Origin of the sequence: Micromonospora sp. NPDC048898 (assembly GCF_043198035.1) — a bacterium.
GTDB lineage: Bacteria > Actinomycetota > Actinomycetes > Mycobacteriales > Micromonosporaceae > Micromonospora.
The window spans coordinates 223,524-279,906 of the sequence record NZ_JBICUF010000001.1; the positions used below are offsets into that span (position 1 = coordinate 223,524).

55 protein-coding genes (1 of these 55 running past the window's edge) are annotated in these 56,383 nt (G+C 72.4%); 24 read left to right on the forward strand and 31 right to left on the reverse strand.

Going from position 1 to position 56,383, the window contains the following annotated elements; genetic code table 11:
• Together ACGFIQ_RS01150 and ACGFIQ_RS01155 are read left to right on the forward strand one after the other, a co-directional pair.
• Positions 1–129, forward strand: partial view of a thiolase family protein gene (locus tag ACGFIQ_RS01150; protein WP_393237459.1) — the 3' portion only. Its footprint begins 1,068 nt before the window's first position; the window shows 129 of its 1,197 coding nt (coding positions 1,069–1,197); its start codon lies off the left edge, out of view; its stop codon occupies positions 127–129.
• A complete protein-coding gene (locus tag ACGFIQ_RS01155; RefSeq protein WP_393237462.1) occupies positions 126–2,195 on the forward strand; it encodes a 3-hydroxyacyl-CoA dehydrogenase NAD-binding domain-containing protein in 2,070 nt (689 codons plus the stop codon). Before ACGFIQ_RS01150 ends, ACGFIQ_RS01155 begins: the two co-directional genes overlap by 4 nt.
• Positions 2,196–3,744: 1,549 nt before the next feature.
• On the opposite strand, the gene ACGFIQ_RS01160 is transcribed toward ACGFIQ_RS01155, so the two are convergent.
• From ACGFIQ_RS01160 to ACGFIQ_RS01190, 7 genes are all read right to left on the reverse strand, one after another.
• Positions 3,745–4,158, reverse strand: a complete 414-nt coding sequence (locus ACGFIQ_RS01160; RefSeq protein ID WP_393237465.1) for a VOC family protein — start codon at positions 4,156–4,158, stop codon at positions 3,745–3,747.
• Positions 4,155–4,562, reverse strand: a complete 408-nt coding sequence (locus ACGFIQ_RS01165; RefSeq protein WP_393237468.1) for a VOC family protein — start codon at positions 4,560–4,562, stop codon at positions 4,155–4,157. Before ACGFIQ_RS01165 ends, ACGFIQ_RS01160 begins: the two co-directional genes overlap by 4 nt.
• A 162-nt stretch (positions 4,563–4,724) precedes the next feature.
• Complete coding sequence (locus ACGFIQ_RS01170; protein WP_393237471.1) at positions 4,725–5,900, reverse strand: sensor histidine kinase; 1,176 nt, start codon at positions 5,898–5,900, stop codon at positions 4,725–4,727.
• Positions 5,901–5,955: 55 nt separating this feature from the next.
• Positions 5,956–6,624 carry a response regulator transcription factor gene (locus ACGFIQ_RS01175; protein ID WP_393240243.1) on the reverse strand — a complete coding sequence of 223 codons (669 nt, stop codon included), beginning with the start codon at positions 6,622–6,624 and terminating at the stop codon, positions 5,956–5,958.
• An 85-nt stretch (positions 6,625–6,709) separates the two neighbouring features.
• A complete protein-coding gene (locus tag ACGFIQ_RS01180; protein WP_393237474.1) occupies positions 6,710–7,999 on the reverse strand; it encodes a PQQ-binding-like beta-propeller repeat protein in 1,290 nt (429 codons plus the stop codon).
• Positions 7,996–9,288: a PQQ-binding-like beta-propeller repeat protein gene (locus ACGFIQ_RS01185; RefSeq protein ID WP_393237477.1), complete on the reverse strand. Its 1,293-nt coding sequence runs from the start codon at positions 9,286–9,288 to the stop codon at positions 7,996–7,998. Before ACGFIQ_RS01185 ends, ACGFIQ_RS01180 begins: the two co-directional genes overlap by 4 nt.
• Positions 9,285–10,559: a PQQ-binding-like beta-propeller repeat protein gene (locus ACGFIQ_RS01190; protein ID WP_393237480.1), complete on the reverse strand. Its 1,275-nt coding sequence runs from the start codon at positions 10,557–10,559 to the stop codon at positions 9,285–9,287. The genes ACGFIQ_RS01185 and ACGFIQ_RS01190 overlap by 4 nt, the downstream gene beginning before the upstream one ends.
• A gap of 120 nt (positions 10,560–10,679) precedes the next feature.
• Here ACGFIQ_RS01190 and ACGFIQ_RS01195 point away from each other — a divergent pair, with 120 nt between their 5' ends.
• Entirely contained in the window at positions 10,680–12,575 is a 1,896-nt protein-coding gene (locus tag ACGFIQ_RS01195) for a hypothetical protein (RefSeq protein ID WP_393240246.1), read from the forward strand.
• Here the strand turns inward: ACGFIQ_RS01195 and ACGFIQ_RS01200 are convergent, their stop codons facing one another.
• The gene (locus ACGFIQ_RS01200; protein WP_393237483.1) at positions 12,576–14,372 is read right to left on the reverse strand and encodes a hypothetical protein; all 1,797 of its coding nucleotides are present in this window, start codon (positions 14,370–14,372) and stop codon (positions 12,576–12,578) included.
• A complete protein-coding gene (locus ACGFIQ_RS01205) occupies positions 14,372–16,465 on the reverse strand; it encodes a hypothetical protein (protein WP_393237486.1) in 2,094 nt (697 codons plus the stop codon). The genes ACGFIQ_RS01200 and ACGFIQ_RS01205 overlap by 1 nt, the downstream gene beginning before the upstream one ends.
• Positions 16,466–16,620: 155 nt before the next feature.
• On the opposite strand from ACGFIQ_RS01205, the gene ACGFIQ_RS01210 reads away from it, so the two are divergent.
• Positions 16,621–17,814: a hypothetical protein gene (locus ACGFIQ_RS01210; RefSeq protein ID WP_393237489.1), complete on the forward strand. Its 1,194-nt coding sequence runs from the start codon at positions 16,621–16,623 to the stop codon at positions 17,812–17,814.
• Between the two features lie 204 nt (positions 17,815–18,018).
• On the opposite strand, the gene dxs is transcribed toward ACGFIQ_RS01210, so the two are convergent.
• The 3 genes from dxs to ACGFIQ_RS01225 all read right to left on the reverse strand — a co-directional run bounded on the left by dxs (position 18,019) and on the right by ACGFIQ_RS01225 (position 23,435).
• The gene (gene dxs / locus ACGFIQ_RS01215) at positions 18,019–19,965 is read right to left on the reverse strand and encodes a 1-deoxy-D-xylulose-5-phosphate synthase (RefSeq protein ID WP_393237492.1); all 1,947 of its coding nucleotides are present in this window, start codon (positions 19,963–19,965) and stop codon (positions 18,019–18,021) included.
• Positions 19,966–20,089: 124 nt separating this feature from the next.
• A complete protein-coding gene (locus ACGFIQ_RS01220; protein ID WP_393240249.1) occupies positions 20,090–21,313 on the reverse strand; it encodes a class I SAM-dependent RNA methyltransferase in 1,224 nt (407 codons plus the stop codon).
• A 43-nt stretch (positions 21,314–21,356) separates the two neighbouring features.
• On the reverse strand, positions 21,357–23,435 hold the full coding sequence (locus tag ACGFIQ_RS01225; RefSeq protein WP_393237495.1) for an APC family permease: 2,079 nt from the start codon (positions 23,433–23,435) through the stop codon (positions 21,357–21,359).
• A 164-nt stretch (positions 23,436–23,599) separates the two neighbouring features.
• Here ACGFIQ_RS01225 and ACGFIQ_RS01230 point away from each other — a divergent pair, with 164 nt between their 5' ends.
• Both ACGFIQ_RS01230 and ACGFIQ_RS01235 read left to right on the forward strand, forming a co-directional pair.
• A complete protein-coding gene (locus ACGFIQ_RS01230) occupies positions 23,600–24,265 on the forward strand; it encodes a TrkA family potassium uptake protein (RefSeq protein WP_357558899.1) in 666 nt (221 codons plus the stop codon).
• 3 nt (positions 24,266–24,268) lie between these two features.
• Entirely contained in the window at positions 24,269–24,958 is a 690-nt protein-coding gene (locus ACGFIQ_RS01235; protein ID WP_387200705.1) for a potassium channel family protein, read from the forward strand.
• 34 nt (positions 24,959–24,992) lie between these two features.
• On the opposite strand, the gene ACGFIQ_RS01240 is transcribed toward ACGFIQ_RS01235, so the two are convergent.
• From ACGFIQ_RS01240 to dut, 4 genes are all read right to left on the reverse strand, one after another.
• Complete coding sequence (locus ACGFIQ_RS01240) at positions 24,993–25,676, reverse strand: DUF3159 domain-containing protein (protein WP_393237500.1); 684 nt, start codon at positions 25,674–25,676, stop codon at positions 24,993–24,995.
• Between the two features lie 25 nt (positions 25,677–25,701).
• On the reverse strand, positions 25,702–26,082 hold the full coding sequence (locus ACGFIQ_RS01245; RefSeq protein ID WP_393237503.1) for an OB-fold nucleic acid binding domain-containing protein: 381 nt from the start codon (positions 26,080–26,082) through the stop codon (positions 25,702–25,704).
• Positions 26,083–26,196: 114 nt separating this feature from the next.
• A complete protein-coding gene (locus ACGFIQ_RS01250; protein ID WP_393237506.1) occupies positions 26,197–26,859 on the reverse strand; it encodes a DUF3710 domain-containing protein in 663 nt (220 codons plus the stop codon).
• A 25-nt stretch (positions 26,860–26,884) separates the two neighbouring features.
• Positions 26,885–27,421: a dUTP diphosphatase gene (dut, locus tag ACGFIQ_RS01255; RefSeq protein ID WP_393237509.1), complete on the reverse strand. Its 537-nt coding sequence runs from the start codon at positions 27,419–27,421 to the stop codon at positions 26,885–26,887.
• A gap of 91 nt (positions 27,422–27,512) precedes the next feature.
• Between dut and ACGFIQ_RS01260 the strand changes: the two genes are divergently transcribed.
• Complete coding sequence (locus ACGFIQ_RS01260; RefSeq protein WP_393240252.1) at positions 27,513–28,040, forward strand: DUF3093 domain-containing protein; 528 nt, start codon at positions 27,513–27,515, stop codon at positions 28,038–28,040.
• Between the two features lie 18 nt (positions 28,041–28,058).
• Here ACGFIQ_RS01260 and ACGFIQ_RS01265 read toward each other — a convergent pair whose 3' ends face one another.
• Positions 28,059–28,916 (reverse strand): hypothetical protein, encoded by an 858-nt coding sequence (locus ACGFIQ_RS01265; protein WP_393237512.1) that lies wholly within the window; start codon positions 28,914–28,916, stop codon positions 28,059–28,061.
• A 116-nt stretch (positions 28,917–29,032) separates the two neighbouring features.
• Entirely contained in the window at positions 29,033–29,329 is a 297-nt protein-coding gene (locus ACGFIQ_RS01270) for a DUF4193 domain-containing protein (RefSeq protein WP_007075406.1), read from the reverse strand.
• A gap of 432 nt (positions 29,330–29,761) precedes the next feature.
• On the opposite strand from ACGFIQ_RS01270, the gene ACGFIQ_RS01275 reads away from it, so the two are divergent.
• On the forward strand, positions 29,762–30,277 hold the full coding sequence (locus ACGFIQ_RS01275; protein WP_393240255.1) for a LytR C-terminal domain-containing protein: 516 nt from the start codon (positions 29,762–29,764) through the stop codon (positions 30,275–30,277).
• 24 nt (positions 30,278–30,301) lie between these two features.
• On the opposite strand, the gene ACGFIQ_RS01280 is transcribed toward ACGFIQ_RS01275, so the two are convergent.
• On the reverse strand, positions 30,302–31,123 hold the full coding sequence (locus ACGFIQ_RS01280) for an inositol monophosphatase family protein (RefSeq protein WP_393237515.1): 822 nt from the start codon (positions 31,121–31,123) through the stop codon (positions 30,302–30,304).
• A gap of 288 nt (positions 31,124–31,411) precedes the next feature.
• Here ACGFIQ_RS01280 and ACGFIQ_RS01285 point away from each other — a divergent pair, with 288 nt between their 5' ends.
• Both ACGFIQ_RS01285 and ACGFIQ_RS01290 read left to right on the forward strand, forming a co-directional pair.
• A complete protein-coding gene (locus ACGFIQ_RS01285) occupies positions 31,412–33,016 on the forward strand; it encodes an RNA polymerase sigma factor (protein WP_393237518.1) in 1,605 nt (534 codons plus the stop codon).
• 244 nt (positions 33,017–33,260) lie between these two features.
• Positions 33,261–33,494, forward strand: coding sequence for a hypothetical protein (locus ACGFIQ_RS01290; RefSeq protein ID WP_030489368.1), 234 nt, complete (start codon positions 33,261–33,263; stop codon positions 33,492–33,494).
• A gap of 935 nt (positions 33,495–34,429) precedes the next feature.
• On the opposite strand, the gene ACGFIQ_RS01295 is transcribed toward ACGFIQ_RS01290, so the two are convergent.
• The 3 genes from ACGFIQ_RS01295 to ACGFIQ_RS01305 form a co-directional block, all read right to left on the reverse strand.
• On the reverse strand, positions 34,430–36,163 hold the full coding sequence (locus ACGFIQ_RS01295; protein ID WP_393237521.1) for a DEAD/DEAH box helicase: 1,734 nt from the start codon (positions 36,161–36,163) through the stop codon (positions 34,430–34,432).
• Between the two features lie 177 nt (positions 36,164–36,340).
• A complete protein-coding gene (locus ACGFIQ_RS01300; RefSeq protein WP_393237524.1) occupies positions 36,341–37,003 on the reverse strand; it encodes a trimeric intracellular cation channel family protein in 663 nt (220 codons plus the stop codon).
• 40 nt (positions 37,004–37,043) lie between these two features.
• Positions 37,044–37,262 carry a DUF3039 domain-containing protein gene (locus ACGFIQ_RS01305; protein ID WP_088946800.1) on the reverse strand — a complete coding sequence of 73 codons (219 nt, stop codon included), beginning with the start codon at positions 37,260–37,262 and terminating at the stop codon, positions 37,044–37,046.
• Between the two features lie 88 nt (positions 37,263–37,350).
• On the opposite strand from ACGFIQ_RS01305, the gene ACGFIQ_RS01310 reads away from it, so the two are divergent.
• Complete coding sequence (locus ACGFIQ_RS01310) at positions 37,351–38,286, forward strand: pseudouridine-5'-phosphate glycosidase (protein ID WP_393237527.1); 936 nt, start codon at positions 37,351–37,353, stop codon at positions 38,284–38,286.
• On the forward strand, positions 38,283–39,182 hold the full coding sequence (locus tag ACGFIQ_RS01315; RefSeq protein WP_393237530.1) for a carbohydrate kinase family protein: 900 nt from the start codon (positions 38,283–38,285) through the stop codon (positions 39,180–39,182). Before ACGFIQ_RS01310 ends, ACGFIQ_RS01315 begins: the two co-directional genes overlap by 4 nt.
• Before the next feature lie 81 nt (positions 39,183–39,263).
• Here the strand turns inward: ACGFIQ_RS01315 and ACGFIQ_RS01320 are convergent, their stop codons facing one another.
• Positions 39,264–39,623, reverse strand: a complete 360-nt coding sequence (locus ACGFIQ_RS01320; protein WP_357070318.1) for a DUF3099 domain-containing protein — start codon at positions 39,621–39,623, stop codon at positions 39,264–39,266.
• 102 nt (positions 39,624–39,725) lie between these two features.
• Between ACGFIQ_RS01320 and ACGFIQ_RS01325 the strand changes: the two genes are divergently transcribed.
• On the forward strand, positions 39,726–40,013 hold the full coding sequence (locus ACGFIQ_RS01325) for a hypothetical protein (protein WP_124771959.1): 288 nt from the start codon (positions 39,726–39,728) through the stop codon (positions 40,011–40,013).
• Between the two features lie 13 nt (positions 40,014–40,026).
• Complete coding sequence (locus ACGFIQ_RS01330; protein WP_074318058.1) at positions 40,027–40,338, forward strand: hypothetical protein; 312 nt, start codon at positions 40,027–40,029, stop codon at positions 40,336–40,338.
• 3 nt (positions 40,339–40,341) lie between these two features.
• Here ACGFIQ_RS01330 and ACGFIQ_RS01335 read toward each other — a convergent pair whose 3' ends face one another.
• A complete protein-coding gene (locus ACGFIQ_RS01335; protein WP_393237534.1) occupies positions 40,342–40,923 on the reverse strand; it encodes an HhH-GPD-type base excision DNA repair protein in 582 nt (193 codons plus the stop codon).
• 30 nt (positions 40,924–40,953) lie between these two features.
• On the opposite strand from ACGFIQ_RS01335, the gene ACGFIQ_RS01340 reads away from it, so the two are divergent.
• Genes ACGFIQ_RS01340 through dtd form a run of 3 tightly spaced genes read left to right on the forward strand, consistent with a single transcriptional unit; the run spans position 40,954 to position 44,045 of the window.
• Positions 40,954–42,057: a CPBP family intramembrane glutamic endopeptidase gene (locus ACGFIQ_RS01340; RefSeq protein ID WP_393237537.1), complete on the forward strand. Its 1,104-nt coding sequence runs from the start codon at positions 40,954–40,956 to the stop codon at positions 42,055–42,057.
• Between the two features lie 34 nt (positions 42,058–42,091).
• Entirely contained in the window at positions 42,092–43,576 is a 1,485-nt protein-coding gene (locus tag ACGFIQ_RS01345) for a methyltransferase (RefSeq protein ID WP_393237540.1), read from the forward strand.
• 46 nt (positions 43,577–43,622) lie between these two features.
• Positions 43,623–44,045 (forward strand): D-aminoacyl-tRNA deacylase, encoded by a 423-nt coding sequence (dtd, locus tag ACGFIQ_RS01350; RefSeq protein ID WP_393237543.1) that lies wholly within the window; start codon positions 43,623–43,625, stop codon positions 44,043–44,045.
• 131 nt (positions 44,046–44,176) lie between these two features.
• Here dtd and ACGFIQ_RS01355 read toward each other — a convergent pair whose 3' ends face one another.
• The gene (locus tag ACGFIQ_RS01355; RefSeq protein WP_393240258.1) at positions 44,177–44,965 is read right to left on the reverse strand and encodes a sporulation protein; all 789 of its coding nucleotides are present in this window, start codon (positions 44,963–44,965) and stop codon (positions 44,177–44,179) included.
• A 230-nt stretch (positions 44,966–45,195) separates the two neighbouring features.
• On the opposite strand from ACGFIQ_RS01355, the gene sigB reads away from it, so the two are divergent.
• From sigB to ACGFIQ_RS01375, 4 genes are all read left to right on the forward strand, one after another.
• A complete protein-coding gene (sigB, locus tag ACGFIQ_RS01360) occupies positions 45,196–46,212 on the forward strand; it encodes an RNA polymerase sigma factor SigB (protein WP_393237546.1) in 1,017 nt (338 codons plus the stop codon).
• A gap of 120 nt (positions 46,213–46,332) precedes the next feature.
• Positions 46,333–46,710 carry an ArsR/SmtB family transcription factor gene (locus tag ACGFIQ_RS01365; RefSeq protein WP_393240260.1) on the forward strand — a complete coding sequence of 126 codons (378 nt, stop codon included), beginning with the start codon at positions 46,333–46,335 and terminating at the stop codon, positions 46,708–46,710.
• Positions 46,707–47,213, forward strand: coding sequence for an SRPBCC family protein (locus ACGFIQ_RS01370; protein ID WP_393237548.1), 507 nt, complete (start codon positions 46,707–46,709; stop codon positions 47,211–47,213). The genes ACGFIQ_RS01365 and ACGFIQ_RS01370 overlap by 4 nt, the downstream gene beginning before the upstream one ends.
• Positions 47,210–47,617 (forward strand): VOC family protein, encoded by a 408-nt coding sequence (locus ACGFIQ_RS01375; RefSeq protein WP_393237551.1) that lies wholly within the window; start codon positions 47,210–47,212, stop codon positions 47,615–47,617. The genes ACGFIQ_RS01370 and ACGFIQ_RS01375 overlap by 4 nt, the downstream gene beginning before the upstream one ends.
• A gap of 10 nt (positions 47,618–47,627) precedes the next feature.
• On the opposite strand, the gene ACGFIQ_RS01380 is transcribed toward ACGFIQ_RS01375, so the two are convergent.
• The 3 genes from ACGFIQ_RS01380 to ACGFIQ_RS01390 are packed head-to-tail and all read right to left on the reverse strand — an operon-like array spanning position 47,628 to position 52,298.
• On the reverse strand, positions 47,628–50,183 hold the full coding sequence (locus ACGFIQ_RS01380; RefSeq protein WP_393237554.1) for a GNAT family N-acetyltransferase: 2,556 nt from the start codon (positions 50,181–50,183) through the stop codon (positions 47,628–47,630).
• Between the two features lie 24 nt (positions 50,184–50,207).
• Positions 50,208–51,389, reverse strand: a complete 1,182-nt coding sequence (locus tag ACGFIQ_RS01385) for an acetoin utilization protein AcuC (RefSeq protein WP_393237557.1) — start codon at positions 51,387–51,389, stop codon at positions 50,208–50,210.
• 48 nt (positions 51,390–51,437) lie between these two features.
• Positions 51,438–52,298 carry a sulfurtransferase gene (locus ACGFIQ_RS01390; RefSeq protein WP_393237560.1) on the reverse strand — a complete coding sequence of 287 codons (861 nt, stop codon included), beginning with the start codon at positions 52,296–52,298 and terminating at the stop codon, positions 51,438–51,440.
• Positions 52,299–52,398: 100 nt separating this feature from the next.
• Here ACGFIQ_RS01390 and ACGFIQ_RS01395 point away from each other — a divergent pair, with 100 nt between their 5' ends.
• Positions 52,399–53,088, forward strand: coding sequence for a metal-dependent transcriptional regulator (locus tag ACGFIQ_RS01395; protein ID WP_393237563.1), 690 nt, complete (start codon positions 52,399–52,401; stop codon positions 53,086–53,088).
• A 21-nt stretch (positions 53,089–53,109) separates the two neighbouring features.
• Here the strand turns inward: ACGFIQ_RS01395 and ACGFIQ_RS01400 are convergent, their stop codons facing one another.
• Positions 53,110–53,658, reverse strand: a complete 549-nt coding sequence (locus ACGFIQ_RS01400; RefSeq protein WP_393237566.1) for a hypothetical protein — start codon at positions 53,656–53,658, stop codon at positions 53,110–53,112.
• A 98-nt stretch (positions 53,659–53,756) separates the two neighbouring features.
• Complete coding sequence (locus tag ACGFIQ_RS01405; RefSeq protein ID WP_393237569.1) at positions 53,757–54,011, reverse strand: DUF5522 domain-containing protein; 255 nt, start codon at positions 54,009–54,011, stop codon at positions 53,757–53,759.
• Between the two features lie 59 nt (positions 54,012–54,070).
• Between ACGFIQ_RS01405 and ACGFIQ_RS01410 the strand changes: the two genes are divergently transcribed.
• On the forward strand, positions 54,071–54,223 hold the full coding sequence (locus tag ACGFIQ_RS01410) for a dihydrofolate reductase family protein (RefSeq protein WP_393240263.1): 153 nt from the start codon (positions 54,071–54,073) through the stop codon (positions 54,221–54,223).
• A gap of 47 nt (positions 54,224–54,270) precedes the next feature.
• The gene (locus ACGFIQ_RS01415; RefSeq protein WP_393237572.1) at positions 54,271–55,212 is read left to right on the forward strand and encodes a MerR family transcriptional regulator; all 942 of its coding nucleotides are present in this window, start codon (positions 54,271–54,273) and stop codon (positions 55,210–55,212) included.
• Between the two features lie 91 nt (positions 55,213–55,303).
• On the opposite strand, the gene ACGFIQ_RS01420 is transcribed toward ACGFIQ_RS01415, so the two are convergent.
• Entirely contained in the window at positions 55,304–56,239 is a 936-nt protein-coding gene (locus ACGFIQ_RS01420) for a DUF2332 family protein (protein ID WP_393237575.1), read from the reverse strand.
• Between the last annotated feature and the right edge of the window lie 144 nt (positions 56,240–56,383).

Genomic DNA, 56,383 nt, shown 5'->3' on the forward strand with positions numbered 1-56,383 from the left:
ACGCAGCTGGCCCGGCAGTTCGCCGAGCACCCCGAGGTCCGCTACGGCGTGACCGCGATGTGCATCGGCATCGGCATGGGCGGCTCGGTCATCTGGGAGAACCCGCACTGGGAGGGTGGCAACAAGTGAGCGCACTGGCCGCACCGAACGAGGTCGTCACCCGCGCGCTGCTGCGGCAGGTGAACGTGCCGGGGCTGGACCGGCCCGCCGCCCTGATCACGTTGGACAACGGGCTCGACCACACCAAGCCGAACACCTTCGGGCCGGGCGGGCTGGCCAGCCTGGACGAGGCGATCACCGCCGCGCTCGCCGCCGATCCGGCGTTCATCGCGGTCACCGGCAAGCCGTACATCTTCTGCGTGGGCGCGGACATCCTGGGTCTGCCGCAGCTCGCCGACCGCGCGCAGGCGTTGGAGATCGGCCGCCTCGGCCATCGGGTCTTCGCCCGGCTGAAGGACAGCAGCGTCCCCACCTTCGCGTTCGTCAACGGCGCGGCGATGGGCGGCGGCCTGGAGTTGGCGCTGCACTGCCACTACCGGACGCTCTCCGGTGGCGCGGCGGCGCTCGCGCTGCCCGAGGTCTCCCTCGGCCTGGTGCCCGGCTGGGGTGGCACCCAACTGCTGCCGAACCTGATCGGCATCCCCGCCGCGACCCAGGTGATCATCCAGAACCCGCTGATGCAGAACAAGATGCTCAAGCCGAAGCAGGCCGCCGAGCTGGGCATCGCGGACATCCTGCTGGAGCCGGCCGACTTCCTGGAGCGCTCCCTGGAGTGGGCGGCCGACGTGGTGCGCGGTCAGGTGACAGTCACCCGGCCCGAGGTCGACAAGGACATGTGGGCGGGCGTGCTCTACTTCGCCCGGGAGACGCTGAACCAGCGGCTGCACGGCGCGGTCCCGGCCGCGTACAAGGCGCTGGACCTGCTGGAGACGGCCAAGGACGGCGACTTCGCCGCCGGCACCGCCGCCGAGGACGAGGCCCTCGCGGACCTGGTCTTCTCCGAGGAGCTGCGCAGCGGCCTGTACGCCTTCGACCTGGTGCAGCGGCGGGCCAAGCGGCCGGCCGGCGCACCGGACAAGGGCCTGGCCCGCACCGTCACCAAGGTCGGCATCGTCGGCGCCGGCCTGATGGCCAGCCAGTTGGCGCTGCTGTTCGCCCGTCGTCTCCAGGTGCCGGTCGTCATGAGCGACCTGGACCAGTCCCGGGTGGACAAGGGCGTCGGCTACGTGCACACCCAGATCGAGAAGGCCGTCACCAAGGGCCGGATGGACAAGGGCACCGCAGCCAAGCTGTACGGGCTGGTCAGCGGCACTGTCGACAAGAGCGCCTTCGCCGACGCCGACTTCGTCATCGAGGCGGTCTTCGAGGACCTGGGCGTCAAGAAGCAGGTCTGGGCCGAGCTGGAGAAGATCGTCTCCCCGGAGGCGGTGCTCGCCACCAACACCAGTTCGCTGTCGATCACCGAGATGGCCGCCGAGCTGGAGCACCCGGAGCGGGTCGTCGGTTTCCACTTCTTCAACCCGGTGGCGGTGCTGCCGCTGCTGGAGATCGTCCGCGGCGAGCGTACCGACGACGCCACCCTGGCCACCGCGTTCGCGGTCGGCAAGCAGCTCAAGAAGTCGAGCGTGCTGGTCAAGGACGCGCCGGCGTTCGTGGTGAACCGGCTGCTCACCCGCTTCCTGGGCACCGTCTTCGCCGCCGTCGACGCCGGCACACCGCTGGACGTGGCAAACAGCGCACTGGACCCGCTGGGCCTGCCGATGCGCCCACTCGCCCTGCTCCAGCTGGTCGGGCCGGCCGTCGCGTACCACGTGGGCGGCACCCTGCACGCGGCGTACCCGGAGCGGTACGGCGTCAGCGAGAACCTCAAGCGGATCGCCGACTCGGGTCAGCCGATCGTGGTCGACGACCAGGTCAACGACGAGGTGGCCAAGCTGCTCGTCGTGGGTGACCAGCCGCTGACCGCCGAGCAGGTACGCCAGAACGCGCTCGACGCGCTCGCGCAGGAGATCCGGCTGATGCTGGACGAGGGCGTGGTCGCCGAGGCGCAGGACATCGACCTGTGCATGATCCTGGGCGCCGGTTGGCCGTTCCACCTGGGTGGCGTGACGCCGTACCTGGATCGGACCGGCACCTCCGAGCGGGTCACCGGTCAGCGGTTCCTGCCCCGCGGGGCGGCGAGCCTGCCCGCCTGAGCAGAGCGCAGCACCACCGTCGCGGTGGTCGGACCATCCGAAGAGGACGGACCGACCACCGCAGACTCATTCCGAGCCGCCTGCGACACCGAATCGATTTAGATCTCCCGCTGCAAATGGTAGGCGTAGCCAACGTCGACGCACCGGTCGACGCGGTCAGAGAACGCCGCCGCGCTCACGCATGCGACGTGCCCATAAGGCGTGTAAGGGAAACTGGCGACGAATACCCAGGCCGCCTGAGCCGGTGAGGCGACAGCTACCAGTGCGGCGGACATCAACGAGGCGCAAATTGCGGCGCGGATAGCCCTCTTTTTCATCACAAGCTCCTTTTCCTCGTGGACTGGTTGGCAGCAATCCAATATTCAGAAAGGACAACAACGGCCCCAGATTTCTAAAGCCATGAATGGCTATCACGAGATCACGCCAACGGTCAAGCAAGCAGTGAACAGCGGCTGAACCCATGCCGCATTCGAGCTGGTCAGAGAACGCCGACAGGCAGGGACAGCAGGAATGCGCGGGTTACGCTACTATCACGGCCGGAAGGGCTTCGGTCTGGAGACCTGCCGACCAACTCTTCCAGGCCATCGATCCTGCTTCCTAGCCGGTGTTCAAAGTTGGGACTACCACAACCTCGAGGGCAGACATGGAAGGGTTGCTAGAGAGAGCCATGGGCCATGTCATGGAATCGACAACGGCCGCGTCGCCTCGGGGGTCGAACACCCGCCGCAAGCCCCGACTCTCCGGCATCAAGAATCGCGCGCCAACTCCACCTCCAGCACGGGTTCGAACGCATGTTCAAACGCAGGGGACTTAAGATGAGTGGCAGCAGGTTTGCTCGGACCATTCACTTACTCAGCGAGCCGCCTGACTCGGCCGCACAGCGATCGGTCCTAGGCAAGCGGGAGAACGCAAGTTAGTTTGGTTTGCGGGTTGGCCGAATAGGACTTCGCGGGTTGGCCGAATAGGAAATGGCCCACGCCCCAGCCTTGCCGCGACCGACGGGTTGACCTGTGTGAGGGGTGCCTCGGTAGCCAGCGCCGACACCCGCTGCCGCCGACCATATCAAGCGAGACGAAGGTCCACCGTTGACTTTCCATCAGAACCGAGACCGCCGGCTCGATCTGGATGCGAAGGGTGGGAACGTGCAACCGCGCGCAGGACGCTCACATGCCATTTGCAGCGCACCACGTAGCCCATCGCAAGGCGCTAATCGCTCCAAAGCAGCGGTCGTAACGAGCGTCACCGGCGCGGAGATCGTGAACCGGTGCAGCTTCCTCGCCAACCACTACGGTTAAAGGTAGGCCCGCACCGGCTCGGTCGCCCTCTTGTCCATCTGCCCACGTCCTTCGCTGGCTCGCTGTGGCCGCTCATCTAACACCACGCCGCCTGCCCCGCCGCCCTCGTGTCGATCATGACCGCATACCTCGCCGGGCCACCGAACAAGCCAGGACCGCGTTCGTAACGCGACGGTCGGGTCTCCGCCCCGGCGACGTGACGCCGGGGCCCCGGCACCCGAAGGTGGCCGGGGCCCCGGACCGTACGCTTGCGGTCAGGCCTGGTCTCCCGCCGCGACCCGCGCCGCCGCTGCCGCCGTCCGCTCGGCAACGTTGCCGAGTATGCAGAACTCGTTGCCCTCCGGGTCGGCGAGCACCACCCAACCGCCGCCGGTCGGGCCGACGTGATCGGCGACGAGCGTCGCGCCGATGCCGATCAGCCGCTCGACCTCCTCGGCCCGGGTGCGGTCGGCGGGTTGCAGGTCCAGGTGCAGTCGGTTCTTCACCGTCTTGCCCTCGGGCACGGCGAGGAACAGCACCTCCGGGCCGCCCGGCGGCAGGAGCATCGCCTCCGGGTCGCCGGGGAAGTCGTCCGGCTGCCGGGGGCAGTCGAAGACCTGCGCCCAGAAGCCGGCCAGGGCGTACGTGTCGGAACAGTCGATGCTGATGTTGTGGATCGTCGAACTCACAGCTGGTCCTCCACAGTGGTGGTGGCGACACGTTCCCCGGCGCTGCGCAGCACGCAGAACTCGTTCCCCTCCGGGTCGGCGAGCACCGCCCAGCCCGTGCCATCGGCGTTCCGACGGTCGGTGACCAGGGTGGCACCGAGGCCGAGCACCCGTTCGACCTCCTCATCTCTGCTCCGGTCGACAGGTTCCAGGCAGATGTGCAGCCGGTTCTTCGTCACCTTCTCCTCCGGCACCTCTTGGAAGAACAGGTTCGGGGTGGCGTCGTCCGACGGCAGCAGGGCCGCCTCCGGGTCACCCGGGGCGTCGTCGGAGTGTCGGGCGTACCCGAGCACGGCGGCCCAGAAGCCAGCCAGGGCGTACGTGTCGTGGCAGTCGAAACTGATGTTGCGGATCCGTGGATACACGGGTGTTCCCTCCGAATGGGATGGGACGCTCCGCTGCCCGGGGTCAGCCGGCGGAAACCCGGGGTGCGGAGCCCTGACGTGTGGACATCGACGCACCCCCTTTCCGCTCGCGAGCTGACCTGGGTGATCTTCCCAGTGGTCGGGCGCCGCGCGCAACCCCGTTCAGCCGACGGTGGGCACCGAGCCGTTGACCGCCGGGGCGTCGGCCGAGGGCAGCGTGACAGTGACCTCCAGGCCACCGCCGGGCTGCGCGATCACCCGTACCGTGCCGCCGTGTGCCGTGCAGACCGCGCGGACGATGGACAGGCCCAGCCCGGACCCGCGGGCGCCGGTGCGTTCCCGGCCGCCACGCCGGAACGGCTCGAACAGCCCCGGCACGTCGGCCTGGTCCACCTCGAACCCCGTGTTGCCGACCACCAGCCAGGACCGGTGGCCGTCGGTGCCGGTACGCACCCAGAGCCGACCGTGCAGGTGGTTGTAGCGAACCGCGTTCTCGATCAGGTTGCCGGCCAACCGGTCCAGCAGCCCCGGGTCACCCACCACCGGCGCGGACTCCAGCGACGTCTGCACCCGCAGGCCGATCCGTTCCACCTCGCGGCGCATCGCCGACAACGCGTTCGCGGTGCCCGCCGAGAGGTCACACTCGGTACGTCGGCCCAACTGCCGCCCGGCCTGCGCCTCGCTGCGGGCCAACACCAGCAGCGCGTCTACCAGGCCGTTGGCCCGCTCGGACGCGTCCCGGACCACCGTCGCCATCCGGCGGTACTCGGCGGCATCCGCGTCGTCGTCGCTGAGCGTCACCTCGATCTCGGTACGCATCACGGCCAGCGGAGTTCGCAGCTCGTGCGAGGCGTTCGCCACGAAACGCTTCTGTGCCTCGAACGCGGACGCGATCCGGTCCAGCATGGCGTCGAACGTCTTGGCCAGCTCGGCCACCTCGTCGTCGGCGCCCGAGTAGCCGATCCGCTGGTCCAGGGTGGCCTCGCCGAGGCGCTGCGCGGTCGCGGTGACCTGGTGCAGCGGGCGCAGCGCCCGACCCGCCACCGCGTACGCGCCGGCCACCCCGACCACACTGATCGCCAGGAGCGCGACCAGGCCCTTGGCCAGCAGCTCCCCGGAGGCGGCGTCGACAAGTCGCCGCTGCCACTCGGCCGCGTCCATCCGCCCGCCGTCGGAGAGCAGCACCGTCGTACCAGGCAGCAGCTCGTCGGTGGGGCGCAGCGCGTCGCGGACCAGCAGCCAGGCCAGCAGCACCAGGATCGCTCCCGCGCCGACCAGCAACACGCCGTTGAGCAGCGTCAGTCGCAACCGCAGGGTGGGCCGCACCCGGCGGCTCACCGTGCGCCCTCGGTTCGCGACTGCGGGGCTCGCAAACCCGGCTCACTCCTCGCGCTCACAGCCCCACCTCGGCCGTGCGGTAGCCCGCGCCCACCACGGTCTCGATCAGCGGCGGGTCACCGAGCTTCCTGCGCAGCGTCATCACGGTGACGCGGACGATCGTGGTGAACGGGTCGGTGTTCGCGTCCCAGACCCGTTCCAGCAGCTCCTCACTGGAAACCACCGCGCCGCGCGCCTTGAGCAGCTCGCAGAGCACCCCGAACTCCTTGTTGGTCAGGTCGACCGGCACCCCGGCGCGGGTGGCCACCCGGCGAGCCGGGTCGAGTACCAGGTCGGCAAGTTCGAGCACCGGCGGCGCGGCCGGGGTGGCCCGCCGTCCCAGCGCCTGCACCCGGGCGACCAACTCGTCGAAGGCGAACGGTTTGGACAGGTAGTCGTCCGCGCCGATCTGCAACCCCTCCACCCGGTCGGCCACGGTGCCACTCGCGGTGAGCATCAGCACCCGGGTCAGTGCGCCGGAGGCTGCCAGGTCCGCGCAGATCTGATCACCGTGCACGCCGGGCAGGTCGCGGTCGAGCACCACCACGTCGTACCGGGTGACGAACGCCGCCTCGTGGCCGGCGTCGCCGTCGTACGCCACGTCGACCGCCATCCCCCGCTTGCGCAACCCGCGCGCGATCGCGTCGGCGAGGTTGCGCTCGTCCTCCACCACCAGTACCCGCATCCCGGCCTCCTCGCTGCTGACCACCGACAACCTAGTGCCAGCCGGCAACCATCCTCCCTCGCCGCCCGCCCGGGCCGGCCGGTGGTCAGTCACGCAACCGCCAGATCCGGTACGAGCCGCCGGTGCCGGCGCACAGCACGTTGCCCGAGATCGCCTGGCACTCCCCGGTGGCCTCCGGCAGCACGTCCACGATGCGCGTCTGGCCGGCGCGGACGTCCAACTCCCCGACCAGCACCCCGCCGTCCGGATTCTGGCGGACGCCGAGCAGCCGGCCACGGGTGTCGACCTCGGACAGCTCCCACCGGCCCAGGTCGGCCAGCTCCCGGCCGGTCAGCGGATCGATGGCGAAGAACTGCCCCGCCGGATCGTTGCTGGTCACGCTGGACAGCAGCCGGCCGCCGGACGGCCAGGCCCACGACCAGCGGTCGCTGCGCCAGCGCACCTCGCCGGTCGCGGGGTCGACCGCCCACAGCCCGGCGGAGCGGGTACGCAGACACAGGACGCTACCGCAGCCCTGGACGATGTCGACCTCGCCCGCCGTGGTGCTCCAGCGCCGGTCCAGCCGGTCCAGCCCGTAGGCGGTGATCGCCTTCGGGTCCCCACCGACGGTCAGCACCAGGTCGTCCACCACCTGCACGAAGGTGAGTGGCCCACCGCCGGGTGGGCGCAGGTCGGCGCGCACCAGCACCGCGCCGGTCCGCGTGTCGCGCACCTCGACCGGCCCGTCCACGTCGGTGAACACCAGCCGCTCGGCCTTCTCGTCGGCGAGCTGCGCGTCGACGCCGACGGTGGGGGCGGTCACCTGCCAGCGCACCGTGCCACAGCAGGGATCGACCGACCGCAGGCGGACCGGCTCCTCCTCGCCGTTGGACCGCAGCAGCAGGTTGCCGTCGGCCAGCTCGACGGGGCTGTCCGGCTGCTGCCAGCGGTACGCACCGGTGGCGCGGTCCAGCGCCACGGTGAGGCTGGCCTGCGGGTCCGCGCCGATCTCGTAGCCGGTGACCAGCAGCATTCCGCTCTTCGGCAGGATCCCCCAGTAGCGGGCCTGCCCGGGCAGCGCCACGTCCCAGACCCGCTCACCGTCGGACAGCCGGAAGGCGGCGAGCCGCCACTGCGGCGCCTGAGCGGTGACCGGGTTGATCACCAGGACCAGGTCGCCGTCGACGAGCACGTCGGCACCGGCCTGGGCGGGCACCGTCACCACGGCCCGCCCCGGCGGTGGCGCGGCGGCGGCGGCGACTGTGGCCAGCACGAGCAGCAGGACCAGCACGCAGCGCAGCGGCCGGCCGTGGGCACGGGGTGGGCGGGGCAGCGACGCGGCGTCCGGCTCCGGGCCGTGCCGCAGCTCGCCGAGGTCGATCACCGAGCCGGTCACCGCGGCATCCGGAACAGCCGGTACGAGCCGTCCACCGACTGGCAGAGCAGGAGGCCGACGACCGCCTGGCAGTTTGCGCCGACGTCCGCGAGCACGTCCAGCACACGCGTCTCCCCGGCGCGGACGTCCAACTCCGCGACGACCATCCCGCCGTCCGGGTGCGGACGCATACCGACGAGCGGGCCGTCGAGGTCGAACTGGGCCAGCTCCCACCGGCCCAGGTCGGCCAGCTTCCGGCCGGTCAGCGGATCGAGCACGACGAACTGCTGGGCCGTGGCGCGCGCGTTGATCGTCGGGACGGCCACCACCCGTCCGTCGTACGGGAAGACCCACGCCCAGCCGTCGCTGCGCCAGCGCACCTGGCCGGTCGCGGGATCGACCCCCCACAGCCCGGCCGCGTGTCGCTGTGGACACAGGACGGGACCGCAGTCATCGACGAAGTCGATCCGCTCGGTCATGGCGTTGCTCCAGCGCTGGTCCAGCCGGTCCAGCCCGTAGGCGGTGATCCTGGGCGGCACCGGGCGGGTGGCCAGCAGGAGGTCGTTCACCACCTGTACGGTCTCGAACGACCCGCCGTCGGGTGGGCGCAGGTCGGCCCGGGCCAGCTCCGTGCCGGTGATCGCGTCGTGCACTTCGGTGAACCCGTTCCTGCGGTGCAGGAGCACCCGGTCCACTCCGCGGGGGTTGTGCCGGAGGTTGACGTAATCGGCGGCGTCGGGCAGCTGCCAGCGCACGGTGCCGCAGCAGGCATCGACCGCACGCAGGCTGACCGGCTCGTCGTCGGCGCCGGACTGCAGCAACACGTTGCCGTCGGCCAGCGGGTTGGGGCGGCCCGGCTGCTGCCAGCGGTACGCCCCGGTCTTCCGGTCGAACGCCAGGGTCAGGATGCTCCCCTCGGGCGGCGGCGCCTCATAGACCGTGACCAGCAGGGTCCCGCCCGCCACCATGATCCCCCAGTTGCGGCCCTGCACCGGCACCGCGGTCTGCCAGAGCAATCCGCCGTCGGGCAACCGGAAGGCGCTCATCCGCCGCCGCGTCGGCTGCTCCGGGTCCGGGTCGAGCACCACGAACAGGTCGGCGGTGAGCAGCGTCTCGGCGGCGAGCTGTGCGGGCAACGTGACCGCGGCCGGGCGGCGCGGCGGCACGGCGGCGGAGACGAGCGTGGCCAGCACGAGCAGCAGGACCAGCGCGCAGCGCAACGGCCGACCGGTCGCGCGGGGCGGACGGGGCAGCGGCTCCGGATCCGGGCCGTGCCGCAGCTCACCGAGGTCGATCACCGGGCCGGTCACGATCGCAACCGCCACAGCGCGGTCGAGCCGTCGAGACGCTGGCAGAGCAGGATCGGTAGCGACGCCTGGCAACCGCCCGCGATGTCCGGCAGCACGTCGAGGATCCGCGCCCGGCCGGCCGCCAGGTCCAGTTCGGCGACGACCAGCCGGCCGTCGTCCCCGTGCCGCAGCCCGACCAGCGGATCGTCCCGCCAGAGCACCGGCAGCAGGTCCCAGTCGCCCAACTCGGCGCGCGTCCGCCCGGTCGCCGCGTCACGCACCGCGTACCGCCGGCCGGAGCCGGCCATCAGCAGCCGTTCGCCGCGCACGTCGGCAAGCAACTCCCGGCCCGGGTCCGACCAGCGCACCGCGCCGGTGGCCGGATCGAGGACCTGAAGGCTCCCGTCCTGCCCCGACACGCAGAGCAGGTCGGCACAACCGACCACGAAGGACACCGGGGACACCTGGGCGGTCCACCGGCGCTCCAGCCCGGCCAGCCCGTAGGCCACCACCGTCGGGACATCACCGGGTGTGAGGAGCAGCAGCAGGTCGTCGACGACCTGGACCCGCTGGAACACCGATGGGTCGCCGGGCAGCGTGTCGACGCTGCGCAGCGGGCGACCGCTGTCGGCGTCGTGCACCTGGACCTCGCCGTTGGGTTGCACCAGGACGAACCTGTCGATCCGACCGTCGCTGACGTGGAAGCCGGGGCCGGTCGGCGACAGCAGGGGCACCGACCAGAGCACCCGGCCGGTGGCGGGCTCGATCCGGCTCATCCGGTCCGCCCCGTTCTGACGGATGTCCGTCAGCAGCAGCCCCCCGTCGGCGATCGGCACGGGGGCACCCCCGTGCCGCCACCGCTGCTGGCCCGTCTCGGCGTCGAAGGCGGTGGTCTCGATCACCCCGTCTTCGGCATCGACGCTCGTGGCCAGCACCAGCCCCCGCTCGACCCGGACGCCGAGATAATCGTCGCCGCGCGGCACCGGCGCCCGCCACCGCGCACCGGCGCCGTTCGGTGCCGGCCGGGCGTACACGGTCAGGTGCCGGTCCGCATCGGGTGTCGGCGGGTCGATGACGATGACGCCGTCCGCGGTGAGGAAGGCGGTGTCCGCCCGCGACGCCGGCACCACGGTCATCGTCCGTCGCGGCTGCGGTGTGGCGCCGGCCAGCAGTACCAGGGTGAGCAGCAGCACGGCGGCGCCGCGCACCGGGCGGCCGGCGGCGCGTGGCCGGCGGACCGGCGGACCGGCTGTCGACTCGTCCCCGATCTCACCCAGCTCGATGATCGACAACGACCGTCCCTCCGTGATCGCGCCGTGCTGGTCGTCGAGTGACGTCCGGCAAACCGACCGTGAGTGCACCGGGCCGGCAAAAGCGACGGACCCGCGCCTGTACGATGGCGCGTCGTGGCTGTGCCGGTGGTAGACCCTTCGCTGAATCCCGTAACCGATGCCGACCCGGCCGAGGTCGAGCCGACACGGCGGCCCCGACGCCGCCCGGCCCGCGCCGACCTGTTGGCTCTCGGAGCCTATGTGCTGCTGGGCATCTTCGTCTGCCTCAACTACTGGGGTGACGTCACCGGCCGGGTTTCCTCTCACCTGCCCACCGACCACAGCTGGTTCGAGTGGTTGTTCGCGCACGGCGCGTACTCGGTGCGGCACCTGGAGAACCCGCTCTTCACGGCCCGGCAGAACGCCCCGGACGGGGTGAACATGATGGCCAACACCTCACTGCTCGGGGTGACCCTGCCGCTGGCCCCGCTGACCATGCTGCTCGGCCCCCAGGTGATGTACGCGCTCTACCTGGGCGCCGCGCTGGCGGCCACCGCCGGCACCGGGTACTGGATGCTCTCCCGGCACCTGGTGCGCTCCCGGGCGGCGGCGTTCGTCGGCGGCGCGTTCCTCGGCTTCGCGCCGGGAATCATCCACCACGCCAACGGTCAGCCCAACTTCGTGTCCAACTTCCTGTTGCCACTGATCGTGGTGCGGGTGCTGCGCCTCGCCGAGCCGGGCCGGTGGCGGCGCAACGGGCTGGTGCTCGGCGCGCTGGTGACGTACCAGATCTTCATCAACGAGGAGATGCTGCTGCTCACCGCGCTGGCCTGCCTGGTCGTCGTGCTGGCGTACGCCGTGCAGCGACCGCGCGCCGCCTGGGCCGCCGCCGGCACGTTCGCGGCCGGTCTGGGGGTCGCCGGCGGGCTGGCCCTGGTGCTCGCGGCGTACCCGATCTGGTTCCAGTTCAACGGCCCGCAGTCCTACCGGGGGTTGCAGGGCGGCGTCTTCCACAACTGGGGCGAGGACCTGATGGCCTTCGTCACCTTCGCCCGGGACACCTGGGCCGGTGACCCGGCGGTGGAGCAGACGATCGGGCTGACCGAGCAGAACACCTGGTTCGGCTGGCCGCTGGTGCTGCTCTCGCTGGTGTCCCTGGTCCTGCTCGTGCGCCGGTCGCTCGTCACGCGGATCGTCGCGGTGCTGATCGTGGTGTTCACCGTGGCCGCGATCGGGCCGATGGTGCGCTTCGACGGTGTGGAGACCACCGTGCGTGGCCCGTGGTCGTACGTGCCGGACGACCTGCCGCTCGTCGAGATGATGATGCCGACCCGCCTGACGCTCGTGGTCGCCGCCGCGGTGGGCGTACTGCTGGCGTTGACCTGGGACGCCGCGCACCGCCAGGGGCGCGCGGTGGCCGACCCCGCGCGGGTGCCGGCCCAGCGCGGCGGCGAGCCGACCCCGGCGACGTCCGACGACCCGGGCGCACCCGCGCCGGTCGCGGCGCGCCGTCGGTGGCTGCGCCCGCTGGGGTACGCGGCGGTCACCCTCGCCGTGCTGCCGCTGCTGCCCCGACCGCTGCCCGCCCAGCAGATCGACCCGCCGCCGCACTTCATCACCGCGGGCGGCTGGCGACCGTACGTGCCGGCGGGCCGGACCCTGGTGCCGGTGCCGATCCCGAGCAACGTGCACGGCCTGCCGACGCTGCGCTGGAGTGCGCTGACCGGGCAGGAGTTCCCCGTCCCGGGCGGCTACTTCATCGGGCCGAACGAGCTGGGCGAGGGTGTCTTCGGCGCGCCGAACCGGCCCACCAGCACCCTCGTCTACTCCACCATGGACAAGAACGCGGTCCCGGTGCTCACCGACGAGAACCGTCGCCAGGCCGTCGAGGACCTGCGGTTCTGGCGGGCGTCGGTGGTGGTGCTCGGGGCGCACCCCCGCGAGGCGGTGCTGCGTGAGCTGGTCACCGGCCTGATCGGGCCGCCCCAGCGGGTCGACGACGTCTGGGTCTGGGACGTCCGCGCCCTGGTGGGCTGACTAACCGACGCGGTCCCGGACGTCCCACACCCACCCGCCGTCGACCGGTCGACCCGGGCCGAGCAGATCGTCGACGGTCCGGCGGACCGCGTCACCATGGTCCAGTCGGCCGAGCACGACAAGCGCGGCGCGCCAGTGCCGCAGATCCTCGACGGCCTGGTCACGATCGGCGTCGCCGAGCACCGGCACGGTGCCGGACTCGGCCACCCGACGTAACAGCACCGACGTGGGCCGGTCCGGCGCGCCCCAGCGGGCCGCCGGGTCGTCCGGGCCGCTGGGGCCGATGAAGTAACCACCCGGCGCGGGAAACGCCAGACCGGTACGCGCCGACCAGAGCATCACCGCGCTGCGCCCGGCACCGGTGACCGGGGGCACCCCGACCACGGTCCGGCCGGGCGGCACCAGCGCACGCCAGCCGCCGTCGGCGACGAACGCCGGCACCGGCGCGACCGGCACCACCCGGATCGGCGTCGGGACCAGGGGCAGCAACGCGGCGGCGACCGCGCCGGCCCACAGCAACCGCACCGGCAGGCCCGGCGCCGCCGCCGGCCCGCGCACGGTGCGGACCCGGTCCAGGGAGAGCGCCACCAACACACCCAGCACCGGTACGCAGACCAGCGCGAACCGGGCCGGCACGGCGAGGTCCAGCAGTGGCAGCCCGGCGACCAGCCGGTACGGCCCCGGGATGCCCGTTGCGGTGCCGTCCACCCGCACCTCGGTGCCGAGCGAGAGCAGGGCGAAGACCAGGCCACAACCGCCCAGTGCCCGGACCAGTGCTCGGCGCCACTGCCAGATCACGATCACCACGGCGAGTACCACCAGCCCCGGGCCGAAGAACGAGTTCTCCTCGGTCGGGTTCGGCGACAGCAACCCCGGCAGCCAGTCGTCGCCGAGGACTGTCTGCCGGGCCGACGCCGTGAACGACGCGGCGTCCAACTGGAAGCCGTGCGTGTCGAACGCCATCCCCGAGTAGTGCTGCGGGCCGTGGAACTGGAACCACAGCGGGTACGCCAACAGCACCGCCGCCACCCCGGCCGCCACCGCGAGCCGGCCGACGAGGGCCGGTGCGAGCCGGCGGGCGGCCCCGGAGTCGGCGAGCGCGTAGCCCAGCGCGAACACCCCGGCCGCGAGCGCGAGGAAGACCAGCACCTCCTCACCGACGAAGACCTGCCAGACGAGCAGCAACCCGAGGCTCACACCGGGCCGCCACACGCCGTGGCGCGCCGTATCGGACAGCGGCCGGAACACCAGGGCGAGGATCGCGGGCACCAGGAACTGTGCGGCGATGTGCAGGTGTGCCCCCGCCTGGGCGACCATGCCCGGGGCGAAGCCGCAGACCAGCCCGCCGACCGCGGCCGCGCAGCGGCTGGTGACCAGCCGGCGGCGCAGCAGCGCGTACCAGGCGGCAGCGGTGCCGGCCAGACAGCAGACGACCGCCACACAGAACGCCACCTGCGACCCGAAGAGCAGGGTGACCGGGGTCAGCGGAACACCCAGGCCGAGCACCGACGTGTTCGCCATCAGGTTGACCCCGTCGGGCGCGTTCAACCCGGCGCTGTAGAGCGGGTTCTCCCCCGCGACCACGGCATGCGCCGCGTGGGCCAACATCCACTCGAAGAGGATCTGGTCCCCCGCCTGGTGGAACAACCGCCACGGATGACCCCACTGGGCGCTGGTCAGCACCACAGCCAGGCCCAGGTAGCCGGCCACCACCAGCACGTCACGCAGCCGTGCCGACCGGGACGCGCTGGCCGCCGCCGGGGGCGACGTGGTCTCCGACGTCGTCCCGGTGGTCATCAGACCGAACGGTCGGTGAGTGTCCGGACGTCCCAGACCCAGACGTCCAACTCCTGGCGGCCCGGGCCGACCAACTCCTCGACAGTCCGTCGCAGCGGCTCGGCGTTCTGTTGCCGCACGGGCAGCACCAGGATCGCCGCCCGCCAGTGCCGCAACTCGTCGGTGAATCGACGGCGCTGCCGGTCGTCGAGCTTCGGCGTACGACCGGTGGTCGCCACCTCCTCCAGCATCTGGCCCACCCCGCTGGGGCGGCCCCCGAACCGGCCCGCGTCACCGGTGTTGCCGTTTCGAGGTGCGAGGAAGTAGCCGCCGGGGATCTTGAAGTCGAGGTTGGTGGCCGCCGCCCAGCGCATGCCGTGCGTGTTGCCCATGCTGGGCACCGGGATCGGCACCAGCGTCTGGTCCGGCCCGACGTACGCCCGCCAACGGTCCGCGGTGATGAAGTCCGGCACCGGCGGCCGAGACACCATCCGCAGCGGCATCGGGGCGATCGGCAGCAGCGCGAACGCCAGGCCGGCGGCGGTGAGCGTCCGTACGGTACGCCTGTCGACCGGACGCAACGCCCAGGCCCGCTCGACGGCGAGCGCGAGCAGCAGACCGATCACCACGCTGGTGATCAGACCGAACCGGGTCGGCACCACCGCGTCCAGCAGCGGCAGGTGCACCAACCACTGCCACGGCCCGGTGACCACGTCCCGGTCCCACCAGGAGACCCGCTCGCCGAGCGAGAGCACGGCGAAGAGCAGGCCCGTCGCCGCGAGCGCCCGGACGATCAACTCCCGGCGCAACCAGACCACGATGCCGATGGCGATCATGGACAGGCTCCAGCCGAAGAAGGCGTTCTCCTCCGAGTAGTTCGGCGCGAGATTGATGTTGGCTCGCTGGTTGCCGCCGAGGGTGGGCGAGCCCGGGGCGAAGAAGGCGGCGATGTCGTTGCCGTAGTCCTTCACCGCGTCGCTGAGGCCGTGGTAGGCCATCGGCCCGGCGAACTGCACGTACAGGGGGTACGCCAGCAGCGCCCCGGCCAGCAGCGCACAGGTCACCACACCGGCGCCCAGGGGCCGCCACGCCGCCCGCCAGCGGGCCGGCTCCTGCACGAGCACCGCCAGCAGGAAGACGCCGCACGCCAGCGCCGTGAAGAGCAGAATCTCCTCGTTGATGAACGCCTGCACGGCGACCAGCAGGGCGAGCAGCGCGCCGTCCCGGACCGGCTTGCGGGAGCGGGTCAGCACCAGCACCCGCCAGACGATGAACGGCAGCAGGAACTGGCTGATGATGTTCGGGTGCCAACTGGCGTGCGAGAGCATCGCGGGCGAGAACCCGCAGAACCAGCCGCCGACCGCCGCCGCGAGCGGGACCCGCACCACGTGGCGGGACAGCATCAGGTACCAGGCCATGGCGGTGCCGGCGAGGCCGAGCGTCACCAGCACCACGAAGGAGACCGCCGGCCCGAACAGCAGCGTCACCGGGACCATCGGAATGCCCAACGCCAGCACCGCCGTGTTGGCCATCAGGTTGACGCCGTCGGGATAGTTGAACTGCTCGGTGTAGAACGGGTACTCGCCGTGCAGCACCACGCGTACCGAGTGGGCGAGGAAGAACTGCACCTGGGCCGGATCACCGGTGTAGAGCGAGGCCACCCGACCGGACGGGTCCAGCCAGATCCGGCTGGTCACCCACACCGCGGCCAGCAGGAACAGGCCGCCCACCGCCAGGTGCTGCCGCCGCCGGGTCCACCGACGCCACCAGGCCCGTGCCGGTACGGCCGCCGCGTCCTCCGCAGACCCGGCCGGAGCCTCCACGGCAGCCTCAGCCGAGGCCTCCACGGCAGCCGGCGCAGCAGCCTCAGCCGAGGCCGGCGCGGCGGAAGCCGGCGCAGCAGCCTCGGCCGGGGCGGGCGTGGCGGCCTCGGCGGGGGTGGCGAGCGTGGGGCCGGTGGCGCGCTGGGCCTCCGTCGAGGCGGTGGAGGTGCTGGTCAGCGCGGCGGGGCCAATGAAGAGACCGGCCGGAGTGCGATAGCTCACCATCTCGTCGGAGCCGGCTGCCGACTCCGGGTGCGGCGCGGGCAGGGCGCGGGACTCGGCAGGCGTCACAGTCGGCGGAGTCTACCGGAGCTACGAAAACCCACCATAGCCCCGGTGAGGTCCACTGTGGCTGCTCCGGCGACGGCCACCGGAGGTCCCGCATCGGACATCTCGTACTATGGCGCTTTCCGACAGCGACGGCGAGGCGATCGGGGGCGGGCCAGGTGACTCCAGGCCGTCGGTACGGCAGGGCGGTTCCCATCCTGCTGAGCGCACTGCTGGCCACCACGGCGTGCGGTCCGATAGCCGATCGGAAGCCAGCGGACCTGCGGGTCGGGTACGACAGCCTGGACGGCACGCTGGCCGTGTGGCCGCCGCGGGGCGACCTCGCCCGGGACAGCACTGCGACGGCAGCGGTCACCGACGCGGTCCGTGACTGGCGATCACCGGCCGATGACCGTGCGCACCTGCCCTCGTCCGGCATCCTCTTCTCCGGTCGGGTCGACGGCGCCCCGGTGGCGATCGTGGCCGCCGACGTGCCCGGTGAGAGCGCCTCCTGGCTGCTGCAACTCACCCGCGACGGCGACCGGTACGCGGTGACCCGCGCCACCGAATACACCGACCCGGGCTATCTCGTCTACTCCGACGTCCTGCCGATACAGACCGCCGGTGGTCGGCGCTACCTGGTCTCCGCCCGGGTGCAGACCCTGGTCGGGCCACAGGACCGGACGCTGCCCGTCGCGGACGGCCTCAGCGCGCCGGTCGACGTGCCATCCTGCATGGCCGTCGGAGTGACCGCGACCCTCCGAGCCACCGAGTCGTTGCCCCGTGGGCGGGCCGCCGACCGGCTGCTGGACCTGGGCACCGGCACCGTCGATCCGCGCTATCCCCTGATCCGCGACGAGTCCGGCACGGGACGGCGGGCACTGACCGGCCTGGACACCTGCGTGCTGGCCGGTGACCGGGGCCCGTTCGGCAGCATCCCCCGCCGGATCGGCGACCGGGATGCGCCGCGCTCGGTGCCGACGTCCTGGCCGATGGCGAAGCTCATGGTGCGCTCGCTCGGTGAGGTCGCCCTCGGCGGCGGTGCGGCAGCGGAGTTGCAGCAGCTCAGCTGGGACACCGACGCCGGCGCGATGACCGCGGTGATCTACCGACCGGCCGACGGCGGCACGCCCGTCGTCTCGCCCGCCGACCGGGCCACCCCGTTGCAGGCGTACCAACTGCCCATGCCCGGTCAACCGCTGGTGGTGCTCAGTTGGCGGCCCACCCGGGACAGCTCCCTGTCCGTCCCACCGGGCACTCCGCTGCTGGTCGAGCGCCCCGGTCTGGCGGTCATCCCCAGCCCGTCCCGCTCCCAGACCTACAGCCTCGCCAACTCCGACAAAACCCACTACCGCTCAGTAAAACCCCGCTAACCCAACCCCCTCACCCTCACCGCCGCCCCGCCACCCTGCCCCCGCCCGGGTCGATCATGCAGTTGTGGTGCCCTACAAAAGGGGTGAATCATCGCTCATCGGCCACCACAAGTCCATGATCGACGAGTGCGGGGCGCAGGGGGCGGGGACAGGGAGCGGCGGGCGGTCCCGGAGGGGCCGCCCGCCGACGGTGTCGCGGGGTGGTTAGTTTTGTGCGGCCGCGTCGCTGGGGGTGAGGCGGTCCGGGGTGGCGTCCAGGCCGGAGATCCAGCCGGTCACGTTGCGGGCCACGTCCTGCGCGGTCAGGCCCAGGTCGGCGAGGATCTGCGCGCGGGTGCCGTGCGGGTGCCAGTCGGCCGGTACGCCGAGGTCCTTGAGCGGCACCCGGACGTCGGCGTCCCGCATCGCCTGGCCGAGCGCGTCGCCCACCCCGCCGACCCGGACGCCGTCCTCGACGCTGACCACGAGCCGGTGGCGGGCGGCGAGGTCGACCAACTCGGCCGGGACCGGGCGCACCCAGCGGGGGTCGACGACGGTGACCCCGTAGCCCTGCTCGGCGACCCGGGCGGCGACCTCCATGCCCAGCTGCCCGAAGGAGCCCACGGCGACGAGCAGCACGTCGGTGCGTGCCGACTCGGCCAGCACGTCGACCGGGCCCACCCGGCGTAGCGCCGGCAGGTCCGCGGCGACCGCGCCGGTCGGGAAGCGCACCACCGTGGGGCCGTCGTCGACGGCGACCGCCTCGCGCAACTCCTCGCGCAGCGTGGCCGCGTCCCGGGGAGCGGCGATGCGCAGCCCCGGCACCACACCGAAGACGGACATGTCCCAGATGCCGTAGTGGCTGGGGCCGTCCGGGCCGGTGATGCCGGCCCGGTCCAGCACGAAGGTCACCGGCAGCTTGTGCATCGCCACGTCCAGCAGGACCTGGTCGAAGGCGCGGTTGAGGAAGGTGGCGTAGACCGCGACCACCGGGTGCAGGCCGCCGAGCGCCAGCCCGGCCGCCGAGGTGGCGGCGTGCTGCTCGGCGATGCCCACGTCGTACACCCGCTCGGGGTATTTGCGGGCCAGCTTGGCGATGCCGGTCGGCTCGGCCATCGCGGCGGTGATGCCCACGACGTCCGGGCGTTCGTCGGCGACGGCCAGCAGCTCGTCGGCGAAGACGTGCGTCCACTTCACCGAGGGGGCGGCCAGCAGCGCGCCGGTCTCGACGTCGAAGGCGCTGCCGGGGCCGTGCAGGCAGTCCGCCTCGTCCTCCTCGGCGGGACGGTAGCCGTAGCCCTTGCGGGTGACCGCGTGCACGATGACCGGGCCGCCGAAGTTCTTCGCCGCGCGCAGCGCCGCCTCGACCGCCGCCACGTCGTGCCCGTCCACCGGGCCCACGTACTTGATGCCGAGGTCCTCGAACATGGCCTGCGGGGCGACCGCGTCCTTGATGCCCTTCTTGACCGCGTGCAGCACCTCGTACATCGGCTTGCCGACCAGCGGCGTGGAGCCGAGGGCGTCCTTGACGGTGTCGAGGACCTTCTCGTAGCCGGGGTTGAGCCGCAGCGAGGAGAGGTGGTCGGCGAGGCCGCCGATGGTCGGCGAGTAGGACCGGCCGTTGTCGTTGACCACGATCACGAGGGAGTTGCCGGCGGTGGCGATGTTGTTCAGCGCCTCCCAGCACATGCCGCCGGTCAGCGCGCCGTCGCCGACCACGGCCACGACGCTGCGCGCCTCGCCGCGAAGGGCGTACGCCTTGGCCAGGCCGTCGGCGTAGGACAGGGCGGTCGAGGCGTGCGAATTCTCGATGAGGTCGTGCTCGCTCTCCGCCTGGCTGGGATAGCCGGAGAGCCCACCGCGCTGGCGGAGCTTGTCGAAGCCGGCCTGACGCCCGGTGAGGATCTTGTGCACGTACGACTGGTGACCGGTGTCGAACAGGAGCCGGTCGCGCGGGGAGTCGAAGACGCGGTGCATGGCCAGCGTCAGCTCGACCACACCGAGGTTGGGCCCGACGTGCCCACCGGTGCGGGAGACCTTGGCGATCAGGAAGTCCCGGATCTCGGCGGCGAGGACGTCCAGTTCCTCACCGGACATCCGCTTGACGTCCTGCGGACCGCGGACCGTGCCCAGCAGCCGGCCGTGGTTGGCCGTGTCCTCTTCAACGCTCATGACCGGAGAGTCTATCGGCCGCCCGACACTCCGCAGCCCGGGCCGAGCGCCCCGAGCCGCGCGGGCCGACTGAGCGCCTGGTCAGAGCCGGGCCGGTGGGCTGCCGGGGTACGCGGATCTCCGGTCAACGCCCGACCGGGGGCAGCAGCAGCCCGACCTGCTCGACGTGCTGCGTCATCGGGAACAGGTCGAAGCCCCGCAGCGCCGCCAGCCGCCAGCCCAGTTCGGTGAAGGTGCGCACGTCCCGGGCGAAGGCCGCCGGGTCACACGCCACGTACGCGACCGCTCGCGGGCCGGCGGCGACGATGTCCCGCACGACCTGGGCGCCCGCGCCGGAGCGCGGCGGGTCGAGCACCACCACGTCGACCGGGCCGGTGATCCGTCGGCGGGTCAGCGCGGTCTCCACCCGGGCGGCGACCACCTCGACCTGGGGCAGGTCGGCCAGGTTGGCCCGGGCCGCGTCGACCCCGTCCCGGCTCGACTCGACGAGGGTGATCCGGGCGTCGCCGACCCGGCCGGCGAGAGCCGCGGCGAACAGCCCGGCACCGCCGTAGAGGTCCCAGGCGGTCTCGCCCGGCTGCGGGTCCAGCAGCTCCAGCACCGCCGTGCGGAGAGTGTCCGCCGCGGCGGGGTGCACCTGCCAGAACGCGGACGCGGGTAGCGTCCAGTCCCGTCCGGCGGCCACCTCGCGGACCTCCGTCGGGCCACTGACCGGGGTGGGCGCCCCGTCGCGGACCTCGGTGACTGTCACGTCCCCGCCGGTGCTGGCGACGGTCTCCACCGCCTCGGCGGCCGGCCAGCGCTCGGTGAGCACCGGCAACTGCTGGATGGCGGGGTGGGCGATCCGGCAGCTGTCGATCGGCACCACCTCGTGCGACCGGTGCTTGAGCAGGCCGGCACGGTCGGCGGCGTCCACGGCGTAGCGGACCCGCGAGCGCCAGCCCAGCAGCCCGCCGGGCAGTGCCTCGACCTGGACGCCGAGCCCGTCCAGCTCGACGTCGGTCAACCCGCCCAGGCGGACGAGCTGTTCGCGGATCACGGCGGTCTTCCAGGCCAGTTGCGCGGCCGGGGCGACGTGCTGGAGGTCGCAGCCGCCGCAGGCGCCCGGCTTCGCGTACGGGCAGGGTGGCTCGACCCGGTCCGGGGAGGCGTCCAGCACGGTGACCGCGTCGGCCCGGACGAACCCCCGGTGCACCTCGGTGACCTCGGCGACGACCCGTTCGCCGGGCAGCGCGTGCCGGACGAAGACGACCTGCCCGTCCACCCGTGCCACGCAGTGCCCGCCGGGGGCGACCGCGTCGACGGTCAGCTCGACCTGTTCCGCCTCGGCCAGACCACGCTCGAGCAACGACGACGAGGGCGCGGGGGTCGCGGGCTGGCGCCCGCCGAGGTCAGTCACGGTCGGTCCCGACCGGGCCACCGTCGCTCGGACGGCTCTCGGGGGCCGGGGTGGAGACGACCGGCGGGTCGGCTGGCGGCAGGGTGCCCCGCGGCCCGCGTGCCGGGGTCCGCGACAGCGTCGCGTCCAGCCGGTCCAGGTTCTTGCTCGCCGTCGACGCGAGCTGCCACGGCACGCTGACCACCATCACCCCCGGTTCGAAGAGCAGCCGGCCCTTGAGGCGCAGGGCGCTCTGGTTGTGCAGCAGGTTCTCCCACCAGCGGCCCACCACGTACTCCGGAATGAAGACGGTGACCACGTCCCGGGGTGACTTGCGGCGGGTGTTGGCGACGAAGTCCAGGATCGGCCGGGTGATCTCCCGGTACGGCGAGTCGATCACCGTGAGCGGGATGGCCATCTCCCGCCGCTCCCAGTCGGCCTGCAGGTCCCGGGTGTCCTGGTCGTCCACGTTGACGGTCACGGCGGTCAGCGTGTCCGGTCGGGTGGCGCGGGCGTAGGCGATGGCCCGCAGCGTCGGCTGGTGCAGTTTGCTGACCAGCACGATCGCGTGGTTGCGGGCGGGCAGCACGGCCCGGCCCTCGTCCGGCGGGGTCAGCTCGGCCGCCACCCGGTCGTAGTGTCGGCGGATGGCGAGCATCAGCAGGTAGATCACCGCCATGGCGGCAATCGCGATCCAGGCGCCGAGCAGGAACTTGGTGATCAGCACGATGACCAGCACCGTGCCGGTCAGACCCATGCCGAACGTGTTGATGGCCCGGGAGCGGTACATCCGGCGCCGGGCCTCCGCGTCCCGCTCGGTGCGCAGGCGCCGGTTCCAGTGCCGGATCATGCCGGCCTGGGAGACCGTGAACGAGACGAAGACCCCGACGATGTAGAGCTGGATCAGCTTCGTCACCTCGGCCTGGAAGCCGACGATCAGCACGATCGCGAAGAGGGCCAGGAAGGTGATGCCGTTGGAGAAGGCCAGCCGGTCGCCCCGGGTGTGGAACTGGCGGGGCAGGTACCGGTCCTGGGCGAGGATCGAGCCGAGCACCGGGAAACCGTTGAAGGCGGTGTTCGCGGCCAGGAACAGGATCAGGGCGGTCACCCCGGCCAGCACGTAGAGCAGGATCGAGCCGGAGCCGAAGACCGTCTCGCCGAGCTGGGTGGTGACGGTCTTCTGCACGTAGCCGTCCGGGCCGGAGACGATCTGCAGGGCCGGGTCCTCGACGAACTGCAGGTGGGTCAGCCGGGCCAGCCAGATGATCCCGACCAGCATGCTCACCGAGATGGTGCCGAGCAGCAGCAGGGTGGTGGCGGCGTTGCGGCTCTTCGGGGCCTTGAACGCCGGCACACCGTTGGAGATCGCCTCCACGCCGGTGAGCGCGGCGGCGCCCGAGCTGAACGTCCGCAGCAGCAGGAAGACTAGTGCGAAACCGGTCACGCTGTGCTCGGCCTGGATGACCAGGTCGGCGCTGGGCGCACGGAGGTCGTCGCCCAGCACGAAGACCCGGAACAGCCCGGTGAGCAGCATCCCGAGCATCACGATCACGAAGCCGTAGGTGGGGATGGCGAATGCCGTGCCCGACTCGCGCAGCCCGCGCAGGTTGACAGCGGTCAGCGAGACCACCGCGATCACCGCGATCATGACCTTGTGGGTGGCCACGAACGGCACCACCGAGCCGAGGTTGGCCACCCCGGAGGAGACCGACACCGCCACCGTGAGCACATAGTCGACGAGCAGCGCGCTGGCCACCCCGACGCCGAACTTCGGACCCAGGTTGACCGTGGCCACCTCGTAGTCGCCACCACCGGACGGGTACGCGTACACGTTCTGCCGGTAGCTCGCCACCACGGTGAGCATCACCACGACCACGGCCAGCGCGATCCACGGGGAGAACAGGAACGCCGAGGCGCCGGCGATGGAGAGGGTCAGCAGGATCTCGTCGGGCGCGTACGCGACGCTGGACAGGGCGTCGGAGGCGAACACGGGCAGCGCGATGCGCTTCGGCAGGAGGGTGTGCTGAAGTCGGTCGGACCGGAACGGTCGACCGAGGAGAAGCCGCTTCAGCAGCGAGGTGGGACTGGCCACGAACGCCAAGAGTACGACCACCACCATGGGAGCCCGGGGGTGGGCGAGCGTGGCTGCCCGGCACGACGGGGTACGGTCGGTCCCCGCTCCCCACCGGGACGTGGCAGGCTCGCAGTCGTAAGGCCACCGGCAGCCGGAGTGGTACGCACCTTGGGAGGGACAGCGTGCACGTCGTGATCATGGGGTGTGGCCGGGTCGGGTCGACCCTCGCCCACAGCCTGGAGTCCCGGGGGCACTCGGTGGCGGTGATCGACCAGGACGCCGACGCCTTCCGTCGCCTCGGCCCCGACTTCGCCGGGATCACGGTCACCGGGGCCGGCTTCGACGGCGAGGTGCTGCGCCAGGCCGGCATCGAGCGCGCGGACGCCTTCGCGGCGGTCTCCAGCGGCGACAACTCCAACATCATCTCGGCCCGGTTGGCCCGCGAGACGTTCGGCGTGTCCCGGGTCGCCGCCCGCATCTACGACCAGCGCCGCGCGCAGGTCTACGAGCGCCTCGGCATCCCCACCGTGGCGACCGTGCGCTGGACGGCCGACCGGATGCTGCGGCATCTGGTGCCGGAGGGCAACGTGGAGATCTTCCGCGACCCCACGAGCACCGTGTCGATCGTCGAGGTGCCGGTGCACAAGGACTGGATCGGTCGACCGGTACGAGCGCTGGAGGACGCGTCCGGCGCGCGGGTGGCGTATCTGATCCGCTTCGGCATCGGCACGCTGGCCACCGGCTCTACCGTCGTGCAGGAGGGTGACCAGGTGTTCATGCTGGTCAGCGATGACATCGTGGCGACTGTCACGTCGGTGGCGGCGGCGCCGCCGGAAGGGGGGCACTGAGCCATGCGGGTCGCCATCGCGGGCGCGGGCAACGTGGGCCGCTCGATCGCCCAGGAGCTGATCGACAACGGCCACCAGGTGATGCTCATCGAACGTCAGCCCAAGATGCTGCGCCCGGACCGGGTGCCGGCCGCCGAGTGGGTGCTGGCCGACGCGTGCGAGCTGAGCAGCCTGGAGGAGGCCAACGTCGCCGGCTGCGACGTGGTGGTCGCGGCGACCGGCGACGACAAGACCAACCTGGTGCTGTCGCTGCTGGCCAAGACCGAGTTCGCGGTGCCTCGCGTGGTCGCCCGGGTCAACCGGGCCGAGAACGAGTGGCTGTTCACCGAGCAGTGGGGGGTGGACGTCGCGGTCAGCAAGCCGCGGGTGATGGCCGCGCTGGTCGAGGAGGCGGTCACCGTCGGCGACCTGGTCCGGCTGATGACCTTCCGGCAGGGTGAGGCGAACCTCGTCGAGATCACCCTGCCACCGACCGCGCCCTACGTCGGGCAGCCGATCCACGCCGTGCCGCTGCCCCGCGACTCCGCGCTGGTGGCGATCCTGCGCGGCAAGCGGGTCCTGGTGCCCAGCCCGGACGACCCGATCGAGGCCGGCGACGAGCTGGTCTTCGTCTGCACCGCCGAGGTGGAGGACCAGGTCCGTGCGGTGATCCTCGGGCCGGACAGCGTCGAGCGGACCCGCGGCTCCCGCTGAGCGGCCGCGAGCCCGGCGACCCGGGTCGCCGGGCTCAGGCGCCGGGCAGCGGGGTCGGTTGCGGCTCCCGGGTGACCCGGCGCACCGTCCAGACCGTGATCAGCAGCAGCAGCGCGTACGGCGGGTAGCCCAGCGCCAGCCGGGCCACGCCCAGCGCGGTGTCCTGGTGGGCCAGGTAGAGCCCGGCCTGCACGCCCACCTTGGCCAACCACACCACACCCCAGAGCACGGTCAGCTGGGTGAAGGTCCGCACCAGCTTCGGGTCGGCCCGCCACTCCGAGCGGCCCTTGGCGACCAGCACCGACCAGATCCAGCCCACCAGCGGTTGCCGGATGGCCGCCGAGATCAGCAGGGCGATGCCGTACCCGATGCCGTAGAGGATGCCGGGGAGGTAGAAGTCGCGCTCGTCGCCGGTGCGCCAGGCGATGGCGGCGCCGATCCCGACACCGAACAGGCCGTTGACGGCGTGCCGGATCGGCCGGCGCTGGGCCAGCCGCAGCCCGGCGATCAGCAGCGCGATCGCGACCGAGGCGATCACCGCCGGTCGCAGCTCGCCGATGACGTTGGCGAGCACGAAGACGACGACCGGGATGCTGGACTCGACGAGCCCCCGCCAGCCGCCGAGTTGGTCGGCCATCTGCTCGGCGATCGTCGGCAGCGGCTCCTCCTCGGGAGGGCCGGTCTCCGGCTGTGCCGCGCGGTGCTGTCCCGTCGTCATCGCCGGCCTTCCGTCCGCAGCGCCGTCACTTCGGCGAGTCCAGCTCGTAGTAGGGGTTGTAGATGACCTTGCGGTCGTCGCGGACCGCCACCCGGCCCCGGGCGGTCAGGTGCCGGCCTGGCTCGATCCCGGCGATGTGCCGTCGACCCAGCCAGACCAGGGTGACCACGTCGGTGCCGTCGTAGAGGTCGGCCTCCAGGGTGGGCAGGTTGGTGCGCGGCGTGTAGACCACCGTGCGCAGCCGACCAGCGACCGAGACCAGCTGACCCCGCGAGCACTGCTGGGCCGGGACCCCGCCGCACTGGGCGCTCTCCCGACGCAGCTCCTGCGCGTCGATCTCGGCCTCGCTGGCGGTGAACCGTTGCAGGATGCGCCGCAGCGACACCCGGCCCTCGTCGGTCGTCATGACCTCCGCGTCACCCTCTCCACGCTCGCCGTCCCCGGCCGGCCCCGGCGGCGCCGGAACCGTGCCGCCAGCGTACGCCGACGGGGCTGGTTCCGGCGTGCCGGTGTGCGCGGGTCAGACCTGGCGCGGCGCGGCGGTGGCGTTCCCCGCCTCGGTGTCGGTCTGGTCGGAGATCTCCTGGGGCAACCGCAGCGGCAGCGGCTCGCGGACCGGCTTCGCCTCCTGGCCACGGTCGACCACCAGGCCGTCCAGGCACTCGACGAGCGGCCCGGCCATGGCCGGGTCGGTGGCAACCGGGCCCTGGAACACGCCCCGGACCATCCAGCGCGGCCCGTCGATGCCGACGAACCGCAGGTTCGTCGCGCCGTCCGGGGTGTTCACCTGGGCGTGCAGCTCCGGGCCGTACTCGCCGTCGACCTCCTGCGCGCTCGCACCGTCGCGGAGCAGCGACTGACGGATCTCCTCGCGCACCTCGTCCCAGATCCCCTCGGACCGGGGCGCGGCGAAGACACCCAGCTGGAGCGCGTTGTCGCCGTGCACCAACACGACCTGCTGGATCACGCCCTGCGGGTCGGCCTGCACCCGCACCTCGACCTCGGTGATCGCCGGGATGTGCAGACTGCCCAGATCGAGGCGCTGCACGTTGTCGTGGCGCTCCGAGATGTCGTACGGGCCGCGCACCAACGTCGGCGCCGCATCACCCTGGTCCGGGACCTCGACGGCCCGCTCGTCACGGGTGTGCCGTTCGGCATCGGCCCGCTTTCGGGAGAAGATCACTGCGCCTGCCCTCCGCTGTTCACACTCACCCTGCCACCTCTTCCGTCTGCCCGCGGCCCGGCTCGTCTGGCCGCTGCCCGACCCGGTCCTGGCCCGCCGGCGACGGCACCAGCCCGGCGTGACCACCGGTGGACCCGTGCCCGCCGGTCCCACGCCGGGACGCGGGCAGCTCGGCCACCGGCTCGAACCGCGCCCGCGCGACCCGTTGGACCACTAGCTGCGCGATCCGGTCGCCGCGGGAGATCTTCGCCGGCACATCCCGATCATGGTTGATCAGGTTGACCAGGATCTCACCCCGGTAGCCGGCGTCGACCGTACCGGGCGCGTTGAGCACCGTCACGCCGAGCCTGGCCGCCAGGCCGGACCGGGGGTGGACCAGACCCACGTACCCCTCCGGCAGCGCGATGGCCACGCCGGTGGGCACCAGGGCACGACCGCCGGGCGGCAACTCCACGTCCGCGGCCGCCACCAGGTCGGCCCCGGCGTCGCCGGGATGGGCGTAGGTGGGCAGCGGCAGCTCGGAGTCGAGCAGCCGCACGGGCACGGGTACGACGTCGGTCACGGGTCCCCTCTTCTCCTCCGGTTCGCGGGGTGACCCTGCCATCCTGCCGGTTCGCCGAGCCGCCGTGCGCCGTACCCTCGCAGGAGTGAGCATGTCGCCCTCCCCGTCCGCCGATCAGCCGCCGGTCGCCGCCCGCCCGGCGTACGCCGAGCGGCTGGATCTGCCCTGGTGGCTGTGGTTGGCCGGGCTGGTGGCCGCCGCGTTGCTGGCCGTCGAGATCTGGATGGGTGCCGACGGCGTCCGGGCCTGGTTGCCGTTCGCCGTGCTGCTGCCGCTCACCGCCGCCGGGATGTGGTGGCTGGGCCGGATCCGGGTCGCGGTCGTCGACTCCGAGCTGCGGGTGGACGACGCCCGTCTGCCGGTGCGTTTCGTGGCCGACGTGATCCCGCTGGACGTCGCCGGTCGCCGTGAGGTGCTGGGCGTCGGCGCGGACCCGCTCGCCTTCGTCGTGCAGCGCCCGTGGATCGGCGGCGCCGTGCAGGTGGTGCTCGACGATCCGGCCGACCCGACGCCGTTCTGGGTGGTGAGCACGCGGCACCCGGTCGAGCTGGCCGAGGCGGTGCTGACCGCGCGGGACGCCCTGACGCTCTCCCGTCCCCCGGCGGGCGAGCAGGGCTGAGCCGACGCTCCGGCCCCCTCAGGTGCCCGTTGGCGGGCCGGGCAGGGCCGACGGTGACGCGGGTCGGGCGATGCCCCGCCGACGCAGGTCCACCTGGAGCTGCTCGGCCATCTGCTGGGTGGCCCGCCGGTTGAGGAAGCTGGCCACCGCCGCACCGGTCAGGAACGGCCCGAGCGTGGTGAGGTTGCGACCGAAGCGCCGCAGCAGCATGTCCCGCAGCTCCTTGCGGGCGGCGGTGCCGAGCACCGCGCCCACTCCCACACCGGGCACCATGGGGTTGACGCCGCGCTGGGTGGCCCAGGAGTGCACCAGGGCGACCGCCCGCTGACTGCCGGCGTCCGGCAGCGCCACACCGTGGATCTCGTGTAGCTCGCCGACCAGCTTCAGCTCCACCGCGACCACGGCCACCGTCTCGGCGGCGAGCAACACCGGAGCGGAGAGCAGGGTCGGTGCGACAGTCCACTCGACGGCGGCGACTCCCCCACCGGCCGCGCCGATCGCGGCGGTGGTCCGCGACGCGTTGCGGATGAGCCGGTCGGCCAGGGCGGCGTCGTCCAGGCCGGGGAAGTGCTGGCGCAGGGTGTCCAGGTCTCGCACCGGTATGTGCGGAGCGATGTCCGCGACCGCGTCGACCATCCACCGCATGGCGGCACGGGGCTTGAACAGGTCGGAGACGCCCCGGGCACGGGCCTGCCCGACCATCCGGGCCAGCAGCTGACGGCGTCGCGCCGGCTCGATGTCGTCCGCGGTCAACGCGGCGACGGTGGCGCCGAGGTCATCGGAGCCGCCGTCGGTGGCGCCGAGGTTGCCGGAGCCGCCGTCGGTGGCGCTGGCGTGGTCAGTGCCGCCGTCGGTGGTGCCGCCTCGATCGCTCATCGGACCTCCCGGTGCTGTGGCTACCCGCTACGAGTCAAGCAGGTACCCACCACGGCCGCATGCCTACACCGGCAGCGGCGGCCCCGTTCAGGAGGCCGCCGCTGGTGTCGTGGTTGTCAGACGCACTCGCGGCAGATCAGCTCGCCGTTACGCTCGACCGCCAGCTGGCTACGGTGGTGGACCAGGAAGCAGCGGGCGCACCGGAACTCGTCCTGCTGCATCGGAAGCACCTTGACCGTGAGCTCCTCGTCGGCCAGATCGGCACCGGGCAGCTCGAAGCTCTCGGCCACCTCGGCCTCGTCGACGTCCACCGCGCCCGACTGTGAGTCGACGCGCCGTGCCTTGAGCTCTTCCAGGCTGTCCTCGCCGAGGTCGACCTCGTCGCGACGCGGGGCGTCGTAGTCGGTGGCCATCGGTTTCACTCTCCCATATCGATGTTGTCGCTTCCGGTTGTAACGCCGGACGACGCTGTTTCGGTTCCGCTGGCCGGCCGCCACTTGTGTCGGGCACCCGACCCGGGGACCGAACGGGTCGAGCTCGCTGGGGCAACTCCCCTGCGAGCGCGGAACCTTACCCCCCTTGGGCGAGGCATGTATACCGCCCTTGCGGCTGAGATGTACGCCCCTGCACCCGAAGTTGTTCCCAATGTGATTCAGGCGACACGAAGATAGGGGTAGTAGTACCCGGTTCGCGGTCGGCGCGCCGGCATGTCGGGCTGTTTCCACGCGACGGCCGGACAACCGTTAACCTCAGCGGCGTATTCGACGGCCGACGGCCAGTCCGATCGTCGCCGGCTGCCGCCACCCACCTGAAGTCCCGGGAGTGCCCAGATGAGTTTTGCGCGAGTGCGAGCACTCGTCATCGTCGGCCTGCTGGGGGTGCTGGCCCTGGGTTTCGTGATCACCGCGATCGTGCGGGACAGCCAGGGCAACGCAGGCACGGCCCAGGGCTGCCCGGACGGCTGGCCGCTGGCCGACCTGAACCTGCGCGAGCGCAAGGACGTCAAGATCAACGTGCTCAACGCCACGGACCAGCCCGGCCTCGCCCGCACCGTCGCCGACGAGTTGAGCAACCGGCAGTTCCAGGTCCAGAAGACCGCGACCGAGAAGAAGCAGATCAACGCCATCGCGGTCCTGCGATACGGCCCGAAGGGCGTCGGCTCCGCGCACCTGCTGCAGGCGTACTTCCTCAACAACGCCACCCAGGGCTACGACGCGGCGCGCACCGACGACGTCGTGGACGTGGTGCTGGGCAACAACTTCCAGCAGCTCGCCACCACGACCGAGGTCAACCAGTCGCTCGGCGACTCCGGCCCACCGAAGGCACCCAAGGGCTCCTGCCCGTCCCCGCCCGCCAAGTGACGGCGTAACCGGGCGGTCGAGCGATCAGGGCCCGCCGGCGGCGTCCAACTCGGCGAGCCGGTCGTGCAGCGGCGTGAAGAGCGCGGGCGGCGCCGCGACCACCAGGTCCGGCCCCGGCGGCCGACCGGCCAGGCCGGCGACCCGCACGCCCGCCTCGGCGGCCACCAGCCCACCCGCCGCCAGGTCCCAGGCCGCGAGACCCTTCTCGAAGTACGCGTCGAGCCGGCCCTCCGCGACCAGGCAGAGATCCAGCGCGGCGGCACCCAGCCGGCGGATGTCCCGTACGTGTGCGATCAGCCCCGCCACGACCTGGGCCTGGTGCGCACGACGACGGGCGTCGTAGCCGAACCCGGTGCCGACCAGCGCCTGCCCCAGGTCCGTCTCGCCGGAGCAGCGCAGCTGGACACCGTCGCGCCAGGCACCACCCCCGGCCGTGGCCGTCCACTCCTCGCCGGTGTTCACGTTGCGCACCACGCCGGCGACCACCACCCCGTCCACCTCGGCGGCCAGCGACACCGCGCTGTACGGCAGCCCGTACAGGTAGTTGACGGTGCCGTCGATCGGGTCGACGATCCACCGCACCCCGCCCGGCGCGACCGGCCCGGTGTCCCCCGTGCCGTACTCCTCGCCGAGCACCGCGTCGTTCGGTCGCGACCTTCTCAGCGCGTTGAGCACCTGCCGTTCCACAGCCCGGTCCGCCGCGGTGACCACGTCGGTGACCGTGCTCTTGGTCGCGGCCACGGAGACACCCTCGACGCGCATCCGGTACGCGGTGGCCGCCGCGTCCCGCGCCACGTCGAGCGCGATCGCCAAAAGTTCCCGAGGTGACGGCGTCGAACCGGGCATCCCAACGTCCCCTTCCCGCACGACCGGGGTGTTCCGGGCCGCGCGCGGGTATCATCCTTACAAAGTCCAGATCAGCGCCGAATCAGCGGTCCCACCGTCATTACGCAGTGCGGCGCAGGATGATCGCCGCAGACGGCGTTACAATTCACCCCTGCCCACGTGCCACGGGCCGCCGACCACCGGCCGGCCCGGGACGCGAGGGTCCCTCAACCACATCGCCCGGCCGGTTGCCCCACGCTGTGCCGGACGACCCGGCCGTGCCCGCTCTTCGCCTCCGGAAGGTCATTCGTGACAGAACCCCGCCAGACCGGCGCCGACGTTCGCTCGCTCACCGACACCCTGATCGCCCACGCGCAGAGCGCCGGTGGTCAGCTGACGTCGGCCCAGCTCGCGCGCACCGTCGAGTCCGCCGAGGTGACTCCGGCCCAGGCCAAGAAGATTCTGCGGGCGCTCTCCGAGGCGGGAGTGACCGTAGTGGTGGACGGCTCGGCGAGCACCCGCCGCCGCGTCGCCGCGGCCCGGTCGACAACGCCGGCGTCCCGGGCCACCACCGCCAAGACCACCAAGAAGGCCGCCGCGCCGGCCCCGAAGCAGGCACCGGCCGCCGACGACGCGCCGTCGACGCCGCGCAAGGTGGCCGCCCGCAAGGCCACCGGCGCTCCCGCCGAGGGCGCCGTGGCGGCTCCGGCGAAGGCGACCAAGTCGACCCGAGCCACCAAGGCGACGGTCGCCGCGGCTGCCGGCGCCAAGCCGACCAAGGCCGCCGGCAAGGCCAAGGGCGAGGGCGCCGACGGCGAGATCGACCCGGAGGAGTTGGCCGCCGCGATCGAGGACGTGGTGGTCGAGGAGCCGGCCGAGCTGGCCCAGGCTGCCGAGACCGACGCCGCCGCCTCGGCGACCGACAACGACTTCGAGTGGGACGACGAGGAGTCCGAGGCCCTCAAGCAGGCCCGGCGGGACGCCGAGCTGACCGCCTCGGCCGACTCGGTCCGCGCGTACCTGAAGCAGATCGGCAAGGTTCCGCTGCTCAACGCCGAGCAGGAGGTGGAGCTGGCCAAGCGGATCGAGGCCGGGCTCTACGCCGCCGAGCGGCTGCGCGCCGCCGACGAGGGCGAGGAGAAGCTCGTCCGGGACATGGTCCGTGACCTGGGCTGGATCTCCCGCGACGGCGAGCGGGCCAAGAACCACCTCCTGGAGGCCAACCTCCGTCTGGTGGTGTCGCTGGCCAAGAGGTATACGGGACGTGGCATGGCCTTCCTCGACCTGATCCAGGAGGGCAACCTCGGCCTGATCCGCGCGGTGGAGAAGTTCGACTACACCAAGGGCTACAAGTTCTCCACGTACGCGACCTGGTGGATCCGGCAGGCGATCACCCGCGCGATGGCCGACCAGGCCCGCACCATCCGCATCCCGGTGCACATGGTCGAGGTCATCAACAAGCTCGGCCGCATACAGCGCGAGCTGCTCCAGGATCTGGGCCGTGAGCCCACCCCGGAGGAGCTGGCCAAGGAGATGGATATCACACCCGAGAAGGTGCTGGAGATCCAGCAGTACGCTCGGGAGCCCATCTCTCTGGACCAGACCATCGGTGACGAGGGCGACAGCCAGCTCGGTGACTTCATCGAGGATTCCGAGGCGGTGGTCGCGGTCGACGCGGTCTCCTTCTCGCTCCTACAGGACCAGCTCCAGCAGGTGCTGCAGACGCTCTCCGAGCGTGAGGCGGGTGTGGTACGCCTGCGCTTCGGCCTGACCGACGGTCAGCCACGGACGCTGGACGAGATCGGCCAGGTCTACGGGGTGACCCGGGAGCGGATCCGGCAGATCGAGTCCAAGACGATGTCCAAGCTGCGTCACCCGTCCCGGTCGCAGGTCCTCCGGGATTACCTGGACTGAGCGGGTTCGTCAACCGAACGTGTCGTTTTGACCACCTGGTGTGCAACACAGGATGGTGATCGTCCGGATGCACGAATGTGATCGTTGACGTGGCACCCTTGGTGCACGGCACACTGTCCCTGCCAGGTGTGACCTCGGTCCCCCGCGGGCACACAGGGAAGGCAGTGCCTAGTAAGGGTGTTGCACCATAGGTGAGCAACGACCGAAGAGATTGTTCATCGGTGACGACCAGAGGAGGAAGGCGATGACCCCGACCCTCACGCCGCCGCCCGTGACGGCGGCTCCCCCAGCCGCCGATGAACGGTGCGACCGCTGCAATGCTGCCGGGAAGCTCCGGATCACTCTCACGGGTGGGAGTGAGCTGGTGTTCTGCGGGCACCACGCGAACAAGTACGCGGAGGATCTCGTGAAGATCACCGAGCGGTTCGCAACGGAGCCCGATTTCAGCTGGCGTGGCGCCGATCTGATGGCGAACTAAATCCGCTAACCGACATAGCCGGCCGGAGGCACCCCGAGGGGGCCTCCGGTCGGCTTTTTCCGTCCAAGCGCCCCGCGCCCCGCGCCCCGCGCCCCGCGCCCCGCGCCCCGCGCCCCGCGCCCCGCGCCCCGCGCCCCGCGCCCCGCGCCCCGCGCCCCGCGCCAAGATCGTCGCAAATTTGGAGATGTTGCTGCCTCCGACACGGCGCGAGACAGCAACATCCCCGATCCTGCGCGGATCCTGACGACGACCACCGGGCCCCGAGACACCGGGAGCGAGGTCCAAACGCCACCGGCCGACAAGGTCACGCTCGAACCAGGATGTAGGGGCGTCACCGACGCACCGACACCACTACATCCTGGACAACGCCGTTGCGTTAGGGCTGTAGCCGGCGGGTCAACCCGGGACAGGAAGTGCCCGATCGGGGAGCGGGTTGGGCCCGGCTTGGCGATCATGGAGTTGTGGTGCCGACTTTGGGGGTTTTACGGGCGTTCTGTTACCCACCACAACTCCATGATCGGCGAGGCAGTGCTGGTCGACGAACAGCCGTTCCACCTAACGCAACAGCGTTGACATCCTGGATCGAGCGCGATCTTGCGATCAGGACGCCCGCGGAGGGGCATGTGCGGCCGTTTCGGGCAGGCAAGCCTCGACAGGACACGAGGCCCCCTTGATCCACTCGGTTTCACGAAAGTCGCGCTTTCCACCTGGCTCGAACACCGCGTTTTCAAGAAAGCCGAGTGGATCATGCCGCCCAGCCGCAGCCTGGCGCGGCGGAGCGGAGCGGGGCGCAGTGGGACGGGACGGGGCCCGGCGGGGCGGGGCGCGGCGGACGGCGCGCGGGGCTGGGCGGCGCAGCGGACGGCGCGCGGGGCTGGGCTGGGGGCGGCGCGCGGGGGGCTGGGCGGGACGAGGCGGGACGCAGTGGGGCGGGGCTAGAGGGTCTGGACGGTGGCGATGCGTTCCTCTAGCTGCTCGATGGTGGCCTGGGCGCTCGGCGGGCCGCCGCAGAGTCGGCGCAACTCGGCATGGATCTTGCCGTGGGGCTGGCCGGTGCGGTGGTGTCGGGCGGCCACGAGGGCGTTCAGTTGGCGCCGGAGCGCCACTCGACGCTGGGCGGCACTCAGAGGTGCGGGTGGCGCCGCGGTGGGCGCAGCGGCCGGCTGAGCGGCCGCGTCGGCCGTACGGCGGCGTTGGGCGGCGAGTTGGGCGGCCTGCCGTTTGGTGAGCAACAGGGACACCTGGTCGGCGGTGAGGAGGCCGGGCAGGCCGAGGTATTCCTCTTCCTCGGGGGTGCCGGCCTGGGCCGCGGTGCCGAACGACGCCCCGTCGAAGATCACCTGGTCCAGTTCGGCGGTGGCGGAGAGCGCGGCGAACCGCTTCTCCAGCTCGCCGCTGGCCTGGTCGTCGCGCTGCGCGCGTTCCAGCAGGTCGTCGTCGAACCCGTCGGCTTCCTTGGGTTTGCCGAGCACGTGGTCCCGCTCGGTCTCCATCTCGCTGGCCAACCCGAGCAGGTGCGGCACGCTGGGCAGGAAGACCGAGGCGGTCTCCCCGGGTCGGCGGGCCCGCACGAAGCGGCCGATCGCCTGGGCGAAGTAGAGCGGCGTGCTGGCACTTGTGGCGTAGACCCCGACCGCGAGTCGCGGAATGTCCACCCCTTCGGACACCATCCGCACCGCGACCAGCCACCGCTGGTCGGACGCCGCGAACGTCGCGATCCGGGCGGAGGCGCCCTGGTCGTCGGAGAGCACCACGGCGGCCTTCTCGCCGGTGACCTGTTCGATGAGCCTGGCGTACGAGCGGGCGGTCTGCTGGTCGGTGGCGATGATCAGGCCGCCGGCGTCGGCCATGCCCGCGTTGCGCAGCACGGTGAGTCGGGCGTCGGCGGCCCGCAGCACCTGCGGCATCCAGTCGCCGGCCGGGTCCAGGGCGGTACGCCAGGCCTGGGCCACCAGGTCCTGCGTCATCGGCTCGCCGAGGCGGGCGGCCAACTCCTCCCCCGCGTTGGTCCGCCACCGGGTCTCCCCGGAGTACGCCAGGAAGAGCACCGGCCGGACCACGCCGTCGCGCAGCGCGTCGGCGTAGCCGTACACCGAGTCGGCGCGGGAGCGCAGCAGCCCGTCGCCGCCCCGCTCGTAGCTGACGAACGGGATCGGGTTGTCGTCGGAGCGGAACGGCGTCCCGGTGAGCATCAGTCGGCGTACGGCGGGCTCGAAGGCGGCCTTCACCCCGTCGCCCCAGGTCCGGGAGTCACCGGCGTGGTGGATCTCGTCGAGGATGACCAGGGTGCGCCGGGTCATGGTGCGCCGCCGGTGCACGTGTGGAGCCATCCCGACCTGCGCGTAGGTGATGACCGCGCCGTGGAAGTCGGCCGCGGAGTGCAGGTCGGCGTTGCGGAACGCGGCGTCGAGTTGGATGCCCACCCGGGCCGCCGCGTCGGACCACTGGCTCTTCAGGTGCTCGGTCGGGGCGACCACGGTGACCGCCTCGATGGTGCCGTCGGCGAGCAGCTCCGCCGCGATCCGCAGGGCGAAGGTGGTCTTGCCGGCGCCCGGGGTGGCGACCGCGGTGAAGTCGTCGGTACGTCGACGCAGATATTCCACCAGGGCCTTACGCTGCCACGCGCGTAGTGCCGGGAACGTCTCGAGCACCGGCGTCCGGGCTGCCACGCGAAGCTCCTCTCCGACCGCACGATGGCGGACCCCGGGCGAGGGCCACGAGTCCCGCCGCCCATGAAAACGCCTCCGCGCAGTAGCTGCCGCGAAGGCCGACTCAGCATAACCAGCGCGGGCCGCCGGGCCCAGGCGACGCCACGCCCGTCACATCCGCCACCCGGATCGCGAGGCTCACCAGTCCCGGTCGGTGCGTGGATCGGCCCCTTCGGTGCGTGGTGGGCGCAGCGTCGCCACCGGCGCGGACCAGCGGCGGCGCAATGCGATCAGGCGCAGCCCGAAGACCAGGACGGCGGCGGCGGTGAGCGGCGCGGGGCCGGTCTGCCCGGTGACGTACAGCAGCGCCACGGTGACCGCGCCGGCGAGCGCGGCCACCGCGTAGATCTCCCGGCGCAGCACGACCGGGATCTCGGCGGTGAGCAGGTCGCGGGCGAGTCCGCCGCCGATCGCGGTGAGCATGCCGATGAGGCAGGCACCGACGGCCGGCACCCGGGCGTCGAGCGCCTTGAGCGTGCCGGTCACCGTGAACAGCGCCAGGCCCGCCGCGTCCAGCACCAGGACTGTGGTGCGCAGCCGGGCCAGTTGTGGGTGCAGCCAGAAGACGGCGAGCGCGGTGATCGCGGCGGTGGCCGCGTACCGCCAGTCGGCGAAGGCCAACGGCGGGACCTCGTCGATGACCAGGTCCCGGAAGATCCCACCGCCGAGAGCCGCCACGAACCCGACGAACGCGACACCGAACAGGTCCAGCCGTTTGGCCACCGCCGCCGAGGCCCCGGACGCGGCGAACACCGCGACGCCGGTCAGGTCGGCGAGCAGCAGGGCGGTGGAGGTGGTCACCGCCGCAGGCTACGTCGCCGGCCGGAGCACCGGCCGAGGTTCACTCGCGGTACGAGTCGTAGATCTCCTTGCACTTGGGGCAGACCGGCGAACCCGGCTTGGCCGCCTTGGTGACCGGGAACGTCTCGCCGCAGAGCGCGACGACGTAGGTGCCCATGACGGCACTCTCGGCGATCTTCTCCTTGCGGACGTAGTGGAACATCTCGGGACCGGTGTCGGCGTCCTTCAGCTCTGGACGCTCGAGAACCTCTGTGCTCACGTCTGCACCTCCAACGGTCAAGTTTGGCAGGTCATCACGGCCGGGTCCACCTGAGGCCGGCCGGAGCCCGACCCCGTACGGTGCCCGGGTGACTGACTTTCACCTCAGCTACGGCACCGAGGTCGCCGAAGCCCTGCGCGACGGCCGACCCGTCGTCGCACTGGAGAGCACCATCGTCTCGCATGGCCTTCCCCGCCCGGAGAACCTGCGGGTGGCCAGGGAGATCGAGCGGGCGGTCCGGGACGCCGGGGCCGTTCCCGCGACGATCGGCATGATCGGCGGCAAGCTGGTGGTCGGCCTCGACGACACCCAGCTGACCCGGCTCGCCACCGTCGACGGAGTGACCAAGCTCTCCGTCCGCGACCTCGCGGTGGCGGCGGCGACCGGCGTGGACGGTGCCACCACCGTGGCCGCCACCAGCGCGGTGGCCGCCGCGGCCGGGATCGGTGTGTTCGCCACCGGCGGGTTGGGTGGGGTGCACCGGGAGGCCGCGCACACGTTCGACGAGTCGGCCGACCTGGTCACCCTGGCCCAGACCCCGATCGCGGTGGTCTGCGCCGGCGTCAAGTCGATCCTCGACGTGGGCGCGACGCTGGAGCGCCTGGAGACCCTCGGGGTCGCCGTGCTCGGTTACCGCACCCGCCGGTTCCCCGGCTTCTACCTGACCGACGCCGGCTTCGACCTGGACTGGTCGGTGGACTCGCCGGAGCAGGTCGCCGCCGTGCTCGCCGCCCGGGACGCGCACGCGCTGCACACCGGCGGGCTGCTCGTCGCCAATCCGCTGCCGGTCGACGAGCAGCTCGACCCGGACCTGCACGACCGGACGCTCGCCGACGGTCTGGCCCTGCTGGAGCGCGACGGGATCACCGGGAAGGCCGTCACCCCGTACCTGCTGGCGCACTTCCACTCGGCCACCGAGGGCGCGAGCCTCGCCGTCAACGTCCGGATCATCCTGCGCAACGCCGACCTGGCCGCGCGGATCGCGGTCGCCGCGGCGGCCCGCGACACCGCCACCACGGTATGAGCCGACCGGCGCGGGTGGTCGTCGTCGGGGACGTGATCACCGACGTGGTCGCCGTGCTGTCCGGGCCGCTCGCGGTGGGCTCGGACACGGCGGCCGAGGTGAGTATCGGCGGCGGCGGTCAGGCGGCCAACACCGCGGCCTGGGTCGCCGCGCAGCGGGTGGACGTCACACTCGTCGGCGCCGTCGGTGCCGACGACGCGGGGCGGGACCGGGTCGCCGAGTTGGAGCGAGCGGGAGTCGACTGCGCGGTCGAGCGGGTCGAGGACGCGCCGACCGGCACGGTCATCGTGGTGGCCACCGACGGCGAGCGCACCATGGTCAGCCAGCGGGGCGCGAACCTGCGGCTGAGCGCCGCGCACGTCGAGCGGACCCTCACGGCGGTGCCCGACGCCGGGCATCTGCACCTGTCCGCGTACACCCTGTTGGACGCCGAGTCGCGCGGTGCCGGGCTGCGGGCGTTGGCCGCCGCCCGCGAGCGCGGGCTCACCACGAGCGTCGACGCGGCCTCCGCGGCGCCGCTGCGGCGCGTCGGTGCGGCGGCGTTCCTGAGTTGGGTACGCGATGTCGACCTGCTGCTGGTCAACGCGGACGAGGCCACGGTGCTGGCCGGCGGGCTGGACCCGGCGGCGCAGGGGCGGGCGTTGTCGGCGACGGCGCGGCGGGTCGTGGTCAAGCGCGGCGCGGCCGGCGCGGTCTGGGTCGACCGTGGCGCGGCGGTCTGGGTGGCTCCGGCCCGGCGGGTGGCGGTGGCGGACGTCACGGGGGCGGGCGACGCCTTCGCGGCCGGCCTGCTGACCGCCTGGCTCGCCGGTGCCACCCCGACCGTGGCGCTGAACCGCGCCACCGACCTGGGGGCGCTGGCCGTATCCACCATCGGCGCGCGGCCTCGGCCGTAGTCGACGGCGCGCGGCCTCGGCCGTGCGGCAGCGGCGCGCGGTCACGGCCGTGACGGGTTCGAGCCCTGACCTGCTCTCGGGTCAGGGCTCGACGTCGATGACCTTGTGTGTGCGCTCCTCGGCGGTGAGGCTCATCGGCGGGGTGTCGTCCTGTTGGCGGGGGTGGAACCGGTTGGCCAGCCGGTGCTCTTCCTTCGGCGGCCGGTCGTTGGCCAGCAGCACGGCCAGCCAGGGGATGAGCACCATGCCGAGGCCGCAGAGCGGCAGCCAGAGCCAGAGCAGTGGGGCGTTCGCACCGACCAGGATCGCGCCGACGATGATGCACAACACCCGGATGCCCATCATCAGGACATAACGGCGCTGGCGGCTGTTGAGCTGATCATCCTGGCTGCGCGAGGCGTCGGTGATCAGAATCGGCTGGTACGCCTGACGCTTCACCATGGACCTCCTCGAGGGGATACGCCTCATCCTGTCACCGCGGGGCCTTGATCAGCGAAATTCGACTCGTCACGATGCGTGTTACGTCCGTGGTACGCTCCGGACGTGGGCAGCAGGTTCAGCTTCACCGACGAGGCGTTGGCCAACCTGAGGGTCTACGACGTCACACCCGGGGAAGTCTGGGAGGCGCTGCACAGCGCCCGCCGGGTCATCCGCCACCTGGGCGACGACGTCATGGTGGTCTACGCCGCCGCCCGTCGGGGTCGCCGACTGGCGGTGCTGCTCGCCGAGGCCGATGGCACCGACAACGACTGGGACATCCTCTCCGCCCGCGAGTTGAGCGACGTCGAGTCCAAGCGCTACGACGAGGCCGTGCGAAGAGATCGCCGATGAGGAGGCCGTGACGATGCACCGTAACGACGCGACCAAACAGTTCCACAGCGGCGACGACCGGATCGCCGAGTTGATCGACGAGAGCCCGGCGGTGGATCTGCCCACCCCCGACACCGACGTGCCGATGGTGAGCCGATCAGTCCGGCTGCCGTTGGAGACCTACGAGCGGGTGCGGGCCGCGGCCGACGCCCGGGGCATCGGTGTCACCACGCTGATGCGCCAGTGGATCGAGGCTGGCCTGGCCGACCTGGACGACTCTGCGACCGTCTCGCTCGCCGACGTCCGGCGCGCGTTGGCCTCGCTGGCACACCCGACCGCCGCCTGAGCGTCAGCCCCCCGCAGCCTTCGCCTTGGCCGCCGCCTTCGTCTGCTGCTTGAACTCCCGCACCCGGCTCAGCGAATCGGCGTCCGTGACGTCGGCCACCGACCGGTACGCGCCCGGGTCGCCGTAGTCTCCAGCTGCCTTGCGCCAGTCCTGCGGGGTCACCCCGAAGCGCTTACCGAGCAGGGCCACGAAGATCTGCGCCTTCTGCTTGCCGAAGCCGGGCAGCTCGGCGACCCGACGCAGCAGCTCCGGCCCGTCGGCCACGGCTGACCACAGCAGCGCCGCGTCACCGTCGTAACGCTCCACCAGCACCTGGCAGACCTCCTGCACCCGGGCCGCCATCGCCTTCGGAAACCGGTGCAGCGCGGGCGGCTGGGCGAAGAGCGCGACCAGGGCCTCCGGGTCGTACCCGGCCAACTCCGCCGCGTCCAGGTCGTGGCCGAGCCGCTGCTGGAGCACGTACGGCGAGGAGAACGCCTTCTCCATCGGAATCTGTTGGTCCAGGACCATGCCGAGGAGCAGGGCCAGTGGGCTGCGCTCCAGCAGCCGGTTGGCCTCCGGGTCGATCGGCAGCACGAGCGTCATGTGGACATCCTGCCTGGTGCACCGAGGTGGGTGGACACCGACGCTCCGTTCGGTGCGGACAGGTGGCGCCGGTCTGCCACGCTCGACGTCATGCTGCGGACCGCCCCGCCCGGATCCCCGTACCACCGGCTCGGCCGCACCGACCGGCACCGCTCGTGGAAACCCGTCGTCGGCACCCTCGCGCTGCTCGCCTCGGCGGCGGTGGTCATCGGCCTCCTCTTCAGCATCGCCGCCGTCGTGGGCGAGCTCACCAACCGTCCGTACGACGCCGACGGGTTCCCCACCTTCGGCCCGATTCCGGACGCCGCGCTGCTGATCGCCTCGCTGGCGCTGCTGCTCCCACTGGTGCTCGGCACCGCCTGGCTCGTGCAGCGCCGGCCCGCCGGCACGGTCTCCTCCGTGCTCGGCCGGCTGCGGTGGGGGTGGCTCGGCCGTTGCCTGCTGATCGCCACACCGCTGATCATCGTCATGCTGTTCGGCGCGGACCTCCTGCTCGGGCTGACCGACGAGAGCCCGGTCCTCGACCCGGCAGCCACCTGGGTGGGTTGGCCGGAGTTCGCCGCCGGCCTGCTGATGGTTCTGTTGTTGGTGCCGTTCCAGGCCGCCGCGGAGGAGTACGCCTTCCGGGGCTGGCTGTTGCAGGCCGTCGGCGCGTACCTGCGCACACCCTGGCCCGCGATCACCCTCCAGGCGGTGCTGTTCGCCGCCGCGCACGGCTGGGGCACGGTCTGGGGCTTCCTGGACCTGGCCTTCATGGGAGCGCTCATGGGCTGGCTGGCGATCCGCACCGGCGGGCTGGAGGCCGCGATCGCGCTGCACGTGGTGAACAACCTGACCGGCTTCACCCTGGCGGCGGCCTTCGGCGAGCTCGCCGCCGACGAGACGATGGCCGACTCCCCCTGGCAGCTCGTCCTGGTCGACGTGCTGGTCCTGTCTGCGTACGCCCTGGTCGTCGACCGGTCGGCCGCGCGTCGAGGGCTGGCGACAGTCGTACCGCCGGCCCCGGTCGTGCCGGTGCCCGGCGTGCCCGCCCTCCCGACCGGCGTGCCCGCCCTCGCGACCGGCGCGCCCTCGCCGCCGGGCGGCACGGAGGTGAGGCTGCCGGGCTCCGGGGTCGAATCTCGCGGGTGGTGACGGCTCGTCGCACGACGGCAGGCAGGATGTCGGGGTGGACGAACACGACATGCTGCTCTCCCCCGCTGGTGTCGACGCGCTGCGGGCCGCGCTGACCCGGACGGGGTTCACCAGCCGTGGCATCGCCGAGCGGCTGGGCGCCCAGGCGACCGCCGCGGTCGCCCGCAACGACTACCGGGCCGCGCTGCGCGCCACCGAGGACGGCGACCCGCTGGGCACCCTGATCCGGGTGTTCATCTGCGACCAGACCGAGTCGGAGGCGGCGGTGGCCGCCGCCCTGGCACCGCTGAGCCTGCCGGAGGCACTGGCCGGCGGGCTGGTCGAGCGGTACGGCAGTGGCCTGCGCGCCGGCGTCGACCTGGAGCCGTACGGCGACGGCTGGTGGGTGCTCGCCGACGTGTCGGCCAGCGCCCGGCCGGGTCGACCGTTGCACGCCGAGCACGTGCTCGGCATCGGCGGGGCCACCCAGACCCTGATCGGCGCGACCATGCGCCGGCCCGTCGACACCGCTCTGGACCTGGGCACCGGCTCCGGCGTCCAGGCCCTGCACCTGGCCACCCACGCCCGGTCGGTGACCGCCACCGACCTGTCCGAGCGGGCGCTGCGCTTCGCCGCGACCACCGCCGCCCTCAACGGCCAGGACTGGGAGCTGCTGCGCGGTGACCTGGTCGCCCCGGTGGCCGGTCGACGGTTCGACCTGGTGGTGAGCAACCCGCCGTTCGTGGTCGGCCCGGGCACCACCACGCACGTCTACCGCGACTCCGGCCGGGTCGGCGACGCCATCGGCGCGGAGTTGGCCGCCGCCGCCCCCGGGCTGCTCACCGAGGGCGGCACCATGCAGTACCTGGCGAACTGGGTGCACGTCGCCGGTGAGGAGTGGGACGAGCGGGTGGCCGGCTGGTTCGCCGGGACCGGCCTGGACGCCTGGGTGATCCAGCGCGAGGTGGCCGACCCGATGGCGTACGTCGACCTGTGGCTCACCGACGTCGGCGAGACCGCCGACCCGCAGCGGATGGCCGCCTGGCTGGACTGGTTCGACGCGCACAAGGTGGAGGGGATCGGCTTCGGCATCGTCTCGCTGCGCCGCGGCGGCCACGCCGACCCGGTGGTCCGCGTGGAGGACCTGCGGCAGCGGGTGCAACCGCCGCTGGGCGACCAGATCGCCGCCTGGTTCGACCGCCAGGACTTCCTGCGGGTACGCGACACCGAGGGGCTGCTCGCCGAGCGCTACCGGGCCGCCGACGGCCTCCAGCTGCGCCAGGAGGCCACCATGGGCGACGAGGGCTGGGCGGTGGACCGACAGGTTCTCGCGATGCCGCACGGCCTGCGCTGGACCGAGGAGATCGACCCACTGGTGTTGGCGCTGGTGGGTGGTGCCGATGGCCGGTTGCCGCTGCGCGACCAGCTCGCCCTGCTCGCCGCGGCCCACGACGTCGAGCCGGACGAGATGGCCGAGGCCGCCGGCCCGATCGTGGCGCACCTGGTGGAGCGCGGCTTCATCGAGGCGGTGACCGAGTGACGCGGGCCGGCTCCGGAGCGGCTGCCGACTCTACGGCGGGTTGCTGATGCGTGCGGTGGTGCAGACCGTCGGGCGGGCCAGCGTGACCGTCGACGGCGAGGTGGTCGGCGCGATCGAGAACGGCCTGCTGGTGCTGCTCGGGGTGACCCACACCGACACGGCCGAGACCGCTCAGACGATGGCCCGCAAGGTGCACGAGCTGCGCATCCTGGACGACGACAGGTCCGCCGCCGACATCGGCGCGCCGATCCTGGTGGTCAGCCAGTTCACCCTCTACGGCGACGCGCGCAAGGGCCGACGCCCGAGCTGGACCGCCGCCGCCCCCGCCGAGGTCGCCGAACCACTTGTCACCGCGGTGGTCGACGCCCTGCGCCAACGAGGCGCCAAGGTCGAAACGGGCCGCTTCCGCACCCACATGCTGGTCGAGAGCACCAACATAGGCCCCCGAACCCTCCTCCTAGACCTCTGACCCCACCCCACCCACCCCGGGCCCACCCCCGCCCGCCCTGGTTGATCATGAGGTTGTTGCTCGCCGCCCGGCGTGTCGTGGGCAATAACCTCATGATCAACGGGCTGGGAGGGGGGTGGGGTGGGTGGGTGTTAGGAGAAGAGGCCTCGGCGGGTTAGGGACTGGCGGAGCCAGTTGTCCAGTTCGGCGGTCCAGTCGGTGCGGTCGGCGGTGGCGTGGGCGACGGTGAAGCGACCGAAGGCGTCCCGGCCCTCGCTGAAGACGCCACCGCGCTTGTCGACCTCCAGTACGACCTGCATCTGCTGGGCGTCGGCGATGAAGGTGACCTCCAACTGGTTGATCGAACGGGCGTACTGCGGGGCCGGCGCGAACTCGATCTCCTGATAGAACGGCAACGTCTGCCGTACGCCGTAGATGTGGCCACGCTCCACATCGGCGCGTGCGAAGCGGAAACCCAGTCGCAGCAACGCGTCCAGCAGTCGCTCCTGCGCGGGCAGCGGGTGCACCGACACCGCGTCCAGGTCGCCCTTGTCGACAGCGCGGGCGACCTCCAGCTCGGTACGCAGACCCATCGTCATGCCGTGCAGGTGCTGCCCGTACAGGTCGGTGATCGGTGTCTCCCACGGCACGTCGAAGCGGAACGGAATGTCGTGGCGCTGCCCCGGCTCCAGCCGGAACGGGCCGGTGATCCGCTGACGGCGGAACTCCTGGGTGGTCTCGTGGTCGCTGTCGCCGCTCTCGACCTCGACCCGGGTGACCAGGCCGAGGGTCACGTGGTCGATGTCGACCTGGTGGTCACCGCCGAGCACCTGGATGCGGCCCTCCAACTGCCCGCCCGGGCGGCAGTTCGGGTTGGCCAGCACCGTCTCGACCGACGGGCCGCCGACCCCCATCGCCTTCATGAGCCGCTTGAAGACCACACCGTCCTCCATCTTTCGTCGTCGTCGACCCGAGGTGGCCGACCGTCCGCAAGGTAGCCGTGCCGGGCAACCCCACCGCGGGACGACACTCCGTAGCAACGATCCGGCCCAATTCCTGTCGGGTGCCCGATCGCCTCACTCCCGTTTTACGCCCTGCCCGCCAAGCTGTGTCTCACACCGGCACCACTGGGCCGGAGACACGGCACAGACGTGGAAACGGGGAGACAGAGATGGTCCTGCAGATGACGGAACACCGGGCGCGCCTGGCCACCACGACCGACACCGACCCGACCTCCGAGGTCCTCGCCGACCTGGACGCCACCGACGAGCGTGGCATCTCGACCGACCTGGTCCGGGCGTATCTCAACGGGATCGGCCGGACGAAGTTGCTGACCGCCGCGCAGGAGGTCGATCTGGCCCGGCGGATCGAGGCCGGCCTGTTCGCGGACGAGAAGCTGGCCACCTGCACCCCGGTCTCCGAGGAGCTGCGGGCCGACCTGCAGTTGGTCGTCGCGGAGGGCCGGGCGGCCAAGGACCATCTGCTGGAGGCGAACCTGCGGTTGGTGGTCAGCATCGCCAAGCGCTACACCGGGCGCGGCATGGCGTTCCTCGACCTGATCCAGGAGGGCAACCTCGGCCTGATCCGCGCGGTGGAGAAGTTCGACTACGCCAAGGGTTACAAGTTCTCCACGTACGCGACCTGGTGGATCCGGCAGGCGATCACCCGGGCGATGGCCGACCAGGCGCGCACCATCCGCATTCCGGTGCACATGGTCGAGCAGGTCAACCGGATGGTGCGGGCCCGTCGGGAGTTGGCGGTGACGCTGGGCCGCGAGCCGACGGTGGCCGAGGTCGCCCGCGCCCTGGAGATCCCCGAGATCCAGGTCATCGAGCTGATCTCGTACGACCGGGAGCCGGTCAGCCTGGACCAGGCCGTCGGCGACGACGGCGAGAGCGCGCTCGGCGACTTCGTGGCCTCGGTGGATCCGCGCACCGAGCCGGGCGACGCCGCCGCCCAGGGCGAGCTGCGCAACGAGGTCAGCATCGTGCTGGCCACCCTGTCCCAGCGGGAGCAGGCGGTCATCCGGCTCCGGTTCGGTCTGGACGACGGCCGGCAGCGCACGCTGGACGAGGTCGGCCGCGAGTTCGGCCTGTCCCGGGAGCGGATCCGGCAGATCGAGAAGGTGACGCTGCTGAAGCTGCGCGCCCCGGAACGCGCGCAGCGCCTGGAGGCGTACGCCTGCTGACGCCCACGCTCGTGGAAGGCCCTGGCGGTTCGCCGGGGCCTTCCATGCTGTCCGGGTGCTTGACCGGTGCCACCCTTCACGATAAAACCATGTGGTTATAAAACCAGGAGGTTATAAGTGGTGGGCACCGAGCTGCTGGACGCGACCTTCGCGGCGCTGGCCGACCCGACCCGGCGGGCCATCCTCGCCCGACTCGCGGCCGGGGAGGCGACCGTGACGGAGCTGGCAGAACCATTCGCGATGAGCCAGCCGGCCATCTCCAAGCACCTCCGAGTGCTGGAACGCGCCGGCCTGGTCAGCCGGCGGCGGGACGCCCAGCGCCGACCCTGCCGGCTGGAGGCCCGCCCGCTGCGGGAGGCGACGGCCTGGCTCGCCAACTACCGCGACTACTGGGCGGAAAGCTATCAGCGCCTCGACGCGCTGCTCGACGAACTCCGGGCCGTCGACCAGACCGACGCCGACCGCCGACGCTCCCAACCGGACGGGCCGCGCGGGTGAGCGGCGTCGACGACCCGCTCGTCGTCCACACCCCGGGTGCTCGGGAGATCGTGTTGAGCCGGCTGTTCGAGGCACCGGCGCGGCTGGTGTTCGCCGCCTTCACCCAACCCGAGCTGCTCGTCCGGTGGTACGGCGCGCGCGGCTGGAGCCTGGTGGAGTGCGACGTCGACCTGCGGGTCGGCGGCCGGTGGCGGTTCGTGTCGCAGGGCCCGCAGGGCGCCCGGATGGTCCAGGCTGGGATGTACCGGTACATCGAGCCACCGCGCCGGCTGGTCTGCACCGAGCTCTTCGAGGACCAGTCCTACCCGGGCGAGACGCTGGTCAGCCACGAGTTCACCGAACTGGCCGGCCGGACGACTGTCACCACCACGCTGCGCTACGCCACCGCCCAGGGGCGGGACACCGTGCTGCGCTACCCGATGACCCGGGGGGTCGGGCAGAGCTTCACCCGGCTCGCCGACCTGCTGCGTTCGCCAACGACGACACGAGGAGAGCAACAGTGAACTGGACGCTGGAAGTGGTGATCGTGCCGGTCACCGACCTGGACCGGGCCAAGAAGTTCTACGCCGAGCAACTCGGCTTCACCGTGGACCACGACACCGTGATCAGTGACGACGCGCGGATCGTGCAGCTGACCCCGCCCGGCTCCGGTTGCTCGATCGTGATCGGCAAGGGCGTCGTCCCGGAGATGCCGCCGGGCTCGCTCCGGGGCCTGCAACTGGTGGTGCCCGACCTGAAGCGGGCCCACGCCGAGCTGGTCGAGCGGGGTGTGGAGGTCAGCGAGATCCAGGTGGTGGGACAGAACCCGCGGCCGGTGCCGGACCCACTGGACAACGTCGGTTTCGTCTTCTTCGCCGACCCGGACGGCAACACCTGGGGCGTCCAGCAGATCTCCAGCCGGCCCTGACCAGGCACCGTCAGAGGCGGCGGGGGCCAGTGTCCGGGCGGGCGGCCGCGCCGCCCGTCCGGACCTGCGCATGCAGGACCGCGATGCCGTCCGGGCGGGCGAGCACCGGATTGAGGGTCAGCGACCGCACACGGGGCTGTTCGTCGGCGAGCTGCCCCACCCGCAGCAGCAGATCGGCCAGGGCCACCCGGTCGACAGGTGCGGCACCCCGGTGCCCGCGCAGCAGCGGCGCGGCGCGGGGCTCGTCGACCAGCTCGGCGGCGTCGGTGTCGGTCAACGGCACCGCCCGCCAGGCCCGGTCGCCGAGCAGCTCGGTGGCGACCCCGCCGAGACCGAAGCCGACGACCGGCCCGAACGCCGGATCTTCCACCAGCTCCACCACACACGCCACCCCGGGCGGGACCATCGGCTGGACCAGCGCGTCCGCGCCGAAGGCCGCCACCAACTCGGTGTACGACCGACGGAGGGTCGGCTCGTCGGGCAGGTCGAGCCGGACCGCGCCGAGGTCGAGGCGGTGCCGCAGCCCCGGGGCGGCCGCCTTGAGCGCCACCGGATAGCCCAGCAGTGCCGCCGCGTCGACCGCCGCGTCCGCCGAGTCGACGGGCACCGACGCCACCACGTCGATCCCGTACGCGGCCAGCAGCGCCCCCGCGTCGGTGGCGTCGGTGCGGAACGCGGCCTGCGCGGCGACCCGGTCGACGCCCGGCACCTCGGGCGCTACCCCGGGCGGGCGGCGGAGCCACTGCGCGTACCGGTGCACCCGGGCGAGGGCCCGGACCGCCTCCTCCACCCCGGCGTACGCGGGCACCCCCGGCGGCAGCCGCCCGACCAGGAACGTCGCCACTGTCGGTTTGCCCAGCGCGAGGGCCGCCGGAAGCGCGGCGGTCACGTCGGCGTCCACCTCGGTCAGTTGGCCCGGCAGCGGCGGGGCGAAGACCACCACCAGGGCATCCACCCGCTCGTCGCCGGCCGTCTGTGCGAGAGCGGCCGCGAACTCGACGGCACCGGCACTCGGCCCGACGTCGCGGGGATAGCCCTCGGCCACGGTGAGGCCCTGCCCGACGCAGGCGGTGGCGGCCAGACCGGTCAGAGCCGACGAGTTGCCGACCACACCGACCCGGCCACCGGCCGGCAACGGCTGGTTGGCCAGCAGCACACCCACGTCGAGCAACTCCGGCACGGTGTCCACCCGGATCACCCCGGACTGGGCGAAGAGCGCCGCCACCGCCACCTCGTCCGGTCCGGCGGTGTCACCCACCCCGATCGGGCGGGCCGGCGAGGCGAGCGCGACGACAGGTTTCACGCGGCCGATCCGCCGGGCCAGCCGGGCGAACTTGCGCGGGTTACCGAAGGTCTCCAGGTACAACATGATCACGTCGGTGCCGGGGTCGTCCTGCCAGTACTGCAGCAGGTCGTTGCCGGAGACGTCGGCCCGGTTGCCGGCGGAGACGAAACTGGACAGCCCGAGGCCACGCCGGTCCGCCTCGGCGAGCAGCGCCACCCCGAACGCACCTGACTGACTGAAGATGCCGACCCGGCCGGCCGGCGGCAACGCCGGGGCGAGGGTGGCGTTGAGGCGTACCGTCGGGTCGGTGTTGGCCACGCCCAGACAGTTCGGGCCGACGACGCGCATGCCGGCGGCGTGCGCCGCGCGGACCAGCGCCCGCTGCGTGGCCGCGCCCTCGGCGCCGGCCTCGGCGAAGCCGGCCGAGATGACCACCAGACCGTGCACCCCGGCGGCCGCGGCGTCGGCGACCACCGCGGTCGCCGCCTCCGGGGGGACCGCCACCACCGCCAGGTCCAGTGGCGTCCCGGCGTCGACCGCCGACGGGTACGCGGGCAGGCCCGCCACCGTCGCCGCGCTCGGATGCACCGGCACCACCGCACCGGTGAAACCGCCGTCGCGGAGGTGGCCGAGCACCGCCGCGCCGACGCCCTGGCCGGTGGCGCTGGCACCGTAGACGACGATGCCGCGTGGAGCGAGCAGCCGGGCGATCGAACGGGCCTCGGTGCGGTGCTCCCGGCCGCGCTGCACCTCCAGCGTGGCCTCGGTGGGCGCGATCGGGAAGCTCAGGTGCACCACACCGTCGGCGTACTCGCGTTGGACCTGGTAACCGAAGTCGGCGAAGACCCGCAGCATCGTCCCGTTGGCCGGGAGCACCTCGGCGACGAAACTCATGATGTCGTTGCGGCGGGCGGTGTCGGCCAGGTGCTCCATCAGCACCGAACCAATGCCCCGGCCCTGGTAGGCGTCCTCCACCACGAAGGCCACCTCGGCGTCCGGCGCCTGCGGGCCGAGCCGCTCGTAGCGGCCGACCGCGACGATCCGGTCGGCGGCGAGCACCACGAACGCCTCCCGGTCGTGGTGGTCGACGGTGACGAACCGGATCAGGTCCCGTTCCGGGATGCGCGGGTACGGGGAGAAATACCGCAGGTAGCGGGTGCGCTCGGAGAACCTGCTGTGCATCGCCACGATGCCCGGCGCGTCGGTCGGCTCGATCTGTCGCAACTGGACGGTGCTGCCGTCGCTGAGCAGCACGTCCACCGGCTGGTCCACTGTCGTCACCGGCGCGACCCTCCCCCGCCCGGCTCAGTCCCGCGGATCGTGCGGGTCGAGCCCGAGCAGCGGAAAGACCGCCTTGCGGGTCGCCGCGATCGCCCGGTCCACGGCGGTCGGCTCGCCGGTCGGCTGCCACGGCTCGTACGACGGGTCCGCGTCGTCGGTCATCCGCAGCGGCACCTCCCGGCCCAGACGGCGGGAGACGACCAGGTCCCGCCAGCCCGGCGGGGTGAGCGTGGCCGGGTCGACCGGGTCACCGGTGGCCACGGCCAGCAGGTGGGTCCAGGCCCGGGGCACCACCTCGACAAGCGCGTACCCGCCGCCGCCGGTGGCCACCCACCGGCCGTCGCACAGCTCGTCGGCGAGTGCCCGCATGGCCAGGTAGGTGGCCCGCTGCCCGTCCACCGTCAGGTTGAGGTCGGCGAGCGGATCCAGGCGGTGCCCGTCGGCGCCGCACTGGGTGACGAGCACCTGCGGCCGGAACGCGCGCAGCACCGACGGCACGATGGCGTGGAACGCCCGCTGCCAACCGGTGTCGTCGACACCCGGCGGCAGCGGCATGTTGACCACGCTGCCCTGCGCGCCCGGCCCACCCGTCTCGTCCGGAAAACCGGTGTACGGGAAGAGGGCGAGCGGAGTCTCGTGCAGGCTGACCGTGAGCACCCGGGGGTCGTCCCAGAAGACCTCCTGGACGCCGTCGCCGTGGTGCACGTCGACGTCCACGTACGCGATCCGTTCCGCGCCCAGGTCGAGCAGGCGGGCGATGGCCACCGCGGGGTCGTTGTAGACACAGAACCCGGCGGCGCGGGCGGGCATCGCGTGGTGCAGGCCACCGGCCACGTTCACCGCTCGCCGGGCGTCGCCACGCCAGACCGCCTCGGCGGCGGCCACCGTCGCGCCGGTGATGAGCGCGCTGGCCTCGTGCATCCCGTCGAAGATCGGGTTGTCGGACGTGCCCAGCCCGTACCCGGCGAAGAGCGGATCGCGGGGCGCGGCCCGCACCGCGGCCAGGTAGGCCGGGTGGTGCACCCGGGTGAGCAGGGCGTCGTCGGCGGGCTCCGGCTTGACCATCCGCACCCCGGGCCGATCCAGGACGCCCAGCGCACGGGCCAGCGCGACGGTCAGCTCCACCCGGACCGGGTCGAGCGGATGGTCACCCATGTCGTAGGCGAGCAGCGACTCGTCCCACACCACCACCGTGTCGTCGGACATGCGCCCATCGTCGCACGAGGACCGTCACCGACCCACCGCACGCGCTGGTCAGCGCCCAGATGTCGGCCCGGAGGCGATCGGACGCGTCGGGTCGGCCACCCAGTTGCTCCACGAACCGACGTAGAGCGCGGCGTCCGTGCGGCCGGCCAGGTGCAGCGCGAGCACCGCCTGCGCGGCGGTCACCCCGGAGCCGCAGTACGCCCCGACGGCCCGCGCGCCGGTCACCCCGGCGGCGGCGAACCGCTCACCCAGCACGTCGGCGGCCAGGAAGCGCCCGTCCGGGCCGACGTACTCGCCGGCGGGCAGGTTCGCCGCTCCCGGCACGTGTCCGGCGACCGGGTCGATCGGCTCGACCTCGCCCCGGTAGCGGGGTGCCGCCCGCACGTCGAGCAACACCGCGTCGTCCGCGGCGGCCAACTCGGCGGCCTGCCCCGCGTCGAGCACCGGAAGATCACCGGGACGTACCTCGACGTCGCCGGGGGTCGGGGCGGGCGCGTCGGTGCAGACGGGTCGGCCGGCGGCGACCCAGGCCGGGTAGCCACCGTGCAGCAGGCGCACCGGTCGGTGCCCCGCCCACCGCAGCGTCCACCAGGCCCGCGCCGCGGCCAGGCCGTCGCCGCCGTCGTACACCACCACGGGGTGACCGGCGCGGACGCCGGCGGCCCGCAGCGCGGCCTGTAGGGCCTCCGGGTCGGGAAGGGGGTGTCGACCGCCGGCACCCGGCGGCCCGCAGAGCGCGGTGTCCAGATCGACGAAGACCGCGCCGGGCAGGTGGCCGGCGAGATAGTCGTCGCGGCCGGGCGGGCCGACGAGCCGCCAGCGGACGTCGAGCAGGGTGGGCGGATCGGCGTGGTCGAGCTCGGCGGCGAGCCGGTCGACCTCGACCAACGGCTCCTGGGTACCGGACATGACGACCATCCAACACCATTCGTGCCAATGGTTCACGGCTCGGCGGCGGTCGCTGGCCCTTCCCCGAGGTAGCATCGTGCACCGGAGGGCCGCTGACGTTATGAAGTCTCACGACCTGGTCGACACGACCGAAATGTACCTGCGCACCATCCTCGAGTTGGAAGAGGAGGGGGTGCCACCGCTGCGTGCCCGGATCGCCGAACGGCTGCAGCAGAGCGGCCCGACCGTGAGCCAGACCGTCGCCCGGATGGAGCGCGACGGCCTGCTCACCGTCGAGGGCGACCGGCACCTGACACTCACCGCACCGGGCCGCGCCAGCGCCGTGTCGGTGATGCGCAAGCACCGCCTCGCCGAGCTGCTGCTGGTCAACGTCATCGGGATGCCCTACGAGGAGGCCCACGAGGAGGCCTGCCGCTGGGAGCACGTGATGAGCGACGCGGTGGAGAAGCGGGTGTACGACCTGCTCAACCGGCCGACCCGCTCCCCGTACGGCAACCCGATCCCGGGTCTACAGGAGTTGGGCTCGCCGGCCGAGGAGGCCACCGAGGCCGCCGAGGGCGAGCGCAACCTGGCCTTCCCCGGCCTCTCCGGGCCGGTCGTGGTCCGCCGGATCTGCGAGAGCGTGCAGAAGGACGCCAACGTGCTGCGTCAACTGCACGCCGCCGGTGTCGACCCGGGTGTCACGGTGACCGTGGCGCAGGAGCGCGACGGGGTGTCGATCGACCGGTCGGGCGACCGGGTGCGGCTGCCCCGCGAGGTCGCCTCCCGGGTCTTCGTCGCCGCCAGCTGACCAACCGGCCGCCCGGGCGCGTCACAGCGCCCGGGTGTCCACCTTCTTGGCCAGCGCGGCCAGGTCACCGGTCAGCTTCTCCGCCGCCGCGCGCTCGCTGCCACGCGCGCCGGTCCAGCTCAACGTGGCCAGTCGCCCATCGGCGGCCAGCCAACCCACTTCGGCGACCGGCCCGTGCCCGCTCGCCGCGGCGGTGGTCCGCCGGTACGCCTGCTGCCCCAGCCCGGTGATCTTCGCCGCCTTGTCCGGCACCACGTCCGCCGCGAAGGTGGCCTTGTCGATCGTGGTCTCGGACACACTCAGCGTCAGCTCCGGCAGCGCCGCACCCCCGGCCCGGAGCACACACGCGTGCGTGTCGCCCTGTTCGCTGGCCGCCGCCACGTCGAAGCGCGTCTTCACCACCTGCTCGGTCACCGCGAAGTCCAGCAGCCGGCAGGCACCGCCCGAGGAGGCCGCCGCCACCTCCACCGCGATCGGCACCGGCGGCGGCACCGCCACCGGCTCGGCCTCGGCGGCGCAGCCGCTCACCAGCAGCCCCGCCAGCCCTCCGACCACGATCCGCCCGCGCACGCTCCACCCTCTCGCCGACCGACGGCGGAAGGCGCCCGCCAGATGTCCGTCGGACACCGTACGGGGTGTCGGTGTCGGGCGGAAGCCCCCGCTGACGCCTATTCCGACTGTGGATCGTCCACGTACGGGCAGTGCCGGCAGCCGCGCCCGCAGCAGGTGCCGCGCTTGGCCAGGAACCCGGCGCTGAGCACGAACAACCCGCTCGCCGGGTCGAGGTAGCCGGCCTCGCCGGCGGCCAGCGCGGCGGCGTGCGCGGCGAGGACCAAGGCCCGGTCGGGGTGCGCGGGCGACAACCGGGACGGGTGCGGCTCGGTGAGCGGCCGACCCGCCAGGGGGCGTCGCTCCCCGGTCACCAGCAGCAGTCCTTCCGCGTCACGCGCAGCAGTCTAGAGGCGACCCGACGACCGTACCCATCGACGAGTACCGGATCTACGTCCACCCGGTGTTGCTCGGACGGGGTCGCCGACTCTTTCCCGACGCCGACGCCCCGACCGGGCTGCGGCTCACGGAGAGCCGCGTCTTCGGCAACGGTGTGGTCCTGCTCCGCCACGAGCGGGCACGCTGACGTCTGTCGCTTGAGTCTCCAGCGGGGGGAGACGCGAGGGTGGGGGCATGAGTGGTGCAGAGCGGTACACGATCGGCGAGCTGGCCCGGCGCACCGGCCTGAGCGTCAAGACCATCCGGTACTACGCCGACAGCGGGATCGTGCCACCGACGGACCGGAGCCCGACCGGCTATCGCCTCTTCGACGCCGCGGCGGTCGCCCGGCTGGAGCTGGTCCGGACGCTGCGTGACCTGGGCGTGGACCTGGCCGCCATCCGGCGGGTGGTGGACCGCGAAGTGCCCCTGCCCGAGGTGGCCGCGGCGCACGCCGAGGCGTTGGCGGTGCAGATCCGGGTGCTGCGGCTACGCCAGGCGGTGCTCACCGTCGCGGCGAGGCGCGGATCGGGCCCGGCCGAGGTCGACGAGCTGCACCGGTTGGCCCAGCTCGGCACACGCGAGCGGGAGCAGTTGGTGGCCGACTTCCTGGCCAGCGTCTTCGCCGGCCTCGGCGACCAGCCCGCGTACCCGGGTGTGCTCGTCTCGATGACACCGGAGCTTCCCGACGACCCCACCACGGAGCAGGTCGAGGCGTGGCTGGAGTTGGCCGAGGTGTGCCGGGACCCCGACTTTCGGGCACGGATGCGGCAGCTGGCGCGGCAACACGCCGCCGACCACGACGTCCCGGGGTTGCCCCGCCCGGACGCCGTCGCGGTGGTCCGGGACGCGGTGGCCCCCGCCCTCGCGGCCGGCCTCGACCCGACCAGCCCGGCCGCCGATCCGGTGGTCGCGGCAGTCACCAGCCGGTATGCGAGCCTGCACGGTCACACCGACGACGCCGACCTGCGTCAGCGATTGCTCGACCGGCTGGTGCCGGCCAACGATCCCCGCCGAGACCGCTACCTCGACCTGTTGGCGGTGCTCAACGGCTGGTCGACGGGCGATGCGACAGCGCCGGCGGTGGACTGGTTCATCCGGGCCCTGCACGCCCGGAGGCCCGAACCGGTGCACTGAGCCGGCTGGGCTGGCTGGGCGGCTTCGGCGGCTGGGCGGCTGGCCGGCCGGGGGGGGCTGGGCGGCTGGGCGGCTGGGCGGCTGGGCGGCTTCAGCCGAACCAGGTCATCGCCTGGCCGTGGCCCCTGGCCCAGGCCAGCGGCTTTCCGTCGAGCGCGAGGACGTTGTGCAGCGCGTCGTTCGGCGGCTCGGGCAACGTGTCGTACCGAAGCACCTCCGGTGCCTCGTTCGCGATCCAGTGCCCCGGCAGCTCACCGACCAGCCGGGCGAACGCGTCCCGGCGCGGCGACGGCACCTGGTAGAGCACCGAGTTGTGGAAGACCACGAGCGTCGCATCGGCCGGCGCGCGGGCGGCCAGCGCCGGCAGGTCGTCCACCAGATCACCGCGGACCAGCAGCGGAGGGTCGGCCGCGGCGACCGCCGCCGCGGCCCGCAACCGGGCCCGCCGGTGCGCGTGCTCCGGCCAGATCAGGGCGTCCAACCAGGACACGTCGCCGGGGTCGGCCACGTCGAGCGGGTTGAGGTCCAGGCCAGCCCGCCACACCACCCGGGGTACGCGGCTCGGCGGCACCAACCCGATGGCCGCGCACTCCAGGACCGGCTCACCCGAGCCCACCTGATGATCGCCGTAGCGGTACGCGTACCGGTCGGGGTAGAGGCAGAGCCCGGCCGATGCACCGACCTCCAACAGGGCGAGGGGCTGCGGCAACGCGGCGAGCAGCGGCAGCAGGACCGCGCACCGGCCCGCCTCGTTCGTCTGGGTGGCCCGGGTGCGCAGCTCCGCCTCGACGGCGGGCCAGTGCGTCGCCACGTAGTCGTGGAACGTAGCCTGGTCGTCGACCGGGCCGCCGAGCCAGCGCACGACGCCGAACAGCAGATTCGGCTGCCGCTTGGCCGGCGGCAGCCCGTCGAGCAGGGCGAGCAGGGCGTCGTCGTGGGCGACGGCGTGCGCCAGACGCTCGTACGTGGGCGACACCCCGCGCGCCTCGCGGCTGCCGAACTCGGCGTACGCCTCAGCGGTCGTCATGCCCCCATCGTCGCAGCCCGTTCCTCGGTAGTTCAGCCCCATTCCCCTCGGTCTGCGGGAGCCGGTCGTGCCCCTCGCCGTGGAGATCACCCGGCAGCGCAGCGCCAACCACTCCGCTGGGGCCGCCAGCCGGTCGCGCTTGCC

What these genes read in the sequence shown, in the direction of transcription:
- ACGFIQ_RS01175 (WP_393240243.1), bottom strand. Translation starts at nt 6,624, where the DNA reads ATGCGGGTACTGGTGGTGGAGGACGAGCGCAACCTCGCCGACGCGATC.
- ACGFIQ_RS01200 (WP_393237483.1), bottom strand. Translation starts at nt 14,372, where the DNA reads ATGACCACCGGGACGACGTCGGAGACCACGTCGCCCCCGGCGGCGGCC.
- dxs (WP_393237492.1), bottom strand. Translation starts at nt 19,965, where the DNA reads ATGAGCGTTGAAGAGGACACGGCCAACCACGGCCGGCTGCTGGGCACG.
- ACGFIQ_RS01235 (WP_387200705.1), top strand. Translation starts at nt 24,269, where the DNA reads ATGCGGGTCGCCATCGCGGGCGCGGGCAACGTGGGCCGCTCGATCGCC.
- ACGFIQ_RS01240 (WP_393237500.1), bottom strand. Translation starts at nt 25,676, where the DNA reads ATGACGACGGGACAGCACCGCGCGGCACAGCCGGAGACCGGCCCTCCC.
- ACGFIQ_RS01245 (WP_393237503.1), bottom strand. Translation starts at nt 26,082, where the DNA reads ATGACGACCGACGAGGGCCGGGTGTCGCTGCGGCGCATCCTGCAACGG.
- ACGFIQ_RS01260 (WP_393240252.1), top strand. Translation starts at nt 27,513, where the DNA reads ATGTCGCCCTCCCCGTCCGCCGATCAGCCGCCGGTCGCCGCCCGCCCG.
- ACGFIQ_RS01265 (WP_393237512.1), bottom strand. Translation starts at nt 28,916, where the DNA reads ATGAGCGATCGAGGCGGCACCACCGACGGCGGCACTGACCACGCCAGC.
- ACGFIQ_RS01270 (WP_007075406.1), bottom strand. Translation starts at nt 29,329, where the DNA reads ATGGCCACCGACTACGACGCCCCGCGTCGCGACGAGGTCGACCTCGGC.
- ACGFIQ_RS01280 (WP_393237515.1), bottom strand. Translation starts at nt 31,123, where the DNA reads ATGCCCGGTTCGACGCCGTCACCTCGGGAACTTTTGGCGATCGCGCTC.
- ACGFIQ_RS01290 (WP_030489368.1), top strand. Translation starts at nt 33,261, where the DNA reads ATGACCCCGACCCTCACGCCGCCGCCCGTGACGGCGGCTCCCCCAGCC.
- ACGFIQ_RS01315 (WP_393237530.1), top strand. Translation starts at nt 38,283, where the DNA reads ATGAGCCGACCGGCGCGGGTGGTCGTCGTCGGGGACGTGATCACCGAC.
- ACGFIQ_RS01320 (WP_357070318.1), bottom strand. Translation starts at nt 39,623, where the DNA reads ATGGTGAAGCGTCAGGCGTACCAGCCGATTCTGATCACCGACGCCTCG.
- ACGFIQ_RS01330 (WP_074318058.1), top strand. Translation starts at nt 40,027, where the DNA reads ATGCACCGTAACGACGCGACCAAACAGTTCCACAGCGGCGACGACCGG.
- ACGFIQ_RS01335 (WP_393237534.1), bottom strand. Translation starts at nt 40,923, where the DNA reads ATGACGCTCGTGCTGCCGATCGACCCGGAGGCCAACCGGCTGCTGGAG.
- dtd (WP_393237543.1), top strand. Translation starts at nt 43,623, where the DNA reads ATGCGTGCGGTGGTGCAGACCGTCGGGCGGGCCAGCGTGACCGTCGAC.
- sigB (WP_393237546.1), top strand. Translation starts at nt 45,196, where the DNA reads ATGGTCCTGCAGATGACGGAACACCGGGCGCGCCTGGCCACCACGACC.
- ACGFIQ_RS01385 (WP_393237557.1), bottom strand. Translation starts at nt 51,389, where the DNA reads ATGTCCGACGACACGGTGGTGGTGTGGGACGAGTCGCTGCTCGCCTAC.
- ACGFIQ_RS01390 (WP_393237560.1), bottom strand. Translation starts at nt 52,298, where the DNA reads ATGTCCGGTACCCAGGAGCCGTTGGTCGAGGTCGACCGGCTCGCCGCC.
- ACGFIQ_RS01395 (WP_393237563.1), top strand. Translation starts at nt 52,399, where the DNA reads ATGAAGTCTCACGACCTGGTCGACACGACCGAAATGTACCTGCGCACC.
- ACGFIQ_RS01415 (WP_393237572.1), top strand. Translation starts at nt 54,271, where the DNA reads ATGAGTGGTGCAGAGCGGTACACGATCGGCGAGCTGGCCCGGCGCACC.
- ACGFIQ_RS01420 (WP_393237575.1), bottom strand. Translation starts at nt 56,239, where the DNA reads ATGACGACCGCTGAGGCGTACGCCGAGTTCGGCAGCCGCGAGGCGCGC.